This window comes from Zunongwangia pacifica (assembly GCF_023499215.1).
Taxonomy (GTDB): Bacteria; Bacteroidota; Bacteroidia; order Flavobacteriales; family Flavobacteriaceae; genus Zunongwangia; species Zunongwangia pacifica.
This window is the reverse complement of sequence record NZ_JAKHSK010000010.1, coordinates 57,672-115,342: the sequence shown is the minus strand read 5'-3', so window position 1 is coordinate 115,342 and position 57,671 is coordinate 57,672. Positions and strand designations below refer to the sequence as shown.

Here is a 57,671-nt window from a genome sequence, read left to right as displayed (position 1 = left end):
CGCCTAGATTGCTCCTCTTAGTTTAAGATTTTTTGTAGCCGCCCTAACTTTATTCATAAAATCAACGCCTGGATCTATCTTATCGGTTCGATAGGTATCATCATTTTCTAACCATAAGTCTGAGCTTTCAAAATTTTTATACTCATAGTGTCCAATAAGATACACTATAGTTTCATATTTTGCCTTCAGATAATTCACCAGCCAGATATTAGATTTTAATTGCGCTTTTGTTAAAGGAGCATTTTTACCCCCAACATTTTCGACTCCTATAGCCACATGATTTAAGCCAATAACATGTCTTGCCATAAAAGTCTCTGGCATCAGTCTATAGATTTGACCATCCCTATCTACTAAAAACTGAGTAGAAACATTTAATGTACTTGCATCTTTTATCCCAGCTCTTGAGTCTGGCAAATGTACATCGTCAAATGCCTTAAACGATTCTTCAAAAGAAGGAATTGCCGTCCAGTGCAAAACGATCATTCTGGGCATGATAATTGGCTCTTCCTGCTTTATATCATAATGTGTTTCTAAATATTCTAAACTTAATTGCTTTCTCTCTTCTGAAAATTGAATTGGCTTATCGATAATTTCCTGTGAAAAAATTACCGATTTTATGGCAATATGAATCAGGAGAAATAATAGAATAGACTTATTGATCCCACCAAAGTTTCCCATAAATTAAATCTTCTCCGTTAAACTGTCTGCTTACCGCTTCTTCATAGTTATCTGAATTATTGAATGACTCATTACTTGGATAACTTAAGCGCAAAGGAATTTCAGCTCCATTAGGAGACTCAAAACCTATTGGAAAACCTGTTCTTCTCCATTCAGACCAGGCTTCGTAACCATGCATATATAAATGTACCCATCTTTGATTGGCTATACTTTCTATAGCATTCGCAGCGTCGAAAGCAACTTCTGGCTGACTTAGAAATGAGTCTATCCCTTCGCTGCTGCCCGTCCATTGCAAAAATGACTGTTCAATTGCCATATTATAGTTTTCTTCCGCGCTTTCTGCAACCCAGCCTCGCGCAGCGGCCTCAGCAATCGCAAAATAAACCTGAGCAGAAGTTACCAGGTAAACAGGAGCGTCCTGAGCATAAATATCTGAACCCAACAGAGAATATTCCTCGGTGCCTATAGATTCCTCTTCACCAAACTTAAGTCCTACAAACTCATCATTGGCTCTTGCAGGATTTCCATAAACTTGTAATCTTGGGTCATCAACAGGCAACATTTGCGCAACCAGCTTTTCAGTTAGTGCCCACCATTCTCTATTTTGGTTTACTACCTGTCCATACCAGTAATTTTGATTATTTGCTTCTGGCAAATGGTGATACATCAAATTATTTGCATTGTCTAAAATTACGCCATCGCTCAAGGCAGCAGTAAATTCTGTTTGAGCTAAATCAGGATCAACTTCAGATAATCTCAAAGCCATAAACAATCTAATCGTATTTGCCAGCATACGCCAGTTCTCCATATTCCCGTCGTATACGATATCATTATTAATACTTCCAGAAACCATCATAGAAGTTGCTTCTTTTAATTCTTCGAAAAGATCTAAATAAATCGACTCTTGTGTATCGTAAGCTGGAGTAAAATTCGCGGACCCCATTAAAGCTTCTGTATAGGGCACATCCCCCCAACGATCTGTAACATTCCAGTAAAAATAAGCCCTAAGAATTTTAGCTACCGCTACTTGATTATCAACAGGGCCTCCAACAGAACTCAAGTTCTCCCGATTATTTAAAACAGTTTGTAAATTTTCTAAAGGCCCCTGATAGTAGGTATAAAAACTTGTACTTTCCTGCGGATATAAAGAAGTTCCTACATACTGAGTTTCTGCTAAATATTGTGCAAGAAACTCACCCTTTGGCGATGAGGACAAACCTGGTAAATAAAGTTCTGCATTGGCTATTAACTGGGTACCTGAAGCCTGACTGGGCAAATTAGGATTGATATTTATATCCTCATCAAAATTATCGCAGCTTTGAAAAAGCAAAGCCAGAGATAGAATTATATATATGTTTTTCATCATTTTTATTTTTTCTTAAAATGTGATATTCAGATTAATTCCGTAAGATCTAACCGTAGCTAACTGTCCAGACTCATACCAGCTTATGGATTGCGAACCGGTAGAAATTGCTGAGGGATCAATACCGTCTGGTGCATTTTGCCAAATCATAGCAGGATTACGAGCAATGAAAGCCACATTAACAGAATCGAAAGGAAGTACCTCCATCATCTTTGCCCCAAAGGTATATCCTATTCTCACTTCGCTTAATTTTACGTACGAGGCATCGTATAACCACTCCTCATAAATTCTTCGACCTAAAACATTTCTATAATAAGAACGTGCATCTACAAAATTTTCTACCCGCTCACCGGTTTCCGCTGAAATTCCAGTGACTTTCACTCCTCCTCCATCTTCTAAAGGATCTCTAACATTCATCCCATTTTCATTGATTGCTACCGTCAAAGGATCCTGTCCTGTTCTAACCCCTAACATTTTTGAACGACTAAAAAACTGTCCCCCTCCCTGAAAATCGATCATCGCATTCAAGCTTAAATTTTTCCATCTAAAAGTATTTTGAAAACCCCCGGTAAAATCGGGCAAAACAGTTCCAAAATCGTAAGTAGCATCCGTATACAAAGGCATTCCGTTAGCATCGATCAAGATCTCACCTGTACTTTCATCTCTTTGATAAGCCTGTCCCACAAGACTACCAAAAGGCTTCCCTTCATAAGAATTCAAATAACTGGTAACGCTAGAATAAGTTGTAGAACCATAAGTATAAACATCGATACCTGGCGCTAGCTCTACTACTTTACTTTCATTTCGGCTTATATTAAAAATCACATCCCAGCTAAAATCATTCGTTTTAATTGGTTTTCCAGATAAACTAATTTCTATACCATCATTTTCAATTAATCCGGCATTAATAGTACTAGATTCATACCCACTGGCTCCAGAAACATCTAAGCTTATGATCTGGTTTTTATTTCGTTGCTTATAATATGTAAAATTTAGTCCCAATCTATTACCAAAAAACTGTAGATCCAATCCGGTTTCGTAAGAGTGAGAGAATGAAGGTTTAATATCAGGATTATTTAAATTATCTGGAACATATAAGGTATTTATACCATCGTAAACAGTTCCTACGCCATAAGCCAATGTAGTTCTATATGGACTTAAATCTGAACCTGCCTGCGCATAACTTGCTCGAAACTTAGCAAATGACAAGGCATCCCAATTTATTAGCTCACTAAATACCAAACTACCAGAGATTGAAGGATACCAGTACGAATTATTATCTTCTGGCAAGGCCGAAGAATTATCATTTCTAATAGAGGCATCTAAGAAATAAGTATCCAAATAACCTAAAGAAACCATAGCAAAAAGACTACGTATTTGTTTCTCTAACTTATATGATGTTGTAGATGGACGGTCTATAGAAGCATCAATATTATAAAATCCAGGAGCAGAAAGCCCGCCGGCGGTTGCTTGCGACAAATACGAATAATTTCTATTATATATATTTCCACCAAGTGTTCCATCTATAGAAATATCTCCTACTTTCTTGTTATACTGCGCAAGTAATTCATAATTCCATTCTTTATTTTGATATTTCCCTACAAAATATGCCGGCAAACCCGTACCACCAAATGCAGTACGATTTTCGATATTTTGAGTATACATATCAGATCTAATAGCGCCTCTTATCTCTAAATCTGGCAAGATCTTATAACTTAAAGTGACATCCCCAAAAAACCGATCTCTACTATCATTCGATAAATTCTCGTATGCATTAAAATAAGGATTGTTCCAGTACAAAGGATCAAAATTTGTAATTTCACCTGTATCAGAATCTGGTCTTCTTAAATTCCAATGCAATATTGTTCCATCGTCATATTTATAATCCCTTAACCTATCCATATCCAGATTTCTTTGAAACCACTGGTTAAGATAAGCTGCCCCATCCTCAGAACCTTGCCCAGGCCTTTGAGCTTCATTTCTGGCATAATTGATATTAGTAGAAACTGTTAGGTTTTCTGCTAAATCTAAACTTGCACTCAACCCAAGATTATTCCTTTTAAGCTCTGTATTTGGCTCTACTCCTTCAATTCGAGTATCGTTAAGACTTAAGCGATATGTTGTGTTTTTATTTCCTCCAGACACCGTAACTCCATTATTCAGGTTTACTCCCGTTTCATAATAATTTTCAATATTATCTGGATGCGGTACAAATGGCGTTAACTGCCCATAAGTAGGATCTTGCGGATAAAAACTAAATACCTGCCGTACAGGGGTGCCGTCCATTCTAGGCCCCCAACTTTCATCTACACTTAGATCCACATAAGGATCTCCATTAGGTAAGGTTCTAAATGTTTGACTAGATCCTCCTCCATACATATTTTGCTTCGGAAGAAAATTACCTGCAAATTCTAACATCAAAGAAGAATTTACCTGAACTCTAACTTCTTTTGGCCCTTTTTTACCCTTTTTGGTAGTAATCATAATTACACCGTATTGCCCTCTAATACCATACAATGCTGAAGCTGCCGGACCTTTCAAAACATTTACAGATGCTATATCACTAGGATTTATATCCTGAGCGAGGTTCCCATAATCTGCACCTGAACTGCCAGAGAAATTACTATTTGAAATAGGCGTACCATCGACAACAATTAAAGGTTCATCTCCTCCATTAATAGAATTCACCCCTCTAATTTTAATTTTCTGGGTTCCCCCCATACTTGCTCCTGAAGAGCCTGTTACCTGAACACCAGCAACCCTTCCTGATAACGTTCCCAGAACATTTTGTTGATTTGTGATGTTTAAATCTTCCCCTTCAACTTCCTGCGTCGCATAACCTAAAGACTTTTTATCCCTGGAAATCCCTAATGCCGTCACAACGACCTCACCAAGGCTTTCAGTATCCTGAACCAAACTCACGTTGAGTTCTTCTTGCCCATCAATTTTAATTTCCTGACTTACAAAACCGATTGCAGAAAATACCAAAATAGAATTTGGTAAGACTTCTAAACTATATCTACCTTGCATGTCTGTAACGGCACCATTACTGGTTCCCTTTACAATGACATTTACTCCCGGCAAAGGCATACTATCCTCTGCGACTATTACCGTTCCAGAAATAATCTGATTTTGCGCAAAAAAAGTAGTAGTAAACATTAAGCCCAAAAGAGCTAAAAGAGTTATTTTTTTCTCCATTCCTTTTGTGTTAAATTTTGAACTTACTAGAATAAATATACGTACTTTATGATTTTATTCACATTTATTCCGGGAATTAAACACACATTTAATAAATAATGATTTAAAATGAACCTAGAACTTAAAATCCCTATTTTAAAACATTAGAATTTAACAAAATGCAAATTAAGATTAACCACATTATTTTTTTACTCTCCCTTTTCTGCTTTAGCTGTGCATCAATAAAAACCACTAAAAATATCAATCAGGTTTTTGAAAACTCGCCAGCTTTTCAACAAGGCTTTGCAGGGCTTGTTATTTACGACCCAGAAAATGACAAGACGATATTCGATAAAAACGGAGATAAATATTTTACCCCGGCATCAAATACCAAATTATTTACATTCTATACAGCTCTTAAGATTCTTGGGGATTCTATACCAAGCATAAAGTACGCAACTTATGGCGACAGTCTTATTTTTAAAGGCACCGGCGACCCTGGTTTTCTTTATGCCGAATTCGATTCTCAGAATACACTCGATTTTTTACGAAAATCAGATAAAAAACTGTTTTTACTTTCCCCTAATTTTACTGAAACCAAATTTGGCCCCGGTTGGGCGTGGGATGATTATAATGATTACTATTCAGCAGAAAGAAACGCATTTCCGCTCTACGGCAATGTAGTTGAATTCCTATTTAAAAATGGTCAAAATTTACCCAATAGCTATCCGGCTATTTTTAAAGATTCCATTTCTACTGAAGCTACCCAAAATTTAGGAACAGGAGTTTATCGGGATTTCGACGCGAACATCTTCAGGGTAAAAAACATCAAAAGAAATGAAGGGAGTACTCGACTGGTACCTTTTATTACTTCTGAATTTACTTCGGCTAAATTATTAAGTGACACGCTGCACAAAGAAGTTATGATTTTGCATCAAAAACCTGAAAATGTAGATTTAAAGCATATTATTTACAATACCGCTTCAGATAGCTTGTATAAAAAAATGCTTCAGGATAGTGACAATTTTATTGCAGAGCAGCTTTTATTGGTTTCCGCAGGGAAAATTTCAGACACATTAAAGACCAATATCGCCATAAATTATGCTCAGAAAAACCTGTTAAGTGATCTTCCTGATAACATAAACTGGTATGACGGCTCTGGTCTAACCCGTTATAATCTTTTTACACCGCGCAGTGTGGTAAAACTAATTTCAAAAATCACCAATGAAATTGGCAAAGATAGATTTAAAGCCCTGTTACCCGCCAGTGGTGAATCTGGCACGCTTAAAAATTCTTATAAAGCCAGTAAACCTTATATTTACGCTAAAACGGGATCGCTTAGAAATAATCATTCGCTAAGCGGACTACTAATTACCAAAAGCGGAAAAACCTTATATTTTAGTTTTATGAACAGTAACTACACCGTTGCTAGTACGCAGCTTAAAAAAGCCATGGAAGAAATTTTGGCCACTGTTCGCGATCAATACTAATATTAGAAACACTCATCATCATGCAAAGACGCAAATTTTTACAAAATATAGGTCTAAGCAGCCTTGCTATTCCTTTAAGCTCGTATGCTACCACAAATTTCCACGAAAGTTACAAGACTGAAAATATCATTAAACCAAAAGCTTTAAAAGAAGGTGACACGATAGGAATTGTAAGTCCCGCAAGTGCTATTTTTGAAACCGAACCTTATCAAATCGCTAAAGAGTCTTTTGAAGCCATGGGGCTAAAGGTTAAGTTTGGCGAATTTGTAAAAAACAGATATGGTCACTTAGCGGGTACAGATAAAGAAAGGGCTGGCGAATTAAATGCTATGTTTAAAGATAAATCTGTAGATGCGATTATCGCCTTACGCGGTGGTTCGGGTTCAGCAAGGATTTTAGAACTTCTGGATTATGATGCTATAAAAGCGAATCCAAAGATCTTTATTGGCTACAGCGATATTACCGCTTTACATTTGGCCATTTTCGAAAAAACAGGTTTGGTAACTTTTCATGCTCCGGTTGCCGTTTCTACATGGAATACTTTTAGCGTTTCCCACCTAAAAGCTATTCTATTCAATAAAGAAAGTCCACTGTTAGAAAATCCAAAATCAATTGGCGATAATCTCACCCAAATTTCCAATCGTATACGTACCATTACGCCCGGAACCGTAAAAGGCAGATTATTAGGCGGAAACCTATCGGTATTAACCGGGATTATGGGAAGCGAATATTTTCCAAAAGACTGGAGCAACAACATCCTTTACATCGAAGATGTTGGCGAAAAAGTATATGCTATAGATCGCATGATGACGCAGCTAGAGCTTGGCGGTGTTTTTAAGCAAATTAAAGGTTTTGTTTTTGGTAAATGTACCGAATGTGATCCCGGCGGAAGCGGCTATGGCAGTTTAACCTTAGAAGAAGTATTAGATCATTATATTAAACCTTTGGGCATTCCGGCTTTTAGCGGCGCCATGATTGGGCATATAGACGATAATAGCACAATCCCAAACGGAATTGAAGCCAAAACAGATGCCGATGCAGGAACAATTCAATTACTGGAAGCAGCCGTAATCTAACTGCATACTAAAAAATTCTTTTCCCGCAATTACAAGGTATTGTTTACTTTTATAAAAAATTAAGAAATCTAATTCGGTTGAATTTCAGGAAAATTAGTAGGTATTTTTTAATCCATAAATACCAAAAATCAAGTTTTTCCGTTAATCCACATACGCCAAATTCAACAAATAGAAAAATAACCAAAATAACTATGAAGAAACATTTATTGGCAATTTTCACTTTAACTGCCATCATACTTACTTCCTGTCAAAAAGATGAAGACAATCCTTTTTTGATTACCGCAACACAGGTTGGTAAATTAAAAAAAGATATTAAAATCAATCAGCTAGATTCGTTATACCACGAAGATTCTCTGGTAAAAGAAACCAGCAGCCCAATGCAATTAAGAGCGTCTAATGAGATTAAGGTTTTCGAAAAAGGCGGTGATGCATTACTTATTTTAGAACCTGCGGTAGAATTTGATACTACCAGTACTATTGGCTATATACGCGTTTTAGACCCAAGATTTAAAACCAAAGCGGGTTTAAATACGGCAAGTACTTTTAAAGATATTGTAGAAAATTATAAAATTTCGAGAATAGAAAACACGATTAGTTCGGCTGTGGTATTTCTAGATGAAATAAATGCTTACATCACCATCGATAAAAAAGAATTACCAACCAGTTTACGCTACGATACCGATACAAAGATTAGATCTTCACAAATTCCAGATGATGCCAAATTCAAGTATTTTATGATCTACTGGGATTAGTAAAACAATGATGCAAAAAATAAAGATTCTCATATACTGTAGTCTATTTACCGCTTTTAGCTGTAACAATAAACCAGATTATGAGAATCTTCCTTTAAAAGACAATAACGGAAACTATCAGGCCGTAGTCGAAATCCCTTTGGGCACCAATCTTAAAATCGAGTTTGATCCCTCCTTACAGAAATTTATTCCAGACCAACGAAATGGGATTGATAGGATTATAGAATTTCTTCCTTATCCCGGCAATTACGGTTTTATTCCTTCAACTTATTCAGATCCCGATAAAGGTGGCGATGGCGGTGCTTTAGATGTGCTTATTTTAGGACAATCTGTAAAAACAGGAGAGATTCTCCCCATAAAACCCATAGCGGTTTTAAAATTACTGGATGAAGGCGAGCAGGATGATAAGATTATCGCCGTACCTGCGCTAAAAAAAGATCAAATTTTTAAAGCTGAATCTTATAAAGTTTTCCTAAACAATTATCCTGAAGCTAAAGAAATCATTGAGCTTTGGTTTTTAAGCTATGACAAAGATAATAGCCTGAAAATAAAAGGATGGGAAGATGAAAATGCGGCAATACTCCAAATTCAAAAATGGGCCAAACCATCGAAATAGATATTTCTAAAAATCCTTACAATTTGTTAATTAAAAACTGAATATCAGTTATTTATATAAATTAGTGCAACAATTAACCAAAATCGACAATTATGATTAAGATTTTTGCACTTATAATGACCGTAGGCGGTGCGATTGCACTGGTAATGGGAATACTAGGCATCTTTGGAAGCCTTGCTTTAGCATTAAGCCCCTGGGCTTTAAGCATTATTGGTTTTATCTTCTTTTTAGCAGGTATTAGCCTTCTTAAATACAGAAAGGACACCGATGTGATCCAGGCCGAGAACAAAAGAGATTTATAATCGCAGTTTTAATACAAAAAGAAAGAGGCTGTCTAAAAACTCAATTTTAGTCAACCTGAACTTGTTTCAGGTTCTCATAACGATTTTTAAATCAATGAGATGAGATTCTGAAACAAGTTCAGAATGACGTTTTTGGATGTTTTTAGACAGCCTCTTCTTCATTTATAAATAATTGGTTATTTAGTCTACATTATCATGTAAGAACGAATTATTTCTTCTAAACTGAAGATCATTATTCTCGTCCCGACCTAAACTGGTTCGGGACATTTTATTCTCACCGTAATTAGTGCTATCCAGATCTATCCCGGCTCTTTTATATGCCGGTTGCTTTTCGATTTCTTCAATCTGGGAAGCATTACTCCTAAACTTATAATTAAACTCCTTCATTTTAGCGCGACGCTCGGCTGCACGTTCTACCACATGCTCTGGAATTGGATTATTAAAAGGATTTTCATCCTGCTCCTCTTCCCTTTTTGGGGTTGGCTGCACCGTGCGCTTCTCAAAAGCAATCGTTTCATCTTTGGGCGCTTCTTTCTCTTGCTTTTTTGCAGGCTTAGAGTTTTCTAACTGCTGCTCGAATTCCATATAATCATCAAGGCTATATCTTTTCACCGTTCCGTCGATAGAATTCTCGGTAGCAGGAATAACTTCTACCGGCTCGTTTACTTCAATATTTTTCGCCTCATAGTTTGGCTCTTCAGCATCATCGGTATTCAGCACATGCCTTTTTACCGTTTCCTGCTTAGGCGCTTCTTTAACCTCTGGCTTTGGAGTCTCAGCTTTTGGTTGCGCAGGTTTTTTTTCTTCCTGATTTATTGGAAAATCGAACGTGAACATAAATTGTTCTTCATCATTTTCCTCTTCCTCCATCGCTACTTCATCAACTTCTGCATTGGTATCGTTAATCACAAAATCTTCTGGATTTACCTCATCATAAAACACATCCATGTTATATGCTGAAGGAGGAGTATAAAGATCTGGATCTTTAGCAGGGGTGGATTGCACTTCTTTCACCTCAACTTTAGGCTCTGGTTGAACTTCTGCCTTAAATTCCTGCTTTGGAGTTTCAGGTTTCGGAGCTTCAACTTCATCCAAATTTTCATCTAAAGTGTGGACAATCTTTTTAGGTTGCTCCTGTTCTGTCTTCTCCTCTGGCAAAGGTAATTCGGTAAAAGAATTACCGGTATTCTTACGATTAGAAGGGAACTCATGTTCTGCTTTTTGCTCATCTTCTAGCGTATGGATAATCTTTTTAGTTTCAGTATTGGTAATTTCATCCTGCTGCTCTACATTAAAACCAGTTGCAATGATAGTAACAGAAATCGCACCTTCTAAAGATTCGTCTTCACCAACCCCCATAATGATGTTGGCACTGTGACCAGCTTCTGCCTGAATATGGTCGTTAATTTCACCAATCTCATCAATAGTAATTTCTTCGGAACCGGAAACAATTAATAGCAATACATTTTGAGCACCGGTAATTTTATTATCATTTAATAATGGTGAATCTAAAGCTTTGGCAATAGCATCCTGAGCTCTATTTGCTCCTGAAGCCGATGCAGATCCCATAATTGCAGTACCACTATTACTCAACACGGTTTTAGCATCTCTAAGGTCAATGTTTTGAGTATAGTGATGCGTTATAACCTCAGCAATACCACGAGAAGCGGTTGCTAAAACCTCATCTGCTTTAGAGAAACCAGCTTTAAAACCTAAGTTTCCATAGACTTCACGAAGCTTATTATTATTAATCACAATTAAAGAATCTACATGAGAACGGAGTTTCTCGACCCCTCTTTGTGCCTGTTCATTTCTCATCCTACCTTCAAACTGAAAAGGAATAGTTACGATACCCACCGTAAGAATATCCATTTCCTTAGCCTGTTTTGCGATGACCGGAGCGGCACCAGTACCGGTTCCTCCTCCCATACCTGCGGTTATAAATACCATTTTGGTATTTACATCGAGCATATTTTTAATCTCGTCAAAACTTTCTACTGCGGCCTGTTCTCCAATTTCAGGATTTGCTCCCGCTCCAAGTCCTTCGGTAAGGCTTACTCCCAACTGGATCTTATTAGGAACAGTACTGTTTTCCAATGCCTGCGCATCGGTATTACAGATTACAAAATCTACTCCTTTAATCCCTAATTGGAACATGTGGTTAATAGCATTACTACCGCCACCACCTACACCAATAACTTTGATCACGTTCGATTGATTTTTAGGTAAATCGAATGAAATGTCTCCGAATTCTGTATTGCTCATAAATTCAATTTTACTGGTTCTCTATTGTGCTATGTATTACTCTGCGTTATCTAAAAAATCTTTGAACTTTTCTGCCCATTTATCGAAAATACTTTTTCGGGGCTTAGGCTGTTCTACCTGTACTTGCGGCTCTTCTTTTTCTCTTTCAGCCTCTACCTCTTCATCTACAGGCATTGGCTCTGGTTCTTTTTCCTTAAGAACGGCTTCTTCCTGAAAATTACTTTTACTGGTTTCTAAACTATTCATCACCAATCCTACCGCTGTTGCGTACATCGGGCTGGTCGTCTCACTATCATTATTTCCTGCCAGATGTTCGTTAGGAAAACCTATTCTGGTATCCATTCCGGTGATATACTCTACCAGTTGCTTAAGATGCTTTAACTGTGCACCTCCACCTGTTAACACAAGACCACCGATCAGTTTTTTCTTCTGATCTTCGTGTCCGTAATTTTTTATTTCTAAATACACCTGTTCGATAATTTCAACCACACGCGCGTGAATAATTTTCGACAGGTTTTTAAGCGTAATTTCTTTTGGCTCCCTTCCTCGTAATCCAGGAATAGAAACAATCTCGTTATCCTTATTCTCACCAGGCCATGCCGATCCAAATTTGATCTTCAACAATTCTGCCTGCTTTTCAATAATCGAGCAGCCTTCTTTTATATCTTCTGTAATTACATTTCCTCCAAAAGGAATCACTGCTGTATGTCTAATAATGCCATCTTTAAAAATCGCAAGATCTGTGGTACCGCCACCTATGTCGATTAGCGCCACACCAGCTTCTTTCTCTTCCTGACTAAGGACTGCATTCGCTGAAGCCAAAGGCTCTAAGGTTACAGCTGAAAGATCTAAACCTGCACTCTTCACGCAGCGACCAATATTTCTTATGGAAGAAACCTGACCAACAACTACATGAAAATTTGCTTCAAGGCGACCACCATACATCCCGATAGGCTCTTTAATTTCTGCCTGCCCATCTACTTTATATTCCTGCGGAAGCACATGAATAATCTCCTCCCCTGGCAACATTACCAGTTTATGTACCTGATTGCATAAACTATGAATATCCTCTGCATCGATAACCTCTTCAGGGTTTGGCCTGGTGATATAATCACTGTGCTGTAAACTTCTTATATGCTGCCCGGCAATCCCAACAACTACATCTTTAATCTTTTGCCCAGAATCTGCTTCAGCTTCCTGAATGGCCTGCTGTATAGATTGAATGGTCTGCGTAATATTATTTACAACACCACGGTGCACACCAAGGCTCCTGGACTTACCAATCCCAACGATCTCTACTTTACCATACTCATTCTTCTTGCCAATCATGGCAACAATCTTTGTCGTCCCTATATCTAATCCTACTGCAATATCATTTTGCTCCATATCTTACTTTTTAGTGCATACAACCTGATTACCAAACTGTAGATTCACTCTTTTATAGGTATCTAACTTTTTATCTTTTAATGCTTTTTTATAAAATGCCTTGAAATTATTGAATTTCAATTCTATATTTTTAATCTCTCCAAAATACACTACAAAATCTGTTTTTCGCAGTTTCAGCTCATATCGCCCGTTGTCTAGACGTTGGATAGTTGTAATATGCTTACTTAAAAAAGGATCATTTTTTATGTAGCTCATCAACGGATAAGCCTTCAAAATATTAGATTCATTAAAACCTAACATAAGAGGCACCCTTGCTGAAAAATTTTCTGAAAGCGGCATTACCTCTCCGTTTTTATCCAGATAAAATGAAGTATTCCCAACGGCTCTTCCAATAGGTTTACGCTGCGTCACGATTGCTGAAAGTTTCCCGTCCAATTTTAGGAAAACCTCAGCATTTTCGATCATATCATGACTGTTAAGCAGTGTCTCTACCTTATTCAAATCTAAAGTTTCCTGCCCCAAGTTTTCGTTGGTCGCTTCATTTTGTATCAACAACTTATTAACCGCATCTACAGTAACATACAGGTTTTCGTTATCTGTAAAATGAACTTCAGCACCTATCAATTTTCGTTGACTATGCCTTTTTTCAGCAAAGCCAAATAAAAAGGCCACCAAAGCGAGTAAAAGCACAAATTTTATGTAACCTAATTTAGATTTCATCTTCCAGGGCTCTTTTTACGGTTTCAACTTCGTTTCCTATATCTCCGGCGCCAAGCATTAAAATAACCTTAGCTTTAGATTTAGTGATTTTGGCCGTTAATTCTTCTCGTTTTACCAAGTGTTTATTTGGGTTATCGATTTTTTCTAACAACCACTGGGAATCTACCCCTTCAATCGGCTTTTCTCTGGCCGGATAGATATCCATAAGCATGACCTCATCAAATTGTGATAATTTTTCAGCAAATTCATCGACAAAATCTCTGGTCCTGCTAAATAAATGTGGCTGAAAAACAACCAAATTGGTCATTTTGGGATACACTTCTTTTACCGCTTCAAAAACTGCATTAATCTCGGCCGGATGATGCGCATAATCATCGATTAAAACTTTTTGATCCGTCTTAATTTTATAAGAAAATCTCCTTCTTATTCCTTTAAAATCCTGTAGCGCCTGGCTTAGCTGATTGGCTGGGCTACCGTACTCTAGCGCCATAGCCAATGCTGTTACAGCATTTAAGACATTGTGTCTACCTGGTAGGTTAAGAAGAAATCCTTCGATAACTTCAGTAGGCGTTTTAAGATCAAAATGATAACTTCCGCCTACTATTTTTATGTTGATTGCTGAAAAATCAGCATCATCTTCAATTCCAATTGTTTTCCCTTCAAGCGGAAGTCCGTTCTTCACGAAAAGCGTTCCATCTTCAGGAAGCAAGGCTGCAAAGGCTTTAAATGAAGCCTGCAAATGTTCATTTACACCATAGATATCCAGATGATCGGCATCCATAGAGTTTATGGCGGCGATATTTGGTGACAGATGAAGAAAAGAGCGATCAAACTCATCAGCTTCAGCAACAATTACTTCATCTCCCTTCAAAATTAAATTACTCTGTATATCCTCACTTACTCCGCCCAAAAATGCGGTTACCGGCGCATTGGTTTCTTTTAATAAATGTGCTAAAATTGCCGTGGTGGTGGTTTTACCATGGGTACCTGCAACAGCAAGGGTAAAACGATTACTACTAATCAAGCCTAGTACCTCGGCACGCTTTTTTAAGATAAATTGTTCTTCAATAAAATATTGATATTGCACATTCTCCTTAGGAACTGCAGGAGTATATACGACCAGTGTTTTTTCTGAATCTTTAAATTGCTGCGGAATTTCACTAATATCGTCCTGAAAAGTCACTAAAATACCTTCAGCCTCCAGTTCTTTGGTAAGCACTGAAGCTGTCTTATCGTAACCAGCAACATTTTTACCCTGGGATTTAAAGAAACGCGCCAGCGCACTCATCCCGATACCGCCAATACCGATAAAATAATAGTTTTGTATGTGACTTAAAGTATTCAATTTAGGCTTTTCTGATAATTAGCTTTTCAATTTCATCTACAATACTGGACGTTGCGTTTGGCAACGCCATTTTCTTAATATTTTCGCCTAATTCTTTTTGCTTACTTTCATTCTTCAGCAAATCGAAAAAGGTATTTTCAAATTTGTCATCCAGCTCGGTTTCCGCCATAGTGATAGCCGCATTATTTTTGGTAACCGCCATCGCATTTTTGGTCTGGTGATCTTCAGCTACATTGGGAGACGGAATAAAAATTACCGGTTTCCCCACGATACATAATTCAGATACGCTACCTGCCCCGGCTCTGGAAATAATCACATCTGCCGCAGCATAAGCCAAATCCATTTTATTTAAAAACTGATGCACCTGCACAGTTCCTTCAGTATAGGTTTTGTATTCTTCGTAATATAATTTCCCGCATTGCCAGATTAACTGAATATCTTCTGCTTTTAATCGATCGGCATGTTCAGCGATTAACTGATTCACCTGTCGCGCGCCTAAACTTCCACCAAGTACTAATACTGTTTTTTTACCGGCATCAAGATTAAAGAACTTTTGAGCTTCTTCTCTTTTGATATCGATATTCAGTAAATCCTGACGTACGGGATTTCCAGTTTTCTTTACTTTTTCCTGCGGAAAAAATCGTTTTACTTCATCATAAGCCGCACAAATGATATTGGCCCTTTTTGCCAATATTTTATTGGTAATCCCCGGAAATGAATTTTGCTCCTGAAGCAAGGTTGGTATTTCCTGTTTATTGGCCACATGTAATAAAGGGCCACTGGCAAATCCGCCCGTACCAACAGCAACATCAGGTCTAAAATCCTTTATGATCCTTCTGGATTTACTAATGCTACTCATTAATTTAAATGGGAACATCAGGTTTTTAAGCGTAAGCTTTCGTTGCAAACCACTTATCCAAAGACCTTCGATCTCGTAACCGGCTTGTGGTACTTTTTCCATCTCCATTTTATCCTGCGCTCCCACAAATTTGATCTTCGCATCGGGATAGCGGCGCTTTACCTCGTCGGCAATAGCGATAGCCGGGTAAATATGACCACCCGTGCCTCCACCAGATAATATGATACGTAGATCTTTACTCATATTGCTTCGCTTAAAATATCCAAAGGATTTTCATCCTCTGCATTTCTTTTTGCTTCTTCTGTTTCTTTTTCTTCTTCCCTTTTTGCACTCACACTAAGAATAATACCCAATGAAAGGCAGGTCATCCAGATGGAGGTCCCCCCGCTACTCACCAGCGGAAGTGTTTGCCCTGTTACCGGAAATAATTCTACCGCAACCGCCATATTCACCAATGCCTGGAAAATAATGGGAATACCTACTCCCATTACCAACAGTTTTCCAAAAATGGTATTGGCTTTGGTGGCGACTATAATAATCCTGAATAAAATCATTAAATACGCCAACATGACCCCAAGAGCACCAATAAGCCCCATTTCTTCAACAATTATCGCATAGATAAAGTCTGAAGAAGATTGCGGCAAAAAGTTTCGCTGTACGCTTTTTCCAATCCCCGTACCCGCAATACCACCTCTGGCGATGGCTATTTTTGCTCTTTCAATTTGATAATCGGCTTCGGTATCTTCGTCGTTCGTAAAATTTTCTATCCTACTTGCCCAGGTATCTATCCTGTTTGGTAAAACACCGGGAAATGCCTTTGCAGCCAAAACAAAAATTCCGAATAAAATCACTCCGGCAAACACAATCGCCATCAGATACTTTATTGGATACCCACCTAAAAACATGAGTACCAAAACCATAGCAAAAATGATCGCAGTTGTGGAAAAATTGGCCGGCAAAATTAACATTAATACTGAACCTACAGGCACCCAAAGTGGTAAAATTGTCTCTTTAAAAGTGATTTTTTTCTCGGTGATTTTAGACATGTACCGTGCGACATAAATCATCAAAACCACTGCTGCAAACGTAGAAGACTGAAAGGTAACCCCTAAGACCGGGATCCTTATCCATCTACTGGCATTGGCGCCATCGATTACCGTTCCCTGAGCCATCGTATAAATCAATAAAACAATCACCACCGGCAACATTAAAATCGACAATCCCCTATAATAATGATAAGGCACTTTATGTGCTGCGAACAACACACAAAACCCCAACAGTAAATGGAAAAAATGAACGATCAAATATTTAAAAGTACCTCCATCTCCATACAGGTAAGCGATATTACTACTCGCGCTGTACACCGGCAAAAATGAAAATATTGCCAGTAGTCCGGCAGTAGCCCAGATTACCTTATCTCCTTTAATATTTGCAAAAATGTTCCCCATTTCGCTGTTTCAGTTTAACTGACTGATATTCTATAAATTTCTAACCGCTTCTTTAAACTGTCTTCCGCGATCTTCATAATTATCAAAAAGATCGAAACTCGCACAAGCGGGAGAAAGCAATACCGTATCTCCTTTTTCAGAAAGTCTGTAGGCCATTTTTACCGCTTCACTCATACTTTGAGTTTCTACCATTGTTTCTACACAATTCCCAAAAGAATTAAGGATCTTGGTATTATCTACACCAAGACAGATAATTGCTTTTACTTTTTCGTTTACCAGTGGTAAAAGCTCATCATAAACATTGCCTTTATCAACCCCTCCTAAAATCCAAACGGTTTGACCTTCCATACTTTCTAAAGCGAAGTAGGTAGCATTTACATTTGTTGCCTTAGAATCGTTGATATACTGAACATTATTTATTTTAAGCACTTTCTCTAAACGGTGCTCTACCCCTTGAAAACTCTCCATACTTTCACGGATCGTATTCTTTCTTATTTTTAAAAGCTTTGCCACAGTAGCGGCTGCCATTGCATTCTTTGTATTGTGTTTACCTTGTAATGTTAAATCTGAAGTCGTCATAGTAAACTCTGTATTTTCTGTCTTTATAATCATTGTATCGTTTTCTAAATAGGCACCATTCTCCAGCTTTTTCTCTAGCGAAAATGGCAATAACTGTGCTTCAACTTTGTTGTTTTTTAACCAGTTTGTGATAACCTCATCATCTGCATCATAAATAAAATAATCGTCCTTCGTTTGGTTCTTTGTAATCCTGAATTTAGCCTCGATATAGTTTTCGAACTTATAATCATATCGGTCTAAATGATCTGGAGTGATATTGGTTAAAACCGCAATATGTGGTCTAAACGTCTCAATCCCATCTAACTGAAAGCTACTAAGCTCTAACACATAATAATCTGGATTCGTCTCGGCGACCTGTTTCGCAAAGCTATCCCCAACATTACCGGCCATTCCTACTTTTAACCCGCCATCTTTTAATAAATGATCGGTTAATTTTGTAGTGGTTGTTTTCCCGTTACTCCCAGTAATTCCAACAATCACAGCGCTGGTATATTCGGCAGCAAATTCTATTTCAGAAATTACCGGAATCCCTTTTTCCTTAAGTGCTTTAATCATGGGTACCGTATCTGGAATCCCCGGACTCTTCATCACCACATCGGCATCAAAAATCTGCGATTCGGTATGCTTTTCTTCCTCCCAGTCTATTTCAAGATGTTCAAGAACCTTTTTATATTTTTCTTTTATTTTTCCTTTATCTGAAAGCCAGATCTTATAGCCTTCTTTTTTGGCCAAAATAGCAGTACCAACACCGCTTTCTCCTCCACCAAGTATGACAATCTTCTTCCTCAATGTTATCGAAGTTTAAGTGTCACAATGGTTAGAATGGCCAGGAAAATCCCCACTACCCAAAACCGAACAACAATTTTACTCTCGTGATGTCCTTTCTTTTGGTAATGGTGGTGCAAAGGAGACATCAGGAAAATCCTACGTCCTTCGCCAAATCTTTTTTTGGTATATTTAAACCATGATACCTGCAGCATTACCGATAGATTCTCTATCAGGAAAATTCCGCATAAAATAGGGATCAATAATTCTTTTCTGGTAGCGATGGCTAATACGGCGATAATCCCTCCAATGGTTAAACTTCCCGTATCCCCCATAAAAACCTGAGCCGGATAAGTATTATACCATAAGAAACCAACTAATGCTCCGGCAAATGCTGTGATATAAATAGTCATTTCCCCAGAATTTGGGATATACATGATATTCAGGTAATCTGAAAAAATGATGTTCCCAGAAATCCATGCAAAAATGCCTAATGTTAGTACAATGATTGCTGAAGAACCTGCGGCAAGGCCATCGATTCCATCGGTTAAATTAGCTCCATTAGAAACTGCTGTTACAATAAATATCACAATAGGGATGAAAATAATCCAGGCGTATTTTGCTAAATCCGGATTTATCCATGAAATAATTTTAGAATAATCGAACTCGTTATTTTTAACAAAAGGAATAGTGGTCGTAAGTGTTTTTTGCTCTGGTCCCATTTCTGGCAATTTCTTATTGCCCAGCATCATTTCCTGAGAAATCACAGCTGTAGGGTTTGCCTTTTCCTTCACGGTGATGCCGTCATTAAAATACATGATGCAACCAACGATCAAACCAAGGCCTACCTGCCCAAGAATTTTAAATTTACCGGGTAATCCTTCTTTATCCTTTTTAAATGTTTTTATATAATCATCCAGAAAACCGATGGCCCCCATCCAAATGGTGGTGATAATTAGTAAAATCACGTAAATATTGGCCAGATCTGCTAAAAGTAATACCGGGATTAAGGTTGAAATAATAATAATAATCCCACCCATGGTTGGCGTTCCTGCTTTCTCGCTTTGCCCCTGTAAACCAAGTTCTCTTACGCTCTCCCCAATTTGTTTGGTTTGCAAATAGTTGATAATTCGCTTCCCGTAAATCGTAGAAATTAACAGCGATAAAAGTATAGCCATGGCCGAGCGGAATGAAAGATATTCAAACAACTGCGCCCCTGGGAACTGATATTTATCTTCTAAAAATTGAAATAAATAATAAAGCATATTCTAATATTCTGCCTCTTGGCGTTACTTTTTTAGCTGTTTTAAAAATTCACTCACGATCTTATAATCATCAAAATCATGTTTCTCTCTGTTTATTTCCTGGTAGGTTTCATGGCCTTTCCCGGCAATTAAGATGATATCGTTAGCTTTTGCCATTTGGCAGGCGGTTTTTATCGCCTGTCTTCTATTGGTTATTGAAACTGTTTTATTAAAATTCTGAGGTTCTACCCCTTTTTCTATTTCTTCAATAATAGCATCAGGGTCTTCGGTTCTTGGATTGTCACTGGTAAAAATTACTTTAGAACTTAAAGCCGAAGCGATATGCCCCATTTTTGGTCTTTTGGTACGATCCCTGTCGCCACCACAACCTACCACCGTAATCAATTCTTCATTTTTTGTCCTTATCGCATTAACCGTGTCCAGCACATTTTTTAATGCATCTGGGGTATGCGCATAATCTACAATGGCTGTAATTTTTTCTTCGGAAGAAATAAAATACTGGAAACGTCCATTAACTGAATGAAGCTCACTAATAAACTTCAGGTTTTCTAAAGTTTCTAATCCCAATAATTCTGCTGCGGCATAGATCGCCAGAATATTATAGGCGTTAAAACTTCCTATTAATCTGGACCACACTTCCTGATCATTGATTTTCAGTAATAATCCGGTAAATTGATTTTCCAGGATCTGGGCTTTATAATCGGCATAATTTTTTAACCCGTAAGTGTACTGCTTCGCATTCGTATTTTGAAGCATTACCGGTCCATTTTTATCATCTACATTTGTTAACGCGAAAGCTGAAGCTGGTAATTCATCAAAAAAGCGCTTTTTCACATCACGATATTCTGCAAAACTGGAGTGATAATCTAAATGATCATGACTAAGATTGGTAAAAATTCCGCCGGCAAATTCTAAGCCCGTGGTACGATGTTGATCTATCCCATGAGAACTCACTTCCATAAAGCAATACTCTACCCCTTCTTCGTTCATTTCAGCTAAATAACGATTAATCGTTAACGAATCTGGCGTTGTTCTCTCGGCATCATAAAGATTATCACCAACCATTACTTTTACTGTGGAAAGTAAACCTACTCTAAAACCTGCTTTGGTAAACAAATCGTATAATAAAGTAGCAATGGTTGTTTTTCCGTTTGTCCCGGTAACCCCAACCAATTTTAGTTTATCTGAAGGATTTCCGTAAAAATTGGCGGCCATATATGCTAGCGCTTCCTTAGAATTTGCAACCTGCACATAGGTCACTCCATTTACAATATCATTGGGGAGCTTCTCACAAATAACTACCAAAGCGCCCTGATTAATGGCTTTTTCTATAAAATCATGTCCGTTAGAAACTGTCCCCGTAATGGCAACAAAAACATCATTCATTTCAACTTTTCTGGAGTCAAAATGAATATTCTTGATCGCCACTGCGGTATTCCCTACCACAGATTCCATGCTTACCTTATATAATATGTCCTTAAGTATTGTCAACTTAACTTCAGATTTACTTTTTGATTACTTTTTATTTTTTGTCCAGCGGTGATTGACTGACTTGTAACAATCCCATCTCCATTAACCTGTACTTTTAAACCCAGATTCTCTAAAAGCGGAATAGCGTCCATTGCCGGCATCCCTTTTACATTAGGCATCAGCACTTTTTCATTCTGAACCTTGGTATAATATTTTTCAAAATCTTTTTCTACCGCTTCACTTTCTACCTCTAAAGAAGGAAGCTCATCCATAATTGGTGTATCGGTATAAATTTTTTGCGCTATTCTTTTAAAAACCGGTGCTGCTACAATATTCCCGTAATAGCCTTTACTCCGTTTTGGTTTATGAACCACCACTATACAGGAATATTTAGGATTATCGGCAGGAAAATAGCCTGCAAAAGAGGCAATATATCTTCCCGGTTCTATCCAGTATTCCGTCTGGCAGGTTCCTGTTTTCCCGGCCATTGAAAAATTAGGCGTATAAATATTAGCTGCGGTACCGCGTTTTACGGTATTTTTCATCATCTCGCGCACTTTCTTTGCCGTTTCTGGCGAGCAGATGGCAGGATTCATTACCTCACGCTCCATTTTCACGATGGTTTTATCCCACTCTTTTACCTCTTTTATAAAACGTGGTTTTACCATTTCGCCATCGTTGGCTATCGCATTGTAAAAAGTTAAGGTTTGTAAAGGCGTAATCGCAACTCCGTAGCCGAAGGCCATCCAGGGCAGACTTAAACCATTCCATCCTTTATCATCTGGATGCGGAATTCGAGGAGTTCCTTCTCCTTTTATTTCCAGACCAATTTTTCGGGTAACGCCCATATCGTCAAGCCGATCTACAAATTTTCCGGGATCATTTTTATACCCTTCAGAAATCATCTTGGTAAATGCGGTATTCGAGGAAACCTCGAAAGCTCTGGCCGCAGAAATTTTACCATAACCGCCATGGTGGGAATCGCGCACCGCTCTTCCGTAGAAACGAACCACACCATTCTCTGTATCTACAATCTGGCTGGTATCGATCACTCCATCTTCAAGACCGGCTACCATCGCCATTAATTTAAATGTAGAGCCAGGCTCATGTGCTTCGTACACCGCATAATTTCTTTTTTCGTAATAGGTACCTTCCTCTGTACGACCAAGATTAGACATTGCCTTAATCTCGCCAGTTGCTGTTTCCATTACGATCACGGTACCATGCTCGGCTTCAAAATCTTCTAGTTGTTTCAATAAAGCATGGTGGGCTATATCCTGAATGTTCACATCGATAGTAGAAATGACATCATAACCATCTTTAGGCTCCACTTCATTATTATCACTAATAGGTTTCCACTGTCCTTTAGCTATTTTTTGTTTTAAACGATGACCGTCTGTCCCTCGTAAATAAGGGCCAAAAGCACCTTCTAAACCCACTCTTGTAAAATACCCTTCCTCATCCTGACGCTCATAACCCACGGTACGCTCGGCCATTTTCCCCAATGGATGCTCCCTTACCGTACGTTGCTCTACAATGAGTCCACCTTTATAAGCTCCCAGATTAAAAATCGGGAAGGTCTTCATTTTCATATATTCTGAATATCCAAGACCACGGGTAATTAATACATATCGTTGGTTGTGTGCTCTGGCGGTTCTTAATTTATGGACGTAATACGACGACGTATTTCCAAGCATCTTCGCCAGTGCCTTAGAAAGTGGCAACACATTTTCTTCAAAAACTTCATCTGAAACGGTCACTGCATCAAACCTAATATCATATTTAGGTACTGAAGCTGCTAAAAGGCTTCCATTAGAATCGTAAAGATTACCGCGATTTGCAGGAATGGTAAAGTTGCGATATACGCGTTCTTCAGAAAGCTGTTTATAATGTTCGCCTTCTACAAACTGAATATCCATAAGCTTCACACCAACAGCGATTGCAAAGATGAACATACATCCTGCAATAAAATATGATCTGTTTAATATGCCTTTTTCAGTGGTTGCCATACAACTTACTATTCGCTAACTTTTACTCTTAATTTATAAGGTGGATTATCTGAAGGACCTATTCCTATTTTCTTCATTTCGCTGGTGACGGTAGATTCCATTTTGATTTTCATCAAATTAGATCGTCCTTCTAGAAACTCGCTTCGTAATTCTAAAACTTCATCATGCAAACGTGCAATTTGATGCACTTTACGCTCGGCACTATGCGAACTGGCAATCATGATAATGGCCAAAACAGTGCAGAATACGATAAAACGCCAGTTTTTAAAGGCGTCTTCGTTAATTAAAAAATTGGCTTTAAGAATATTGTAAAAACCCTTCTTCATAAATCAATTCGGTTTTTATAGCTTTTTAGCTATTCTTAATTTTGCACTTCGTGCTCTGTTGTTTTCACTAATCTCTTGTTTTGAAGGCACTATTAACCCGCCTACCTTTTTAAAAGGCACCGAAATGTTTCCGTAGAAATCTTTTTCTGGCTCTCCTTCAAAAAGTCCGCTTCTTATATACCTTTTTACCAAACGATCTTCTAAAGAGTGGTAAGAGATTAAACTAATCCTCCCATTTTTTTCCACTATTTCTTCCGTTTGCAGTAAAAACTCTTTTAGCACTTCTATTTCCTGATTCACCTCTATACGAATCGCCTGATAGATCTGTGCCAAAATTTTATTTTCTTTTCCTTTAAATAAGTTCGGTTTTAAAAGCTCATTTAAATCCTCACTATTTTCAATAGGTTTATTTTTACGTTCAGTAACGATAATTCTTGCCAGTTTTGGGGCATTTTTTAAATCGGCATATTGATAAAAAAGGTTCTTTAGCTGCTCTTCGTCATATTCGTTAATGACCTGGTAGGCACTAAGTGAACTATCCTGATCCATACGCATATCCAACTTTGCCTTGAAGCGTGTTGAAAAACCGCGTTCGGCCTCATTAAACTGATGAGAAGACACTCCAAAATCACCTAAAATGCCATCTACTTTTTTTACGCCGTAAAACCTCAAAAATCGCTTTAGGAACCTAAAGTTCTCATTGATCAGTGTAAAACGAGGATCGTCTATTTTGTTTTGCAAAGCATCGGTATCCTGATCGAAGGCAAATAGTTTCCCCTGCTCCCCAAGTCTGCTTAAAATCTCACGTGAGTGACCACCGCCACCAAACGTGACATCTACGTACACGCCATCGGGTTTGATATTCAAACCGTCTACAGATTCTTTTAATAATACCGGATTATGATACTCCATCAACATCGAAATCGTCATTTCCCATTACCTCTTCTGCCAGATCTGCAAAATCATCGCTTGCAGCCTCGATTGCTTCTTCGTACTTATCTTTATCCCAAATCTCCACAATGTTAATTGCTGAAGACAGCACAATCTCCTTTGTAATACCGGCAAAACCAACCAAGTCTTTTGGGATAAGCAACCTGCCATTCCCGTCTACCTCAACGGTTTTCACGCCAGCCGTGAACCTTCGGATAAAGTCGTTGTTCTTCTTTTTAAAGCGATTAAGTTTGTTCATTCGTTGCATCAGTTTATTCCACTCTTCCATGGGATACAACTCTAAACAATGCTGAAAGACAGCTCTTTTAATCACAAAACCTTCCTGAAGCATAGGCATAAGTTGTTTCTTAAGGGCTGAAGGCACCATAAGCCTCCCCTTAGTGTCAACTTTACACTCGTATGTTCCAATAAGATTTACCACAAATTTGCTTTACAAAGTCAAATATATTGAAAATATTACCACTTTTTACCACATCTTCCCACATTGTTGATAAGTTTTTCCACCGTATTTCACTGAAACACTTTTAAATAGCGCTATTCTCTTCGGTTCCAAGAGTTTATTTTCGCCGCTTAAATTTGTGTTAAAATTCCCACATCCTCATTCTTTTACTAAATAGTATTGAAAACCAGGAATCGCTTTGCTATTACTCAAAAATGATTATACTTGTAATGAAATCGCTATATTTGCGATTGCTAACCGCAAAGGGTATCAATGAAAAATAATTTAAGGAAAGAGGGAAAATTCACATATTTAGAGATAGGCGAAGGAACTCCGATAGTTATTTTACACGGACTTATGGGCGGCCTTAGTAATTTTGACGGAGTGGTAGATTATTTCCCTTCCAAAGGATACAAAATCTTAATCCCTGAACTTCCGCTTTATTCTATGTCCCTTCTTAAAACAAGTGTTGGAACTTTCGCAAAATATTTGAAGGAATTTGTAGATTTTAAGGGTTTAGACCAAGTTATTCTGTTAGGAAATTCCCTGGGTGGGCATATCGCCCTTTTAACCACAAAACTTTATCCTGAAATTGTAAAAGGCCTTGTGATTACCGGAAGTTCCGGTCTTTACGAAAATGCTATGGGCGAAAGTTATCCACGTCGTGGTGACTACGAGTTTATAAAAAAGAAGGCTCAAAATGTATTTTACGATCCAGATGTGGCTACCAAAGAAATCGTAGACGATGTTTACGAAACGGTAAGCGACCGCAATAAACTGGTAAAAACCCTGGCTATTGCCAAAAGTGCCATTAGACATAATATGGCGAAAGATTTACCAAAAATGATGACACCTACCTGTATTATCTGGGGGAAAAATGACAATGTTACCCCGCCAGAAGTTGCGGAAGATTTTCACAGATTATTACCAGACTCCGATCTTTATTGGGTAGATAAATGTGGCCATGCAGCCATGATGGAGCATCCAGATCTTTTTAACGAGTTATTGTCTGACTGGCTACAAAAAAGAAATTTCTAAAAATAAGATCATGAAGATTAATACTGCTGAATTTGTAGTTAGCAACTCTAAAGTCGCTAAGTGCCCCAACAGCCCATTACCCGAGTATGCTTTTATTGGCCGTAGTAATGTGGGAAAATCTTCATTAATCAATATGCTTACCGGCCGTAAGAATCTGGCCAAAACCTCGGCAAAACCGGGAAAAACGCAGCTTATTAATCATTTTTTGATTAACAGGAACTGGCATCTGGTCGATCTACCAGGTTATGGATATGCAAAAGTCTCGAAATCGGCAAAAAAGGTTTTTCAAAAGTTTATCACGGCTTATTTCGAAGAACGCAAACAACTGGTTTGTGCCTTTGTATTGATCGATAGCCGCCATAAACCGCAGCCTATCGATATGGAGTTTATGGAATGGCTTGGCGAGCATGCGATCCCATTTTGTATGATTTTTACTAAAGCCGATAAACTAAAGCCTAAAGAACTTGAAAAAAACATCCTGAATTACCAGGAAGAAATGCTTCAGGTTTGGGAGAAAATGCCACACTTTTTTGTAACGTCCTCTACCGCTAAAACTGGAAGTGAAGACATTCTGGAATTTATTGAAAACCTGAATAATGAGGTAACCGAGTAATAATTACACTCGATTTTCGATAATTCCGATCAGTTTTTCTACGGAAGAAATCTCCTTAAACTCTTCTGCTGAAATAAGCACCTGCAATTCTTCATTTTCAGGATACAGCACTGCCGGGAATTCAAATTTCAGCAAGTATTTTGAAGCAAAGGTTTTAAGAAACTCATCTTTATGATAAAACTCCATTGGTACATTCGACGATTTTCGATATTTTTTCCAGCTTTTCTTTTCTCCGGTCAAACCATGAGTTACCGCACAAAGTTTACAGGAATAGGTCTCTGGTTTCAGCATCTTGTGGGCCGAATCTAAAACCGAATTCCAAGCACCCGAGTTTGCATTATAAACAAAGATGAGTTTTTTATGCAAAATTATTTCTTTGTTATTTCTAATTTCTCTGCGAAATAATCACAAAAATCGCCCATTGTATCGGCCATTTTGTCGTCCTGGGTAGCGCGATAGTAAGTTTCTTTCATAGAAACCAAGGTTTGATGGAAGAATTTCTTCATCTCGTCTACCGGCATTTCTTTGGTCCAAAGATCGATCCTTAGGGTTTCCTGAGATTTGCTGTCCCAAACGGAAAGCATGAGCGCTTTTGCTTCTTCTTTATAAATATTCCCATCTTCAGCACTCCAATAAATTTCTTCAGGTACCTTATTTTCATCGGTAACCACTTCAATATTTATATTCGATTTTTTATAAGCTGCCATTATTTCTTTGGTTTATAGTTTGCGTTATTAAAAATTGTATCGGCATCAGCCTGTAACATCTGGCTGATAGAAACCTCGTTTTTATCCATATACGATTTCACCATTTGCCAGCCAATGTACTGCCCAAGTCTGTCGGGAGTTTCAGCATCTAATGACAAATAAAATTTAGAAAATGGCGCGGGATATAAAAATCGGGGCGCCAGATTAGAATCGGTATCAAAAATAAGCTCATTATCCACAAAATATCGCCAGATCATTTCTTCGTTATTTTCGGCAAATTGCCACTGCTCTTGGGTATATCCCATTTTTCTCCAACTTGATAGCTCTGGAAGCCAGATATCCTTAAGATAAAGTAATTTCCCGTAGTAGATCATATTCGCTAAAAAGGTCCTGGATTTTGCACGCGGAACATATTTCTCGGCAATACTATTTGCTGCATCGGGTACGATTTGATCTTTAGTAAAATTCCGTTTAAAATATTCTACAATCCCAATATAGAATTTATGATCCTCACCAAGATAGGTATCCAGCGATACAAAAAGATAGTCGCCCGTGTAAATGGTTTTATTTTTATAATCCACTTCTGAAGTTACCGTAATTACATCGGGCGCTTCAAAGTCTGGGAAATAAAATTTAATATGCTGAAAAAGCGCATAAAACTCATCCTCAGATTCGCTAAAATCGGGATACTTTTTTTCGACTTCCCTATTAATTTCTAACTGAATCGTATCTTTCATTTTATCGATCCATACGCTATCTGAAAATTGTTTCGGAAATAAATAAGGAAATTCCTTTTTTAATTGCGGAAGATCCTGCGGCGAAGCTTCAGCAAAAAGCCTGTCAAAACGTATAATCTTAAAATCTACGTTTACTTTTGCTATTTCCTCCTCTCGTTTTGATGCAGAATTGCAGGAAATAAGGCTAAGAAATAAAAAAAAGGCAAATAAAATTCTCTTCATCATAAGCTTTTGTCAAAAATCATGGGTTTTGGCTTTTGCCCTTTTATTAATACTGTTTAAGTATTAGATTTGTGTGCAAAGGTATTATTTACAAACTAATTCACCCAAAATTATGCAAACCACAAAAGTAATCGATCACATTGTAAACTGGTTAAAAGACTATGCTAAAAACGCCAAAATGAACGGATTTGTTGTTGGGGTTAGTGGCGGAATAGATTCAGCGGTGACTTCGACACTTTGTGCAAAAACAGGAATGAAAGTTTTGGTTTTAGAAATGCCTATCCATCAGGATCCTTCGCATGTTAGCCGTGCCCAAAAACACATTGCTTCTTTAAAAGAACGATTTTCGAATGTAAGCAGTGAACGCGTAGACCTTACTCCTGTTTTCGAAAGTTTTAAAGGTGCTTTACCTGAAGCTGAAGCATCTGCCAATGTGGACCTGAGTTTAGCAAATTCCAGAGCACGTTTAAGAATGACGACATTGTACTATTTTGCAGGTTTACATAAACTGCTGGTTGGTGGCACCGGTAATAAGGTAGAAGATTTTGGGGTTGGCTTTTACACAAAATACGGTGATGGTGGTGTAGATCTTAGTCCTATTGCAGATCTAATGAAAAGTGAAGTTTACGATCTAGGAAAAGAATTGAACGTTATCGAAGATATTATGGTTGCCGCACCAAGCGATGGATTATTTGGTGATAGCCGAAGTGATGAGATGCAACTGGGCGCCAGCTATGATGAATTAGAATGGGCCATGAAAATGCAGAATGCCGGAAAAACGGAAGCCGATTTTGAAGGCAGGGAACAAGAAGTTTACAAAACTTACATGCGATTAAATACAGCAAATTCGCATAAAATGATTCCAATCCCGGTATGTGAGATACCTGTTCATCTTAAAAACTAAACGTTTTATCGAAATTGCAATAAATACAGGCAGTTTATTAACATTATCTCTTAATTTTAGGTTAAAGTATCACTTTGAACAAAGCATAACTATCCCTAAATGAGTACTGTTTTAATCGCCGACCAACACCCTGTAATTGCTGAAAGTATTAAATATATCCTGGAAACCAATGACTTTATAAATGTTATTGGCCAGGTTGCTACAGGAAACGAATTATTTAAATATCTTGAAAACAGAGCTCCAGATGTGCTGATGATCGAAATTGATCTTCCGCAATTAAATGGGATCCATGCCTTACGACAGATAAAACAACAATATCCGCATATTAAAATTTTGGTATTTAGCTGTCATCCTGAAGAAATGTATGCACTAAGTGCCATTAAAGCAGGAGCCGCAGGATACATTTCTAAAACAAACTCGGCTGATATTGTATATAAAGCGATAAAGCAGGTTGCACGCGGTGGGATTTATTTAAATGATGAAATTACCCAGAAATTAAATAGCGGTATTTCTAATGGACAAAGTCAGATCTCAAGATTCAAAAAGCTTTCTTCCAGGGAGACTGAAGTTTTAAATCTTCTTAGTACAGGCAAACGCAACAAGGATATTGCAGAAGCGCTAAACATTAATGAAAAAACAGTAAGCACCTATAAAGCAAGATTGCTTAAAAAATTAGAGGCTGATAGTGTGGCCGAGCTTATTACGCAATCCCGATTATTACAAATAAGCCCTGTGGTTTAACTGGTTACCCGGTTTAGCTTTTCTTCGATAGTTTTACGAAGCTGGATATAATCCATAATTTCTTCCAGTTTTTCTGAATTATCGACCTCAGCATTCAACTCGGTAATTGAACTTTGCAGTTCTTTTATTTTACTCATTAATAAATGACGCCTAAAATTCAGGATGGTTTCTGAAACCAAACGGTCTATCTGCTCATTTTTAGATTTTACGGGAATATCCTGGCGCATCCAGTCGCTTAGCTGGTATTGTTCCTCGGCCATTAAAATATCGGTCACAATAGCCGATTTTTCAGGCGGAATTTCACTAACAAACTTCTCGATAACCAGCTTTTCTTCGCGGTTGTAGTATTCGATTAAATGCTCATAAATCGCCCTAAAATCGGGGTTAGCCAATGCTACCTCATCTTCCTGTAAATCCAGATAGATTTTTCGGGCTACTTTTCGCTCTACATTAGCACTTTTTAAAACTGGCTCTCCAGATTCATCGGCTTCCAAAAACATTTCTTCAAACTCCCGTTTTTCATTTCCGTAAAGTAGTAATGCACTCACAATGCCTTTTTCCAACACATGCAATTCGTCTACACGTCGAATGGTTTGTTGCTCCTGCTGCTGTTGATTATCTCTTACAACCTGAAAGCTTTTTTGATCTTTTTTCGCTGCTCTTTTTTGATCCTGCTCTCCTTTTTTAGTGAGCTGTGCCAATGTAGAAAACAACACATCTTCTGAAATATCCATGATCCTTGAACATTCCTGTAGATATACTTCCTGCTGAATCGTATCGGGGATTTTGGCAATACTACTTACCATATCCCGAATAAGTGCTGCTTTTTTTACAGGATCGTTCTTGGCATCTTTCATTAATAAAGACGCTTTGAAACTTATAAAGTCGGTTGCATTTTCAGCCAAAAATTCCTTAAGCTGATCTTCGGAATTTTGACGGGCAAAACTATCGGGATCCTCGCCCTCGGGGAAAGAACAAACTTTTACATTCATCCCCTGCTCCAGGATCAAATCGATACCACGAAGTGAGGCTCTAATTCCTGCCGCGTCCCCATCAAAAAGTACCGTAATATTTTTAGTTAAGCGGCTTATTAACCGAATTTGCTCGCTGGTTAAAGCAGTTCCCGAAGAAGAAACTACGTTCTCTACTCCATTTTGATGAAATTGAATAACATCGGTATAGCCTTCAACTAAATAACAGTTATCTTCTTTAGCTATGGCCTGTTTGGCATACGAAATTCCGTAGAGGACCTTACTTTTATGATAAATCTCACTCTCTGGAGAGTTTAGGTATTTTGCTGCTTTTTTATCTGAAGTTAAAATTCGGCCTCCAAAACCTAACACCCTACCCGACATGGAATGAATAGGAAACATTACCCTGCCTTTAAAACGATCGAATTGTCGCTCGCCTTTTACGATAGACAAACCTGTTTTTTCAAGATAATCCAACTTATAGCCTTCGGCCAAAGCTTCTTTGGTAAAAGCATCCCAATCGTCTAAACAATAGCCAAGCTCAAATTTTTTAATGGTTTCGTTTGTAAAACCACGTTCCTTAAAATAACTAAGTCCGATCGCCTGCCCGGCATCGGTTTTATGCAGTACCTTCTGAAAATATTTATTAGCAAATTCAGAAACCAGATACATACTTTCGCGCTCATTGGCCTGCTCTTTCTGCTCGTCGGTTTGCTGTGTTTCCTCTATTTCGATCCCATATTTTTTGGCCAGATATTTTATGGCTTCGGGATAGGTAAAATGCTCGTGTTCCATTAAAAAAGCCACGACATTCCCTCCTTTTCCGCTAGAGAAATCTTTCCAGATCTGTTTTACCGGCGAGACCATAAAACTTGGTGTACGCTCATCGGTAAAGGGACTCAGCCCCTTAAAATTTGTCCCCGATTTTTTAAGCTGAACAAAATCCTGAATCACCTCCTCTACCCGGGCGGTTTCGAAAACACTGTCTATGGTACTTTTAGAAATCAAATTTGGATGATTTTTGAGGCTATTCTAATGATCAGAAAACAAAAAAGACCTTATCGATTAATCGATAAGGTCTGCAAAAATACAAATTATATAGTGACTAGTCTATATCAAATCTTAGACCTAAAGAGAAATTATTAATCTCTGTATTTGGGCTGGAAAATATTGGATTTAAATCGTATTTGGCATACAGTGCAGTACCTCCAAAACTTAAGTAACCACTTACGCCATACACAAAATCGTTGGTATTAAAGCTGCTTTTATCTTTTATCTTCTGGTGGTCACCGTCATTAAATTTTAGCTTTTGGCGCTCCCCAATATTAAATCCGGCGTAGCCTCCAAAACCAATTTTAAACTGGTCATCTGTAGAAAAAGTTCTATAACCATTAGATTCTCCTCGTGAAGAAGGCCCAATTTCAAAATGAACAGGCACTACAAGATTATCCATTCTAAATTTCGATTTATCTAAATCGTATTCAAATTCCTCTAATCTCGTAATATCGCCATCCTGAACAAAATAGCGGTTATCTGTAGGCTTTAATCCGTTTAACTGAAAAGACAATCCGTATTTGACCCTTAACCAATTCGCATTTTCAAAAACCCGGGTTGTCCAGGCCCAACCGATTTCAAAAAATCGACTTCCTGCCAGTTTAAAATCAGAGTCATTAATGGATTGCCCATCGGCCAACGCATTATTAAAACCAAAGGCAAGCACTAAGTCGTTAGTCGTTCTTTTTTGGGCTCTTTTATAATCATCAGATTCCTCTATTCCTAAACCTAACCTTCCATCGGTAAGTTTAAGTTCAAGATATTTCCCGCCATGACGATTACGCTCGTCCATATCAACCTGATTATCAATAATCACAATGCGGTTTTTGATATTTTCAGCTGCTAATTTTGCAGCCTCTTTCTTTCTCTTTTCAGCTTCTTCTTTGTCATACCAGCCACTTTCCAAGTCTTTATTAATTCTCTGAATTTCTTTTTTAAGCTTTTCTTTCTCCTCTTCAGTAGCAATTTTAATTTTTCTTTCTTTGATTTCCTGTACACGAGCAATCGAATCTGCATTATGCTCATTTTTAGTCCCTGTTGTTTCCTGAGCCTCCATACTGCCAATAGCAAAAGATGAAATTAAGAAGGCAAAATAGATGATAATTGTTTTCATGATAAGTATTAGTTTTTAGTGTCTTAGGGCAACAGCTCTAAAACCGATTGATGAATGACCCTTTTTTGGGTGATGGTATTTAAAATGTTATTTATTTTTTATTAATCGAGTGCTACGGCATTTTTAGCTTTAGAATATCCTTCTTTTAGCAGTTCGAAGATCTTATCCCTAAAGGATGTTTCGATTTCACGTTCGGCTTCTGCCAGTAAAGCTTCCGCACTGTATTGATGGCTATACTCTTTTTGATAATCCTGATCCAGATCACTTGCCGCAGCCAGCAATAAGGCATTCACCTCAGCATCAGTAACCGAATCTTCGGTGTTTGCTTCCAAAGAGCGCAGTATTTCTTCAATTTTATGCTGAATTAAATTTTCATTCTGTGCGATATAATCTTTTTCGGTTACTGTAGGATTAATAAAATCAGGGTTGATATTATCGATTTTTGGCACTAATTTTTCAGAAGTTTCGGTCTTCACTTCTTTAACATTGATTGTTGCCACGCCTATTTCATTATTAACCGGAATTATTTTTTCTGAATCTTTTTTAAGCTGATTTTGGATAATTTCAGGCTCAGTTTTTTCAGTTTCTTCTTTAACTTCTTCCGCAGCAATAGCCGAATTATTGTCTTTTTCTTCGGAAGGAACTACCGTTTTATTTTTTTGTTTACTACTTTCTTCTGATGGCATGTTTACAATTTGCGGTTCTATATTTCCATGTTCAGACTTCAGCATAAAACCACCTACTGCAAGAGCAATCACTAGCAAGGCTGCTATCCCTAACCACCATTTTTTATTCGATTTTTGTCGATTTTCGTTGTCATCTAATCGTGTGCTAAGCTTTTCCCAGCTTGCTGCTGACGGAGAAATACGACGCTCTTCCAACTGCTCCTTGATATGCTCTTCAAATTTAATTGGCGCCATAACCTGTTTCTTTTGTTGTTAATTTATCCTGTAACATTTTTCTAGCTTTAAAAAGCTGAGATTTAGAAGTCCCTTCAGTAATATTTAGCATTGTTGCAATTTCCTGATGCTTATAACCTTCTACCGCATACAGCACAAAAACCATTTTGTAACCTTCGGGCAAATCGTCGATTAACTGCTGAATATGCGCTACGCTTAATCGCTCGTCGATATTATTTGCGCTCTCTGCATAATTACTAAATTCATCTTCCTGAAATTCGAGATTCTTTTTCTTCCTAAGAAAACTTATCGCTTCCCGTACCATGATCCTGCGAACCCAACCTTCAAAACTTCCCTCAAACTTAAAATCCTTTAAATGGGTAAAGACCTTAAAAAACGCGCTTAGCATCACATCTTCGGCATCGTGCAAATCCTTAATGTACTGCCGACACACACTAAGCATTTTACCCGAGTGAATCTCATAGAGTTTTTGTTGCGCTTCGCGATTATTCTGCGCAGCACGTTTTATAAGCAGGGATTCATTTTTAAAGAGTTGAATTACTTTCACCGTTATATTTCTAAAAGACCTTCTATTTACATAGACGCAGAAAAGTTACAAAAGGTTGTCTGGGTTTTAATTTTTTTTGAAGTTTTTTAAAATTGGCAGCAATTCTTAATCTTGTATCTTTGCGAAACACTTAATTTATAATGGCTGAAGAGAATTTAACCCGAATTAATAAATTTTTAAGTGAAGCTGGATATTGCTCCAGAAGAGCTGCCGATAAACTTATCGACCAGGGGCGTGTAACCATAAATGGCGTTGTTCCTGAAATGGGAACAAAGATCGCTCCCGGAGATCAGGTTCGGGTAGATGGCCAGTTAATTGCTACGGAAGAAAAAGAAAAGCCTAATGTTTATATCGCTTTTAATAAACCAATAGGCATTGTTTGCACTACCGATACAAAACGGGAGAGAAACAATATTATCGATTATATTAATTACCCTGAACGTATTTTCCCCATTGGCCGCTTAGATAAACCTAGCGAAGGCTTAATTTTTTTAACCAGCGATGGTGATATCGTGAATAAAATTTTGCGTGCTCGCAACAATCACGAGAAAGAATATATTGTAAAAGTGAACAAAACCCTTCAGCCAGATTTTGTTGAAAAAATGAGTAACGGGATCCCTATTTTGGATACGGTGACCCGAAAATGTTTTGTTGAGCAAACGGGAGAAAAAGAATTCAGGATTATTTTAACGCAGGGTCTTAACCGCCAAATTAGACGAATGTGCGAATATTTAGGCTACGAAGTAACCAAGCTTAAGCGCATTAGGATCATGAATGTTCCGCTGGATATTCCCGTTGGAAAATGGCGCCATATCACTAAAGCCGAACTTAAAGAGATTGACCGTTTAGTAAATACTTCTTCTAAAACAGAGGAAGCTTCAAAGCTTGCCGAAGAAAAGAAAATCACCAAACCAAAAGGGATTAAACCTAAAAATCCAAATAAGCACAAAAGGCCCCGTAAAAAATCTTAACAGAGAATTAGCGAAAATACTGATTTGAATCACGTTTATCTTCCTATTTTTAATAGAAAAATATGGCGAAACGCATTAAGAATCAGGAGCAGTACGAAGCCTTAAGAGAACAAGGCTACAGCAAAGAAAAATCGGCCAGAATCGCGAATACTGAAAATTCTGGTGAAAAAGGTGGCGCCGCTGAAAAATATGAAGACCGCACCAAAGAAGAGTTATACCAACAAGCCAAAAAAGTAGGTATACAAGGACGCTCTAAAATGACCAAAGACGAACTTATAAAAGCATTAAGAAATAACTAATATGAAAGTACAGCCTTTTCACCTGGCCATCCCGGTTTACGATTTAAAATCATGTAGAAAATTTTATGGGGAAACTTTAGGCTGTGGTGAAGGCCGCAGCAGTGATCACTGGGTAGATTTTAACTTTTTTGGCCATCAGCTTGTTATACATTACAAACCTAAGGAAGAAATTGCCGGCGAGCACAGCAACCCGGTAGATGGTAAAGAGGTACCGGTACCCCATTTTGGTGTCGTATTAGAATGGAACGTATTTCAGGAATTCGCTAAATTATTAGCCTCGAAAAATATCGATTTTATTATCGAACCTTATATTAGGTTTGAGGGTAAAGTTGGGGAACAGGCCACGATGTTTTTTAAAGATCCCTGCGGAAATGCGCTTGAGTTTAAATCTTTTAAAAATATGGATCAACTTTTTGCCAGCTAAGCTTATAGAACTAACAACTACTAATCTAATCTATATATGAATAAATTAAGACCAGCCTTGGTACGGCAGATTTTTGTCTTATTGCTTATTCTTTTTTTAGGAATTTTAATTTTCCGCGAACTTGTTCCTTACTTAACCGGCATATTAGGAGCTATCACCTTATACGTGCTAATGGCCGGTTGGATGGAAAAATTACTTAAGAAAGGCTGGAAGCCATCTGTTGCAGCCGGTTTGCTTATGTTTGGTTCCTTTATAGGGATCCTTATTCCTGTGAGCGGAATTATTATCATGCTTACTTCAAAAATAGGCAAGGCCGTGAATAATTCTGAAATGGTGGTCTCGGCATTAAAACAACAGTTACGACATATAGAAGAATACGTAGGTTACGATATCACTGGTGCGATAGATACTACAGCGATATCCAGTTGGGTCTCAGAAAAGCTCCAAAATTTAGCAGGAGGAACTTTTAATGTTTTTGTTGCCATAGGTTTAATGTACTTTATGCTCTACTTTATGCTGATAAACCGGGAGCAAATGAAGAAAGCACTTATTGATTACATTCCCCTTGGAAAAGCAAATTTAAGCACAATAGCTAAAGAGAGTAATTTACTGGTAAAGTCTAATGCGCTTGGGATTCCTTTAGTTGCATTAGTGCAAGGCCTAATTGCACTTATCGGATATCTTATTTTAGGGGTTCCAGATCCATTTTTTTGGTTTGGTATCACGGCAATAGGCTCTATGATCCCTTTTATTGGTACAGCTATAGGTATTGCCCCAACCACCATACTTTTATTCGCTGATGGGCAAAACTGGCAAGGTGTTGCCCTTCTTATCTATGGCATTGTGGTAGTAGGATCTACAGACAATTTAATTAGGATAATGGTTTTAGATCGGTTAGCTAAAGTACATACACTAATAACCCTAGTTGGAGTGATTGTAGGTGTACAGATATTTGGTTTTATAGGCTTAATATTTGGCCCTTTACTGGTTTCGTTATTTTTACTTATTCTGAAGATTTATAAGAAAGAATATGGTAACGAAAATGATCGCTTATAAACCTGAAATAAGCCTCTAATTTACCACAATAATATTTTGAATCAATACCCCAATTACCCGCTATAGAAAATTAAAACTAACCTATAAAAACTAAAAATATGTTCAGCAAAAAGAAAAAAGAAGTTAACGAAGAGTACTTTAAAGAAGGAGTGGTAAGTGTTGACGAAGGAGACGTAGAACTTGCTGCTGAATCGCAGGAAGAAGTGGCCGATAAGATTATCAATTCTGGTATGCTTAAAAAATATACTGAAATTGGCAAGCTTATGTATGCCATGCTTAACGATTACAGAAAAGGAATTTATAAAGATGTGCCTTGGTTTACCATTGCTGCAATTGCCTTTTCGTTTTTATATATTTTAAATCCTTTAGATGTTGTTCCAGATTTTATCCCGGGATTAGGATATATCGATGATTTTGCAATTATAACTTTTGCCATCAGGTTTATAGAATCTGATATTCATAAATATCTGGATTATAAACTTGATGAAACAAAAGATTAAAAATTACCTTATAAAATAGCACCTAAGCCAAATATGTTTACGCATATTTGGCTTTTTTTATTCCTCTTTTACGTCCCTTCTCTAAATCTTAGAGATCATCATTACGGAAATTGAAATCAGCCATTTTAACCTTAAATTTTAAGTCCTATTCCACTTATATTTTTTCTTCGTTTTAAAATCTAAAATTTCCATTTACAAATATTTGAAATATTTAGATTCCATTCAATAGTCTGACAATTATCATAAAAATTGCCCCTATTAATACCGAATTTTAGGCCTCTAAATTCGGCATTTTATGTGGTTTTTATCTTTAAAAACGGTAATTCCCGGAGTATTCCTATTCCTGAGCTTGCTCACCGGCATCTATTTATATTTTAGACCAAAAAACAGGCTTTTCCCATTTACCCATCATGCCATTTTATTCTTCCGATTTCTTTTAAAACGTGCGCTTACCATTTTTAAAGATCATTCATTTTTAACACCAGTATCAGTTTTAAAATTACGCAGAAAAACATCCAATATTGATTTCATACAACCACCAAATACTTTAGTAATCAACTACACAGCATTCAGCTTTACCAAAAACAAACACAATGATGATCTATTTTAAAAATGCCCTAACTCGCAAGAACCTTATGGCATTAACCGGCCTGTTTCTTTCTTTTTTTCTAATCATTCATCTATTAGGGAACCTGCAATTATTGCTGCCAGAAAAGGAGGCACAGTTACAGTATAATTTATACAGCCATTTCCTGTCTGGAAATATCGTTATCAAACTTGTTTCCTACGTACTTTACGCTTGTATTCTATTACACACCTTAGATGCCATTTATCTTGGCATTAAATCAAAAAAAGCTAACGGTCCAAAACTTTCAAGAGATCGAAGATCCAGAGCAAGCACCTGGCAATCCCGAAATATGATGTTTCTGGGCATTATTATTTTTCTCTTTCTGGTAATTCATTTTAAAGATTTCTGGTATCATTATAAATTTGGGGAGCTCCCTCACGATGAAAATGGCAATAAAGATCTTTACACGCTTGTCGTAAATGCTTTTGACAGTATTTGGTATGTTATTCTTTATTCTGTTTCATTTTTAGCACTAGGATTTCATTTACTTCACGGGGTTGCCAGCGCCCATAGAAGTTTGGGAGTTTACCATCCTTTTTACTCAAAACTAATACGAATACTTGGATACCTGTTTTCAATACTTATCACCCTGGGATATCTCATCATTCCGATAATCATTTACATAAAACACTAAATTATGAACACCCCTTTTTTAGACACCAAAATACCTGAAGGCCCACTTGAAAAAAAATGGAGCAATTATAAACGGAATGCAAAACTGGTAAGCCCCAACAACCGTAAAAAACTGGAAATTATCGTAGTGGGTACGGGATTATCTGGAGCTTCAGCAGCGGCATCCCTGGCCGAAATGGGATACCAGGTAAAAAGCTTTTGCTTTCAGGATACCCCACGAAGAGCCCATTCTGTAGCTGCTCAGGGTGGCGTTAACGCGGCAAAAAATTATAAGAATGACGGGGACAGTGTTTATCGCATGTTTTATGATACGCTGAAAGGAGGTGATTTTAGATCTCGGGAAGCCAATACCTATCGATTAGCGGAATGCTCTGCCAGTTTAATCGACCAGGCCATTGCACAGGGCGTGCCCTTTGCCCGTGAATATGGCGGCTACTTAAGAAACAGATCGTTTGGTGGTGTACAAGTCTCACGTACGTTTTATGCCCGTGGCCAAACAGGACAACAATTACTTTTGGGCGCCTATCAAAGCCTAATGCGCCAGGTAAAAGCTGAAAAAGTAAAACTTTATGCCAGGCACGAAATGCTGGATCTGGTTTTAATAGACAATAAAGCCAAAGGGATTATTGCCAGAAATTTAGACACCGGCGAAATAGAACGCCACGGCGCACATGCCGTCGTACTGGCTACCGGAGGTTTTGGCAAAATTTATTACCTCTCTACTTTGGCGATGGGTTGTAATGCTTCTGCCATTTGGCGCGCACATAAAAAAGGAGCTTTTATGGCTAATCCCAGCTGGACGCAAATTCACCCAACTTCGTTACCGCAAAGTGGACCGTATCAATCTAAACTGACTTTGATGTCTGAATCTCTTCGGAATGACGGACGTATTTGGGTACCTAAAGACAAAAACGAAACCCGTAAACCCAATGACATTCCAGAAGAAGAACGTGATTATTATTTAGAACGTAAGTACCCTTCTTTTGGAAATCTTGCCCCGCGGGATATTGCATCCCGAGCCGCTAAAGAACAGATAGATGCAGGTAAAGGAGTAGGTGCACTTAAAAATGCGGTATATCTGGATTTTTCTCGTGCTTTAAAAGAATATGGCAAAGATATTATTAAAGAGCGCTATGGAAACCTCTTTGATATGTACCGAAAAATTACCGGAATAAATGCTTATGATGAACCCATGAAAATTTCTCCTGCTGCACACTTTTCGATGGGTGGTCTATGGGTAGACTATGAATTAATGACCAGCATAAATGGGCTTTTTGCTATTGGGGAAGCTAATTTTTCAGATCACGGGGCGAATCGTCTTGGGGCGAATTCACTTTTACAGGCTTGTGTAGATGGCTATTTTATTTTGCCTTATACACTCGCCAATTATCTTGCTGGCGAAATCAAAGTTCCAAAAACAAATATTCAGGATAAGGAATTTGATATTGCTGAAGAAAATTGCAAAAAACAACTGGAAAGTTTTCTAACAACGAAAGGAGAAAAAACTGCTGAAGAATTTCATAAAGAACTGGGAAAAGAACTTTATGATAAATGCGGACTTTCACGTTCTAAGCAAGGCCTGGAACAAGCGATTGAAAACATTCAAAAATTAAGAAAAGAATTTAAAACCAATTTAATGGTGCCCGGTGATGCTGCTGAAGTGAACAGCGAACTGGAAAAAGCAGGAAGGGTTGCCGATTATATGGAAGTGGCAGAACTAATGTGTATTGATGCATTGCAACGCGAAGAATCCTGTGGTGCTCACTTTAGGCAAGAATATCAAACCGAAGATGGAGAAGCCAAACGAGATGATGAGCACTTTTCGTATTCGGCTGCGTGGGAATGGACCGCAAATCCATCGGAACCCAAATTAAATAAAGAACCCTTAATTTTTGAATTCGTAAAACCTACAATTAGAAGTTATAAGTAATAAAACTCAATTATTGTAGCTAACCACTAAAAATCTATTCAGATGAAAATATATTTAAAAATATGGCGACAAAAAGATAACCACAGCAAAGGCTGTTTTAAAGATTATACGGTTGACGATGTAAATAAAGACATGTCTTTTCTGGAAATGCTGGATACGCTAAACCTTAAATTGGTAAAACAGGGAGAAAGACCTGTAGAATTTGACCATGACTGCCGAGAAGGAATTTGCGGGCAGTGTGGCGTAATGATTAACGGAATTGCTCATGGCCCACTAAAAAACACCACTACCTGCCAATTGCACATGCGGTCTTTTAAAGATGGTGATACTATTTATGTAGAACCTTTTAAAGCAGCTGCTTTTCCGATAGTCAGGGACCTAAAGATAAACCGATCTGCCCTGGACCGCATTATAACTTCAGGAGGATTTGTGGCTGTAGATACCGGGCAGGCACCAGAAGCCAACAGCATCCCAATAACCTACCAGGAAGCCGAATCTGCTTTCGATTCAGCTGCTTGTATAGGTTGTGGTGCCTGTGTAGCCAGCTGTAAAAACTCAAGCGCTGCCTTGTTTACCGGAGCAAAAATCACCCATCTCGAACTTTTACCGCAGGGTCAAAAAGAAACGCATGTAAGGGTTACTGAAATGGTAGAGCAAATGGAAAAAGAAGGGTTTGGCCATTGCAGTAATACGGAAGCCTGCCAGGTGGAGTGCCCTGAAAATATTTCAGTATTGAATATCGCCAGAATGAATTATGAATATAATAAATCGAAATTATTAGTCAAAAAATAAAGCTTCAACTACAATTCGATTTTCAATATTCTGGAAGTCTTTTTAATTTAACCTGAAGTTGATTTACATAAATTTCAGAAAACAAAAAACCTCACATTTAGAAGATGTGAGGTTTTATTTTTATAAATATAAAATCTTACTTTTTCGCTTTTCTTTGTCTGTGGCGTTCCCTTGCCAATAATGTATTTTTTAACAGCATAGAAACGGTCATTGGCCCTACTCCACCTGGAACCGGAGTAATAAAGGAAGCTCGTTTACTTACATTTTCAAAATCTACATCACCTTTAATAATATAGCCTTTTTCAGCATTATCATCTGGTACACGAGTGATCCCAACATCAATAATTACAGCATCATCTTTAATCATCTCTCCTTTCAAGAAATCTGGAATTCCTACGGCAATGATAATAATATCTGCCTGAGAAGTGATTTGCGTGATGTTCTTAGTAAATTCGTGCGTAAGTGTTACAGTTGAATTCCCCGGGAAACCACTTCTTCCCATCAAAATACTCATTGGGCGACCTACGATATAACTTCTACCAATTACCACGGTATGCTTTCCTTTAGTAGGAATATCGTAACGCTCTAAAAGTTCTAAAATCCCAAAAGGTGTTGCCGGGATAAAAGTCGTCATATCTAACGCCATTTTCCCAAAGTTTGTTGGATGGAAACCATCTACATCTTTATCTGGATCTACTGCATTTAACACCTTTTGTGTGTCTATTTGTGGAGGTAATGGCAACTGAACGATAAAGCCATCGATATCATCATTTTGGTTTAGCTCTTCGATCTTATCTAAAAGTTCGATTTCACTAATGGTAGATGACATTCTGAAAAGCGAAGACTCAAAACCAACTCTTTCGCAGGCTTTCACCTTGCTATTTACGTAGGTTTTACTTGCTCCATCATTTCCAACAATAATAGCAGCAAGGTGTGGTACTTTTTCACCACGCTGCTTCATTTTTTCAACTTCAGCAGCGATTTCGTTCTTGATATCGTTACTTACTTTTTTACCGTCTAAAATTGTCATTATTATATTATAAGCCCCTCCCGACCTCCCCGAAGGGTAGGAGGTTTAAGTTACATATTAAAACTCCCCTTTGGGGTTGGGGGAACAATTAACGCATTCCTTTCATCATATTCATCATCTGGCGGCCACCGCCTCCCTGCATCATCTTCATCATTTTACCCATCTGGTTAAATTGCTTCAGTAATTGATTCACTTCCTGTACAGTAGTTCCTGAACCCTTTGCAATTCTCTTCTTTCTACTAGAGTTAATGATCTTTGGCGTACTTCTTTCATCTGGTGTCATGGAGTGAATAATCGCTTCGATCCCTTTAAAAGCATCATCATCGATATCCACATCTTTCAGCATCTTACCCGCTCCGGGGATCATTCCAAGAAGATCTTTCATCGATCCCATTTTCTTGATCTGCTGAAGTTGCTTTAAGAAATCATCAAAACCAAAAGCATTTTTAGCGATTTTCTTCTGAAGTTTTCTCGCTTCTTCCTCGTCATATTGCTCCTGCGCGCGCTCTACAAGAGACACAACGTCTCCCATCCCTAAAATCCTATCGGCCATACGAGAAGGATAGAACACATCGATAGCGTCCATTTTCTCACCAGTACCAATAAATTTAATAGGCTTATTTACTACAGATTTAATTGAAATTGCCGCACCACCACGGGTATCACCGTCTAATTTGGTAAGGATTACCCCATCAAAATCTAAGCGATCGTTAAAAGCTTTAGCGGTATTAACAGCATCCTGACCTGTCATCGAATCGACCACGAACAAGGTTTCGTGAGGTTCGATAGCAGTGTGAATGTTTGAAATTTCGGTCATCATCGCTTCATCTACAGCAAGACGACCCGCGGTATCGATAATCACCACATTGTGCCCGTTTTCTTTAGCATGCGCAATCGCAGCTTTAGAGATCGCCACAGGATCCTGATTACCTTCATCACTAAAAACCTCAACACCAAGCTGCTCTCCTACCACATGCAACTGATTGATCGCTGCAGGACGGTACACATCACAGGCTACTAAAAGCGGCTTCTTAGTTTTCTTATTTTTAAGATAATTAGCTAGCTTACCAGAAAAAGTAGTTTTACCACTACCCTGTAAACCTGACATTAAAATTATCGAAGGATTTCCGCTAAGATTCACGCCGGCAGCCTCGCCACCCATAAGGTCGGTAAGCTCATCTTTTACCAGCTTCACCATTAACTGCCCGGGTTTTAAAGCCGTTAAAACGTCCTGTCCTAAAGCTTTTTCCTTTACAGTATTGGTAAATTCTTTCGCAATTTTATAGTTAACATCGGCATCAACAAGGGCGCGACGCACCTCTTTAAGGGTTTCTGCAACGTTAACCTCGGTTATTTGTCCATGTCCTTTTAAGACATGTAAGGCACTATCTAACTTATCACTTAAATTATCAAACATATGCTTTCCTGTAGTTTAAGATTTCCGCTATTGTGATAACGGGTTTGCAAATTTAATGATTTGGTAGTGAAGTGAAAAGTTTTTTATCCTCACTAATCGCTTAAGAATGGATTTTATGCTTAAGTTTTAAAAATTATAAAAAAGCAGGGCTGAAATTGTGTAATTTCAGCCCTGCTTTTTTAACTGGACATCAAGTGGAGTCGCTTTTTATTTTGGGATTTCCCGATCGCGACGTCTGGTAGCCTTTAACCTCGATAATCGAATAAATTTATTCTGAAATCATTCGAGTATTGATCTTTTTCAGTAACTTGTCTATTAGCAATCTAAGTCTATTTTAAAGAAATATTTTTAAAATCTGAATATTGAAGGAACTAACTAGAAAAATCAATTGAAATATGCATGATTATACCAAAATATTAACAAGCACTTCCATTATAATAAATAGAATTGCTTCCCTCTTAACCGAGAAGAATATTTCTATACGCGTAAGAGATAATGTTGAATCTGGCCGGTTAGCGGGATTTGGCGTTCCGCAAAATGACGTAGAATTATTTGTATTAAAATCTGAATATCAAAAAGCTCAAGAAGTGATAGCTGACTCTGATATCGTATTAAATAAAGAATGATTAAAATTTAATTCAAGTTTGTCCTTCTTTTATTCCTATAATTTTAACAAAAATATCCTACTATCAATAACAAGTAAACTACCTCGGGGCAAGCCCACGAGGCATTCGATAGAGACAAAATTATAATTTTGAGGCGAGCCTCTGGGTATTAAACCCTTTGGCGGTACCAATAAAAAACAGCGGACGAATCTTTGGGATTCGTCCGCGTTTATAAGTGATTAACTGTTATAAATTTAAGTCTACATTCTATCGGGTACCTGGATGCCTAGTAATCCAAACGAACTTTTAATGATATTGGCAACCACTTTAGAAAGTTGTGTTCTTAATTGTCTTTCTAAATCTTTTTCTGCTCCTAAAATCGATACGTTTTGATAGAACGAATTGAACTCTTTTACCAAATCGTAGGTATAGTTGGCAATTAGCGCCGGACTATGATTTTCGGCAGCTAACTGAATCGTTTCCGGATATAGCTGAATTTGCTTTATCAACTCTTTTTCTTTATCCTGAAGTTCATACTCGGTTACCAGTTGAGATTGATATTCAAAATCGGCTTTTCTTAAGATCGACTGAATCCTTGCATGCGTATACTGAATAAATGGTCCTGTATTCCCCTGAAAATCCACAGATTCTTCAGGATTAAATAAGATTCGTTTTTTGGGATCTACTTTTAAGATATAATATTTAAGCGCCCCAAGCCCAATCATTCGGTATAGCTCTTCTTTTTCTTCTTCGCTTAAACCGTCTAATTTTCCTAATTCTTCAGAGATTGTTCTGGCGGTTTCTGTCATTTCTGCGATCAGATCATCGGCATCTACTACAGTCCCTTCCCTACTTTTCATTTTTCCGCTAGGAAGATCTACCATTCCGTAGCTTAAATGATATAAATATTCTGCCCAGGCAAAACCTAACTTTTTCAGAATTAAGAATAAAACTTTAAAATGATAATCCTGCTCATTACCAACGGTATACACCATTCCGTTTATCGCAAAATCCTCTACTCGCTGAATTGCAGTACCAATATCCTGCGTCATATACACCGCAGTACCATCGCTACGTAATACGATCTTTTCATCCAAGCCTTCGTCGGTAAGATCGATCCAAACGCTGCCGTCTTCTTTTCTATAAAAAACACCGTTTTCCAGACCTTTGTTTACCACATCTTTTCCTAAAAGATAGGTATCACTTTCGTAATAATTTTTATCGAAATCTACGCCAAGTGCTTTATAGGTCTCTTCAAAACCATCATAAACCCACTGGTTCATGGTTTTCCAGAGTTTTACCACTTCTACATCACCAGCTTCCCACTTTCGAAGCATCTCTTTAGCTTCTAGTAAAATCGGCGCTTCAGCTTTTGCTTGTTTTTCAGATTTTCCTTCAGCAATTAATTGTTCGATTTCCGCTTTATATTCCTGATCGAATTTTACATAATAATTCCCAACCAGTTTATCCCCTTTTAATCCGGTAGATGCTGGTGTTTCTCCATTTCCAAAACGTTGCCACGCAAGCATCGATTTACAGATATGGATACCACGGTCATTAATAATCTGTGTTTTATAGACTTTATTCCCGGCAGCTTCTAAAATTTCAGCCACCGAAAATCCTAATAAATTATTTCGAATATGCCCAAGATGAAGTGGTTTATTGGTGTTTGGCGAAGAATATTCTACCATAATTTTTCTGGGATCTTCAACCTCTTTTACAAAACCATAATCAGGATCGTCTTTAATCTCATTGAAAAAATCCAGGTAATAAGCATCGTCCAGCACGATATTCAAAAATCCTTTTACAACATTAAAACGACTAACGATGGTTACGTATTCCTGAAGGTAATTCCCTATATCCTCACCAAGCTTTACAGGATTAGTTTTTACCTGCCTTAACATTGGGAAACAAACCACGGTAACATCCCCTTCAAAATCTTTTCTTGTTGGCTGAAATTCTACCGTTTCTAAAGTTACATCGTAAATATTTTGCACTGCCTCTTTTACGTAGCCAGTAAGCATTTCCTGAATATTCATCATTTCTAGTTTTTCACTCACGCAGTGAGATTAAATTTTTTAAATCCTGTAAACTGCAATATAATTTAAATCGATATGATCGAAATTCATCAATTACTATAAAGCATTCTAAGGATAACCAAAGTAGTTTATAAAAACGCTGCAAAGATAACAGAAATTGCACTTTAAGCTAAGGCTTGTATGGTAAATCCTTATATTTCAACCCAAGGCCAAAGTTTACCCCTTAACTCCTAGAAGTTTCTTATCTTAAAAGAAAAAAATGCTCCTGAATATTTCTTACAATAATCCCGATATTAAAGAAAAGATTGACCGTGAAGTTGGAAAAACACTTACGCTGTCAGATCGTTTTAAACTGAAAGGCAGTGGCTCACCAAGACTAATAATCACTTCAGTAAGTATCGATATTCACAACCTGCTTATTTTAGATAATAACCGAAATACCTGTAATATCGAAATTAGACCTGGCGGAATTATCGTTCGGTTTCGGTCTATTTTAGAGACTTACGCATTGGTGATTCCATTTTGGAAACTAAAGATCTATAAAGGGAAAGCAAAGGAATACTCGATTTACCGGGATCATTATTTTATTAAAGTGGAAGCCAAAGACGAAAATGTACATAAATTTTTTAAAAAGCTAATCGCTTATAAAGACGATAATGCCCCCACCCGGATTGATGATCTTTAGATGGTAATATTCGTATTTTGGATTTTTTGAATATTAGTAAACTAGATCATTGGTAATTGTTTATTGTTTATTGATTATTGTCAATTGAAACTCACTTAACATTGCCTGCTTAAATATCGATTTTTGATAATCTAAGGCTAATTTTTATTTAATTTCCAGTGCCTGCACTTAGCGCATATTTGCCGAAAAAATTATGGATCTGTTTATCTATGTTTTCGCGGCATTATTCTCGGTGATCAATCCGCTTGGCACCATCCCAATCTTTGTAGGTTTAACTACAGAGGATACCGCAAAAGAACGCTCTAAAACTTCGCTTTTAACGTCTGTCAATATTTTTGTAATTCTTACGATATGCTTTTTTACAGGTCGGTATATTTTACAATTCTTCGGAATAAGTATTGAATCATTGCGCATTGCCGGTGGTTTAATTATCGTAACATCTGGTTTTGCATTACTAACCGGTTCTTTTTCGAAACATAAAGGAATGAACGAACGGGTAAAAGACGATGCACAACAGCGAGAAGGAATATCCTTAACTCCGCTTGCGATCCCTATGCTGGCAGGGCCGGGATCGATCTCCCTTTTAATAGGAATGTACGAGGATTATAGTCTAACTTCAGAAAAATTAATCACGATTTTGGCGATTTTTGCCGTGTGTCTTTCTACCTTTTTAATGCTGAAGAGTGCGCATTATATTGCAAGGTTTTTAGGAGCTTCCGGGATAAACGCCATTTCGCGAATTATCGGATTTATTGTTATTGCTATAGGTATAGAATATATAAGCTCTTCGGTAATGACGGTTTTGGGCATTACCTTCAGTCATCAGTAATGCTGTTTAGCGTTTTCCAAAAGCAAGCCCGGCAATAAGCGCTAACAATCCAAATCCCATCATGGCATACGATTGGGTGTTGTCTCCTTGTGCTTCAACTGTAATAGGGCCGGCTTCTAAAGAAACTTCCGGAGAAATTAACGTATACAAACCATATCCTACTAATCCTATCCCTATGACTAAAAGTGAGATTTTCAGCACGTTATTCATTTTATAAAGTTTTATTAATCATAAGGTAAGGTAGTGATTAATATGCTAATTTGAGAATATAAAATTTAAAAGAAAACCTACTTTATGCGAATCTTACTTACCGGTGCCAATGGCTATATAGGAATGCGATTACTCCCTGAACTTTTAGAGCAGGGTCACGAAGTAGTTTGCGCTGTTCGCAATAAAAATAGGTTTTCGAGTAAAGAGTTAATCAATCAGGTAGAGATTGTTGAAATTGATTTTTTAGACCTGCCTGAAACTCCTGAGAAAATAAAGAATATTGATATTGCCTATTATCTAATCCATTCGATGAGTGGTAACACCAAAGATTTTGATAGCCAGGAAGCTGAAGCTGCCAATAACTTTAATAAGCTAATGAGCCAGACCAGCGTTAAACAGGTGATTTATCTGAGTGGAATGGTGAATCAGGATGAGCTTTCCAAACATTTAAAATCACGTAAAGCGGTGGAGGATATTCTTTATAAAGGAGATTTTCATCTTACGGTTTTACGGGCTGCGATTATTGTTGGTTCAGGTAGTTCTTCTTTTGAAATTATAAGGGACTTGTGCGAAAAGTTACCGGTTATGGTCACACCGCAATGGGTTCGCACTAAATGCCAGCCTACCGCAATTCGAGATGTTATAAAATTTTTAACCGGTGTTATTGGTCACGAAGAATGTTATGACCAGTCTTTTGATATTGGTGGACCAGATATTTTAACCTACCAGGAAATGATGGAAAAATATGCCGAGGTACGCGGACTAAAAATCTGGATTTTTAGCGTTCCCGTAATGTCGCCCAAACTTTCGTCTTACTGGTTATATTTTGTAACCTCAACATCATACAAGCTGGCCCAAAACCTGGTGGATAGTATGGAGGTTGAAGTGATTGCACGGGACGATAAATTAGCCAGAATCCTAAATATAGAAACCATTTCTTATAAAGAAGCGATAGAAATGGCTTTTTATAAAATCGAGCAAAATCAGGTGATTTCCAGCTGGAAAGATTCGTTAAGCAGTGGCCGTTTTAAAAAGGAACTTAATAAATATATAAAAGTACCCACCTACGGTTGCCTGCTGGATAAACAACAGAAGAAAACGAACAACCCTGAAGAAGCCTTAAAAAAGATCTGGTCTATTGGCGGACTTAACGGCTGGTACTACGGAAACTGGCTCTGGAAAATAAGGGGTTTCATGGATAAAATCGCCGGTGGCGTTGGCCTACGTCGTGGCCGTACTCATGCTACTGAATTATCTCCCGGAGACTCATTAGACTTTTGGCGCGTTCTTTTAGCCGATAAGGAAGAAAGACGCTTACTTCTTTTTGCTGAAATGAAAGTTCCCGGGGAAGCCTGGCTGGAGTTTTGTATCGATGAAGATAACGTGGTCCATCAAACCGCAACTTTTAGACCTAAAGGTCTTATGGGCAGACTATACTGGTATTCCATGTATCCATTTCATTATTTTATATTTGAGGGTATGATTACAAAAATCGCCAACGCCAAACCCAAAAAACAACTCGCTAATTAATTTAAGAAAGCTCCATACCGATATTAAAAAAAATCCGCTTTTTTATAGCGCAGCATTGATTTTATTTATTTTTTCTGTAATTATTTTTTCTTTTACTGCGGAATTTTATGCTCTTATCGATAGTCTTTCTATTTGGGTAAGGGAAATTTTTGGTGAATTTTATTTATGGCTGGGATTAGCCTGTGTACTCTTTCTGCTTATTATCGCTTTTTCTAAATACGGAAGGATACGTTTAGGAAATTCCCCGCCACAATTTGACAGACTTTCCTGGATCGCGATGCTTTATAGCGCCGGGATGGGAGCAGGTATTTTACTTAGGGCCGTGCAGGAACCGGTATTTATGTATCAAAATCCGCCATTAAAAACAGCTTATCCAAACGATATTATCGCTTTAGAGTTCACCTTTTATCAATGGGGATTTACCGCTTGGGCGTTCTACGGAATATTTGCACTTTTTATTGGCTATTCTTTATTTGTACGAAAAAATAATATGCTGCTTGGTACCAGTTTACCACAACTGAAAAAAATAAAGGGAATTCCGCAAAGTATCGATCTTTTAACGATTTTGACCACAGTTTTTGGTTTGGTTGCCGCAATAGGACTGGGAACCACGCAAATTGAAGGGGGTATTAGTCATCTTTCAGATCGAGAACCGGGCACACTTTGGATAGTGATCGGTCTCGTTTTTCTTATTTGTTTACTGGCCTTTATTTCGGCATACTCTGGAGTAGAAAAGGGGATTAAACGAATCTCTAACTGGAATATTTATATCACCATCGCTTTATTGATTTTTATTTTTCTACAGGCCGATATTATTGAAGTTCTAAAGTCTTTTTCTACTGCTACCTGGTTTTACCTCAAAGACTTTTTTCAGCTGAGTTTAGCGATTGGAGACTTTAACCCGGGAAAACAATTTTTAACCGACTGGACCTATTATTACTGGGCATTTTGGCTGGCCTGGGCGCCATTTACCGGAATTTTCATTGCCAGAATTTCACAAGGTCGCACGGTACGCGAGATGATTTTGGGCGTTTTGATCCTTCCTTCTTTAGGGAGTTTTTTATGGTTTAGTGTTTTTGGCGGATCTTCATTTGATATTATTGAAGATATGGCCAATTACAATGGTGAATTTAGTAATGTATTTACCTCGATCTTTAAATTCTTCGAGAGTTTTCCACTCTCCAATATCACCAATGTGATCACCGTTTTATTGCTGATCAGTTTTTTGGTCACCTCGGTAGATTCGGCGATCTATGTTTTAAGCATGTTTAGTGATAAGGGGAATGAAAATCCTAAAAAGAAATACCGCCTTATTTGGGCGGTATTGATTCTTATTTTTTCTGAGGCGATCATACTTTTAGGAAACGTAAAACCAGAAAGTGACGTTTTAGATGCCATGCAAAAATTCCTGATTATAGGCTCGCTTCCCTTTGCCATATTAACGGCACTAATGATGCTCCCTTTTGTTATTGAAATTAGAAAGAAACATTAAGCTTTGGGTAAGAAAACCTCGGCAAGCATACACCGGGCACTACCGCCTCCACAAGTTTCGATCACGTTAAGGTCACTGCTTAAAATCTCTGAATATTTCTCGATTTTCGCAACCTGATCTGGCGTTAAACTTTGGTGCGCCCGCTCACTCATCACTAAATACTTCTTATCAAAAGCACCACGAACCTGTAACATATTACCGGCAAACTCGTGCATTTGCTCTTCAGAAATCACAATTAGTTCTTTTTTATCTTGTTTTAGATGCTTTAATAGATTTTTACGCTCTTTCGCATCGTCAATGCTATCCAGGCAAATTACCGCAAACTCTTCAGCCACACACATCATCACATTGGTATGATAAATTTGCTTTCGTTTCCCTTCTACCGTTTGATAGGCATTAAAAATAACCGGAGTAAACTCAAAATCTTCACAAAATTCAATTAAAAGATCTTCATCGGCTCTGGGTGATAAAGCGCAATACGCTTTTTCATTTTCACGATCTAAAATTAAGCTTCCGGTTCCTTCCAAAAAAATATCATCATCTTCTGCTGACGTATAATCTACAATATTAGTGATTTTTAAACCTTCTTCTTCAAGATTTGCAAAGTAATCCAATCGACGTTCTTTTCTTCGATTTTCAGCAAACATGGGATACAATGCAATCTCTCCGTTTTCATGAAAAGAGACCCAGTTATTAGGGAAAATCGAATCTGGCTTATTATCATCGGCAATATCATCTACGACCACAACCTTCACGCCTACACTTTTCAGTTTTTTCACAAACGCATCAAACTCGGCCTGAGCTTCTTTATTTACGTCTTTACCTTTTAGATTCTTCTGAAAATAATTATTCACCGCCGTTTCTTCATTCATCCTAAATGCAACCGGGCGCACCATTAAAACGGTATCTGTAATCTGCTTCATGTTAATCTCTAATTAATGGTAATGTTGAACAGCGCAATAAACCTTCTTGTTTTGCTATTTGCGAATAAGGAACTTCCTCGACAGTAATTCCGTGAGAACGGAGCCACTCATTTAGACGAGTAAATTTTTCTTCGGAAATTACCACATCTTCAGCAATAGTAAATATATTTGAATTCATGTGGTACATTTCGTCTTTGGTAATTTCAAAGATATTTTTTTCTCCAAATAGGTTTACCAGCCATTGATACTCTTTCGAGTCTAAAAATCCGCCTTTATAAATAATCGCTTTATCTTTTCCTACCGGCTGAAAGCAACAATCCAAATGCAGGGCATTTTCCTTAGGATCGATATTGCTCTTTTTTAAGTTGAAGGACACTACTTTTTTCTTTGGGAATAATTCCTGAAGTGCTTTCACTGCATGAATATTGGTTCTTGCGGTAATATAGTCTGGATAGTCCTCTCCTGTATATGTGCCTACCAGGATATAATCCCCAAAAGGCATTACATCACCTCCTTCAATATGCGCATTATCAGGAAGTTTTATAATTTTATCTGGATCTATCTTATCGACCACATGCTGTATGGCTTTTATCTCTTTCTCCCGGTCTGGAAGAATATTGGCTTTCACAAATTTATCTTCGATTACAAAGGCAATATCACGAGTAAAAATCTGGTTGTAATTTTCGATAATTTGAGGTCTAAAAACTTCTACGTCATATTTCTTTAAAACATGAGCTACGGCTTCCATTTCTTTCACCATATCTTCTTCTTGCGGATAAGTCCCGGCTTTGATATGTTCTATAGATTTTGGATCGTAAGCTTCGTCTAGTTCTGGTGCCCCACCGTTACTTTTAGCGGTACCTAAAACAACTGCTCTTAATCTTGAAGTTTCATTATTGATCTTTAAGTGCATCACTAAAAATTTTTTCAAATATAGAAAAAGCCCCATTTAATAATGGAGCTTTTTAAATAATTTATAATTAAGCTAAGTTTATCTTTCGCTTACTGGTTTAAATTCCCTAAGGTTTTCACCCACATAAATTTGACGTGGTCTACCAATTGGTTCTTTTTTAAGTCTCATTTCTCTCCACTGTGCAATCCATCCAGGAAGACGACCTAAAGCAAACATTACCGTAAACATTTCTACTGGTATTCCTAAAGCTCTATAAATAATTCCTGAGTAGAAATCGACGTTTGGATATAATTTTCTTTCTACAAAATATTGATCTTCTAAAGCTTCTTTTTCTAATCCTTTAGCGATATCCAGTACCGGATCATCAATCCCTAGACCTCCAAGAACTTCGTCTGCAGATCTTTTGATGATTTTAGCACGTGGATCAAAATTCTTATAAACACGGTGACCAAATCCCATTAAACGGAAAGGATCGTCTTTATCTTTGGCTTTTTGCATAAACTTATGGGTATCGCCACCATCTGCTTTAATTCCTTCCAACATTTCGATCACTGCCTGGTTGGCCCCACCATGAAGTGGTCCCCAAAGAGCAGAAATACCCGCTGAAATAGAAGCAAATAATCCTGCGTGTGAAGAACCTACCATTCTAACTGTGGACGCCGAACAGTTTTGCTCGTGATCTGCATGAAGAATTAGCAATTTATCTAAAGCTTCGATTATAGACTTATCGACATTATATTTTTTACCTGGTCTTTCGAACATCATTTCATGTAGGTTTTCTACATAACCTAATGAATCGTCACCATAGTTAAGCGGAAGACTGTTTTTCTTTCGTAAAGTCCATGCAACAAGTACCGGGAATTTACCCATAATCTTCACTATCGCTTTATACATATCCTCTTCAGAATCTACATTTACTGAAGATGGGTTAAAAGCAATTAAGGCACTGGTTAAGGAAGAAAGAACGCCCATTGGATGAGCTGATTTTGGAAAACCATCCAAAATTTTCTTCATTTCTTCGTCTACTTCAGACTGATCCTTAATATCATTAGAAAATTTATCTAATTGTGCTTTATTAGGTAATTCCCCAAAAATCAAAAGATAAGCTACTTCAAGAAAATTTGCTTTTTCAGCAAGGTCTTCGATAGCGTAGCCTCTATATCTTAAGATTCCTTTTTCACCGTCTAAAAAAGTGATAGCACTCTCACAACTTCCTGTGTTCTTGTAACCACGGTCTAAAGTTATCATTCCGGCTTCAGATCGAAGGGTTTTTATGTCTATACCCAGTTCACCTTCAGTTCCCTCTGTAACCGGAAACTCGTACTTTTTTCCTTGATATTCTAATATAGCTTTATCTGACATTGTATTGAATTACAAAATTTAAATTAATCGATTACGAATTTAATAAAATCTAAGCTTCTATTCAATTAAAACCTAGCAATTATACTATAATTAACAGGGGTTTCGAGAGATTTTACCTATATAAAGATAAGAATCTTTTATGCCGGTAATTTATATAAGGATTTATAGTAATCGTCTACTGATTTCTCCCAGGTAAAACGTACTTTTTTGGCATTTTGCTCGATTTTTCTCCACTTCGCTTTATCTTCAAAAAACATATTTAAAACATGCTTAAATGAATCGACCATATTTCTTACTTTCTTATCGTAACTATTACCATCAAACACAAAACCGGTTTCTAAATGTTTTACCGTATCTATTAATCCTCCCGTATGATGTACTAAACATGGATGGCCGTTACGCATGGCAAGCATTTGACTGATGCCGCAAGGCTCAAACAGACTAGGCATAAAATAAAGGTTGGTTTCCAGATAAATACTATCGATTACATCCTCACTCTGACCGTTTATAAATAAGAAGTTTTTCTTTTCATGGCTTATTTTGCGCAAAAGCTCCTCGTATTCTGGCGCTCCTGTTCCTAAAAGGATAAAAATACCATTAACCTCGGCAAGTAAATCCAATATTTCTAAGAAGGCTTCCGGTGAACGTTTAAAAAAATAGAACTTTTGTTCCGTAAGTCTGGCTACACTCGAACATACAAAGTCTGGTTTCCTTTTAAGGTATGGCATGACTTTTTCTCCTGTATGTGCTAAAAAATCTGATTTATATTTTTTAGATTCCTGTTGTAACCATTTAAATATTGCTGAAGCTATATTGAAATAAAGATTATTTTTTCGTGCCCTACGGATATTTCTATAGTTACAGCCATTAAGAATTCCTATAAATCTCCCCTCTCTATCGGCCTGATTTAAATCTTCCTCTAAACCTTCTCCTCCAATAAATTCTGGGGGATTGCTGGGATAAAGCACATCATTTTTATAGCTTGGTGACACTGTATGCACGGCGTCTGCAAAACGAATACCCAATGCCATCATATTTATACAATCGTGATAGCGACGGTCCCTAAGCTCATCATAATTAAAATCTACCTCTGGGAAAAAATTACGTACAGAAGAATAATTATTTTCAAAAGGACGAATTCCCTGAATGGCGAGATTATGGATACTATAAATCACACGAATGTCCTGAAGGCAGGTATAGTCTTTATGGTATCGTCTTAAAAACAACACCATGCTGGCATGCCAATCGTGCAAATGAATTACATCTAAATCTCCAAAAATTTTAATTTTAACGGCTTGGGCTACTGCGGTACAAAAAATAAAATATTTTATGGCATCTGTATAAAATGGTTCATTTAAATCATTATGATAAATATGCGCGATATCGCCCGCCTCAATTTCAGGATGATGAATAACATAATGAGTGATTCCTGGAAAATCTTTTTTGGGTTGAACTTCGTAAATCTCTGCTAGATAATCTAAACCACGAAGTTTAAATGATAAGTTAGAAATGAACTTTGCGTTTTGATGTAGCCTGGAATAAGAAGGAACTACAACATGAACAGTATCCCCTTTTTGGGAAATTTGCCGGGGTACATCGCGTATTACGTCGCCCATGCCTCCTGCTTTGCAATGGGGAATAGCATCATTCTCTGAAGCTACAAATAGGAAATTGTGCATGAAAATCTGGTTAGGATTAGGTTAGAACTATTATTCGCAAAAGTTAATTATTAATCTTCAAACATTTGATTAAAGGAATATTAAATTAAAATAAAAAAGCCTTTCAAATTAATGAAAGGCTCTATAATCTAAAATTATGTAAGGAAATTCTTATTTCACTTTAAAAGCTTTATCTTTTGGAAAATAAGCAACACTTCCTAATTCTTCTTCAATTCTAATTAACTGATTGTATTTTGCCATACGATCACTTCTTGAAGCAGAACCGGTTTTTATTTGTCCTGTATTTAAAGCTACTGCTAAATCGGCAATGGTATTATCTTCTGTTTCTCCAGAACGGTGGGACATTACAGAAGTATAACCGGCGTTATGTGCCATATTCACCGCTGCAATTGTTTCGGTTAACGTACCAATCTGGTTTACTTTAATAAGAATAGAATTGGCAATTCCTTCTTCGATTCCTCGAGATAAACGCTCTACATTAGTTACATAAAGGTCATCACCTACTAACTGAACTTTATCGCCAATCTTATCGGTAAGCGCTTTCCATCCATCCCAGTCGTTTTCATCCATACCATCTTCGATAGAAATGATTGGATATTTAGAAGCTAATTCGGCAAGATATTCAGCTTGTTCTTCGCTAGTACGTACTACACCTTTATCACCTTCGAATTTAGCATAGTTGTATTTACCGTCTTCGTAAAATTCAGCTGAAGCACAATCTAAAGCGATCATTACTTCATCACCGCCTTTGTAACCTGCTTTTTCGATAGCTTTCAATATGGTCTCTAAGGCATCCTCAGTTCCGTCTAAAGTTGGAGCAAATCCACCTTCGTCACCAACAGCAGTACTTAAGCCTCTATCGTGTAATACTTTTTT

General features: G+C 37.6%; 55 protein-coding genes (1 of these 55 only partly in view). 23 read left to right on the top strand and 32 right to left on the bottom strand.

The window, feature by feature from the left end:
- Positions 1 to 3: 3 nt before the first annotated feature.
- Genes L1967_RS08950 through L1967_RS08940 form a run of 3 tightly spaced genes read right to left on the bottom strand, consistent with a single transcriptional unit; the run spans position 4 to position 5,239 of the window.
- Positions 4 to 678 carry an N-acetylmuramoyl-L-alanine amidase gene (locus L1967_RS08950; protein WP_249601320.1) on the bottom strand — a complete coding sequence of 225 codons (675 nt, stop codon included), beginning with the start codon at positions 676 to 678 and terminating at the stop codon, positions 4 to 6.
- Positions 653 to 2,044, bottom strand: coding sequence for a SusD/RagB family nutrient-binding outer membrane lipoprotein (locus L1967_RS08945; protein ID WP_249601319.1), 1,392 nt, complete (start codon positions 2,042 to 2,044; stop codon positions 653 to 655). The genes L1967_RS08950 and L1967_RS08945 overlap by 26 nt, the downstream gene beginning before the upstream one ends.
- A 12-nt stretch (positions 2,045 to 2,056) precedes the next feature.
- Positions 2,057 to 5,239, bottom strand: coding sequence for a SusC/RagA family TonB-linked outer membrane protein (locus L1967_RS08940; RefSeq protein WP_249601318.1), 3,183 nt, complete (start codon positions 5,237 to 5,239; stop codon positions 2,057 to 2,059).
- A 158-nt stretch (positions 5,240 to 5,397) separates the two neighbouring features.
- Between L1967_RS08940 and L1967_RS08935 the strand changes: the two genes are divergently transcribed.
- The 5 genes from L1967_RS08935 (at position 5,398) to L1967_RS08915 (ending at position 9,454) form a co-directional block, all read left to right on the top strand.
- The gene (locus L1967_RS08935) at positions 5,398 to 6,708 is read left to right on the top strand and encodes a D-alanyl-D-alanine carboxypeptidase/D-alanyl-D-alanine-endopeptidase (protein WP_249601317.1); all 1,311 of its coding nucleotides are present in this window, start codon (positions 5,398 to 5,400) and stop codon (positions 6,706 to 6,708) included.
- Positions 6,709 to 6,728: 20 nt separating this feature from the next.
- Complete coding sequence (locus L1967_RS08930; protein WP_249601316.1) at positions 6,729 to 7,784, top strand: S66 peptidase family protein; 1,056 nt, start codon at positions 6,729 to 6,731, stop codon at positions 7,782 to 7,784.
- 191 nt (positions 7,785 to 7,975) lie between these two features.
- The gene (locus tag L1967_RS08925; RefSeq protein WP_249601315.1) at positions 7,976 to 8,536 is read left to right on the top strand and encodes a hypothetical protein; all 561 of its coding nucleotides are present in this window, start codon (positions 7,976 to 7,978) and stop codon (positions 8,534 to 8,536) included.
- A gap of 7 nt (positions 8,537 to 8,543) precedes the next feature.
- Complete coding sequence (locus L1967_RS08920; protein WP_249601314.1) at positions 8,544 to 9,152, top strand: inorganic diphosphatase; 609 nt, start codon at positions 8,544 to 8,546, stop codon at positions 9,150 to 9,152.
- A gap of 92 nt (positions 9,153 to 9,244) precedes the next feature.
- The gene (locus L1967_RS08915) at positions 9,245 to 9,454 is read left to right on the top strand and encodes a hypothetical protein (protein ID WP_249601313.1); all 210 of its coding nucleotides are present in this window, start codon (positions 9,245 to 9,247) and stop codon (positions 9,452 to 9,454) included.
- 180 nt (positions 9,455 to 9,634) lie between these two features.
- On the opposite strand, the gene ftsZ is transcribed toward L1967_RS08915, so the two are convergent.
- From ftsZ to mraZ, 13 genes are read right to left on the bottom strand one after another with little or no spacing between them, the layout of a single operon-like run.
- Complete coding sequence (gene ftsZ, locus L1967_RS08910) at positions 9,635 to 11,719, bottom strand: cell division protein FtsZ (protein ID WP_249601312.1); 2,085 nt, start codon at positions 11,717 to 11,719, stop codon at positions 9,635 to 9,637.
- 36 nt (positions 11,720 to 11,755) lie between these two features.
- Entirely contained in the window at positions 11,756 to 13,105 is a 1,350-nt protein-coding gene (gene ftsA, locus L1967_RS08905; protein ID WP_249601311.1) for a cell division protein FtsA, read from the bottom strand.
- Positions 13,106 to 13,108: 3 nt separating this feature from the next.
- On the bottom strand, positions 13,109 to 13,825 hold the full coding sequence (locus L1967_RS08900) for a cell division protein FtsQ/DivIB (RefSeq protein ID WP_249601310.1): 717 nt from the start codon (positions 13,823 to 13,825) through the stop codon (positions 13,109 to 13,111).
- Positions 13,815 to 15,170, bottom strand: a complete 1,356-nt coding sequence (gene murC, locus L1967_RS08895; RefSeq protein ID WP_249601309.1) for a UDP-N-acetylmuramate--L-alanine ligase — start codon at positions 15,168 to 15,170, stop codon at positions 13,815 to 13,817. Before murC ends, L1967_RS08900 begins: the two co-directional genes overlap by 11 nt.
- Before the next feature lies 1 nt (position 15,171).
- Complete coding sequence (gene murG / locus L1967_RS08890) at positions 15,172 to 16,272, bottom strand: undecaprenyldiphospho-muramoylpentapeptide beta-N-acetylglucosaminyltransferase (RefSeq protein WP_249601308.1); 1,101 nt, start codon at positions 16,270 to 16,272, stop codon at positions 15,172 to 15,174.
- Positions 16,269 to 17,477 carry an FtsW/RodA/SpoVE family cell cycle protein gene (locus L1967_RS08885; protein ID WP_249601307.1) on the bottom strand — a complete coding sequence of 403 codons (1,209 nt, stop codon included), beginning with the start codon at positions 17,475 to 17,477 and terminating at the stop codon, positions 16,269 to 16,271. The genes murG and L1967_RS08885 overlap by 4 nt, the downstream gene beginning before the upstream one ends.
- Before the next feature lie 30 nt (positions 17,478 to 17,507).
- Positions 17,508 to 18,845 (bottom strand): UDP-N-acetylmuramoyl-L-alanine--D-glutamate ligase, encoded by a 1,338-nt coding sequence (gene murD, locus L1967_RS08880; protein ID WP_249601306.1) that lies wholly within the window; start codon positions 18,843 to 18,845, stop codon positions 17,508 to 17,510.
- 2 nt (positions 18,846 to 18,847) lie between these two features.
- Positions 18,848 to 20,086, bottom strand: coding sequence for a phospho-N-acetylmuramoyl-pentapeptide-transferase (gene mraY / locus L1967_RS08875; RefSeq protein ID WP_249601305.1), 1,239 nt, complete (start codon positions 20,084 to 20,086; stop codon positions 18,848 to 18,850).
- A gap of 24 nt (positions 20,087 to 20,110) precedes the next feature.
- A complete protein-coding gene (locus L1967_RS08870; protein WP_249601304.1) occupies positions 20,111 to 21,577 on the bottom strand; it encodes a UDP-N-acetylmuramoyl-L-alanyl-D-glutamate--2,6-diaminopimelate ligase in 1,467 nt (488 codons plus the stop codon).
- Positions 21,574 to 23,565 carry a penicillin-binding protein gene (locus L1967_RS08865; RefSeq protein ID WP_249601303.1) on the bottom strand — a complete coding sequence of 664 codons (1,992 nt, stop codon included), beginning with the start codon at positions 23,563 to 23,565 and terminating at the stop codon, positions 21,574 to 21,576. Before L1967_RS08865 ends, L1967_RS08870 begins: the two co-directional genes overlap by 4 nt.
- An 8-nt stretch (positions 23,566 to 23,573) precedes the next feature.
- Complete coding sequence (locus tag L1967_RS08860) at positions 23,574 to 23,891, bottom strand: FtsL-like putative cell division protein (protein WP_249601302.1); 318 nt, start codon at positions 23,889 to 23,891, stop codon at positions 23,574 to 23,576.
- Between the two features lie 15 nt (positions 23,892 to 23,906).
- Positions 23,907 to 24,803, bottom strand: coding sequence for a 16S rRNA (cytosine(1402)-N(4))-methyltransferase RsmH (gene rsmH / locus L1967_RS08855; protein ID WP_249601301.1), 897 nt, complete (start codon positions 24,801 to 24,803; stop codon positions 23,907 to 23,909).
- A complete protein-coding gene (mraZ, locus tag L1967_RS08850) occupies positions 24,790 to 25,263 on the bottom strand; it encodes a division/cell wall cluster transcriptional repressor MraZ (RefSeq protein WP_249601300.1) in 474 nt (157 codons plus the stop codon). Before mraZ ends, rsmH begins: the two co-directional genes overlap by 14 nt.
- Positions 25,264 to 25,554: 291 nt before the next feature.
- Between mraZ and L1967_RS08845 the strand changes: the two genes are divergently transcribed.
- Positions 25,555 to 26,319 carry an alpha/beta fold hydrolase gene (locus tag L1967_RS08845; protein ID WP_249601299.1) on the top strand — a complete coding sequence of 255 codons (765 nt, stop codon included), beginning with the start codon at positions 25,555 to 25,557 and terminating at the stop codon, positions 26,317 to 26,319.
- Positions 26,320 to 26,329: 10 nt separating this feature from the next.
- Positions 26,330 to 26,932: a ribosome biogenesis GTP-binding protein YihA/YsxC gene (yihA, locus tag L1967_RS08840; protein ID WP_249601298.1), complete on the top strand. Its 603-nt coding sequence runs from the start codon at positions 26,330 to 26,332 to the stop codon at positions 26,930 to 26,932.
- 3 nt (positions 26,933 to 26,935) lie between these two features.
- Here yihA and L1967_RS08835 read toward each other — a convergent pair whose 3' ends face one another.
- Genes L1967_RS08835 through gldB form a run of 3 tightly spaced genes read right to left on the bottom strand, consistent with a single transcriptional unit; the run spans position 26,936 to position 28,601 of the window.
- Positions 26,936 to 27,298, bottom strand: a complete 363-nt coding sequence (locus L1967_RS08835; protein WP_249601297.1) for a GTPase — start codon at positions 27,296 to 27,298, stop codon at positions 26,936 to 26,938.
- 2 nt (positions 27,299 to 27,300) lie between these two features.
- Complete coding sequence (gene gldC, locus L1967_RS08830) at positions 27,301 to 27,639, bottom strand: gliding motility protein GldC (RefSeq protein WP_249601296.1); 339 nt, start codon at positions 27,637 to 27,639, stop codon at positions 27,301 to 27,303.
- Positions 27,639 to 28,601 carry a gliding motility lipoprotein GldB gene (gldB, locus tag L1967_RS08825; protein ID WP_249601295.1) on the bottom strand — a complete coding sequence of 321 codons (963 nt, stop codon included), beginning with the start codon at positions 28,599 to 28,601 and terminating at the stop codon, positions 27,639 to 27,641. The genes gldC and gldB overlap by 1 nt, the downstream gene beginning before the upstream one ends.
- 109 nt (positions 28,602 to 28,710) lie before the next feature.
- On the opposite strand from gldB, the gene nadE reads away from it, so the two are divergent.
- A complete protein-coding gene (nadE, locus tag L1967_RS08820) occupies positions 28,711 to 29,502 on the top strand; it encodes an NAD(+) synthase (protein WP_249601294.1) in 792 nt (263 codons plus the stop codon).
- A gap of 99 nt (positions 29,503 to 29,601) precedes the next feature.
- Entirely contained in the window at positions 29,602 to 30,243 is a 642-nt protein-coding gene (locus tag L1967_RS08815) for a response regulator (protein ID WP_249601293.1), read from the top strand.
- Here the strand turns inward: L1967_RS08815 and dnaG are convergent.
- From dnaG to L1967_RS08795, 4 genes are all read right to left on the bottom strand, one after another.
- Positions 30,240 to 32,222 carry a DNA primase gene (dnaG, locus tag L1967_RS08810; protein WP_249601292.1) on the bottom strand — a complete coding sequence of 661 codons (1,983 nt, stop codon included), beginning with the start codon at positions 32,220 to 32,222 and terminating at the stop codon, positions 30,240 to 30,242. The genes L1967_RS08815 and dnaG overlap by 4 nt on opposite strands.
- A 97-nt stretch (positions 32,223 to 32,319) precedes the next feature.
- A complete protein-coding gene (locus L1967_RS08805; RefSeq protein ID WP_249601291.1) occupies positions 32,320 to 33,381 on the bottom strand; it encodes a hypothetical protein in 1,062 nt (353 codons plus the stop codon).
- A gap of 101 nt (positions 33,382 to 33,482) precedes the next feature.
- On the bottom strand, positions 33,483 to 34,301 hold the full coding sequence (locus tag L1967_RS08800; RefSeq protein WP_249601290.1) for a hypothetical protein: 819 nt from the start codon (positions 34,299 to 34,301) through the stop codon (positions 33,483 to 33,485).
- A complete protein-coding gene (locus tag L1967_RS08795) occupies positions 34,288 to 34,848 on the bottom strand; it encodes an RNA polymerase sigma factor (RefSeq protein WP_249601289.1) in 561 nt (186 codons plus the stop codon). The genes L1967_RS08800 and L1967_RS08795 overlap by 14 nt, the downstream gene beginning before the upstream one ends.
- A 140-nt stretch (positions 34,849 to 34,988) precedes the next feature.
- Here L1967_RS08795 and rluF point away from each other — a divergent pair, with 140 nt between their 5' ends.
- The 9 genes from rluF to L1967_RS08750 all read left to right on the top strand — a co-directional run bounded on the left by rluF (position 34,989) and on the right by L1967_RS08750 (position 42,081).
- A complete protein-coding gene (rluF, locus tag L1967_RS08790; RefSeq protein WP_249601288.1) occupies positions 34,989 to 35,819 on the top strand; it encodes a 23S rRNA pseudouridine(2604) synthase RluF in 831 nt (276 codons plus the stop codon).
- Positions 35,820 to 35,881: 62 nt separating this feature from the next.
- Positions 35,882 to 36,118 carry a DUF7218 family protein gene (locus L1967_RS08785; protein WP_249601287.1) on the top strand — a complete coding sequence of 79 codons (237 nt, stop codon included), beginning with the start codon at positions 35,882 to 35,884 and terminating at the stop codon, positions 36,116 to 36,118.
- Between the two features lies 1 nt (position 36,119).
- The gene (locus L1967_RS08780) at positions 36,120 to 36,542 is read left to right on the top strand and encodes a VOC family protein (protein WP_249601286.1); all 423 of its coding nucleotides are present in this window, start codon (positions 36,120 to 36,122) and stop codon (positions 36,540 to 36,542) included.
- Positions 36,543 to 36,578: 36 nt separating this feature from the next.
- On the top strand, positions 36,579 to 37,598 hold the full coding sequence (locus L1967_RS08775) for an AI-2E family transporter (RefSeq protein ID WP_249601285.1): 1,020 nt from the start codon (positions 36,579 to 36,581) through the stop codon (positions 37,596 to 37,598).
- Positions 37,599 to 37,696: 98 nt separating this feature from the next.
- Positions 37,697 to 38,098, top strand: coding sequence for a YkvA family protein (locus L1967_RS08770; RefSeq protein WP_249601284.1), 402 nt, complete (start codon positions 37,697 to 37,699; stop codon positions 38,096 to 38,098).
- A gap of 295 nt (positions 38,099 to 38,393) precedes the next feature.
- The gene (locus L1967_RS08765; RefSeq protein ID WP_249601283.1) at positions 38,394 to 38,708 is read left to right on the top strand and encodes a hypothetical protein; all 315 of its coding nucleotides are present in this window, start codon (positions 38,394 to 38,396) and stop codon (positions 38,706 to 38,708) included.
- The gene (locus L1967_RS08760; protein ID WP_249601282.1) at positions 38,692 to 39,360 is read left to right on the top strand and encodes a succinate dehydrogenase cytochrome b subunit; all 669 of its coding nucleotides are present in this window, start codon (positions 38,692 to 38,694) and stop codon (positions 39,358 to 39,360) included. Before L1967_RS08765 ends, L1967_RS08760 begins: the two co-directional genes overlap by 17 nt.
- A gap of 3 nt (positions 39,361 to 39,363) precedes the next feature.
- Positions 39,364 to 41,289 (top strand): fumarate reductase/succinate dehydrogenase flavoprotein subunit, encoded by a 1,926-nt coding sequence (locus L1967_RS08755; RefSeq protein ID WP_249601281.1) that lies wholly within the window; start codon positions 39,364 to 39,366, stop codon positions 41,287 to 41,289.
- 42 nt (positions 41,290 to 41,331) lie between these two features.
- On the top strand, positions 41,332 to 42,081 hold the full coding sequence (locus L1967_RS08750; protein WP_249601280.1) for a succinate dehydrogenase/fumarate reductase iron-sulfur subunit: 750 nt from the start codon (positions 41,332 to 41,334) through the stop codon (positions 42,079 to 42,081).
- A gap of 136 nt (positions 42,082 to 42,217) precedes the next feature.
- Here the strand turns inward: L1967_RS08750 and L1967_RS08745 are convergent, their stop codons facing one another.
- Both L1967_RS08745 and ffh read right to left on the bottom strand, forming a co-directional pair.
- Positions 42,218 to 43,111, bottom strand: coding sequence for a bifunctional 5,10-methylenetetrahydrofolate dehydrogenase/5,10-methenyltetrahydrofolate cyclohydrolase (locus L1967_RS08745; protein WP_249601279.1), 894 nt, complete (start codon positions 43,109 to 43,111; stop codon positions 42,218 to 42,220).
- A gap of 88 nt (positions 43,112 to 43,199) precedes the next feature.
- A complete protein-coding gene (gene ffh / locus L1967_RS08740; protein WP_249601278.1) occupies positions 43,200 to 44,528 on the bottom strand; it encodes a signal recognition particle protein in 1,329 nt (442 codons plus the stop codon).
- A 395-nt stretch (positions 44,529 to 44,923) separates the two neighbouring features.
- Between ffh and L1967_RS08735 the strand changes: the two genes are divergently transcribed.
- Positions 44,924 to 45,154 carry a putative signal transducing protein gene (locus L1967_RS08735; RefSeq protein ID WP_249601277.1) on the top strand — a complete coding sequence of 77 codons (231 nt, stop codon included), beginning with the start codon at positions 44,924 to 44,926 and terminating at the stop codon, positions 45,152 to 45,154.
- A gap of 239 nt (positions 45,155 to 45,393) precedes the next feature.
- On the opposite strand, the gene argS is transcribed toward L1967_RS08735, so the two are convergent.
- Positions 45,394 to 47,172 carry an arginine--tRNA ligase gene (argS, locus tag L1967_RS08730; RefSeq protein WP_249601349.1) on the bottom strand — a complete coding sequence of 593 codons (1,779 nt, stop codon included), beginning with the start codon at positions 47,170 to 47,172 and terminating at the stop codon, positions 45,394 to 45,396.
- A 259-nt stretch (positions 47,173 to 47,431) separates the two neighbouring features.
- Here argS and L1967_RS08725 point away from each other — a divergent pair, with 259 nt between their 5' ends.
- Entirely contained in the window at positions 47,432 to 47,857 is a 426-nt protein-coding gene (locus L1967_RS08725) for a hypothetical protein (protein ID WP_249601276.1), read from the top strand.
- A 193-nt stretch (positions 47,858 to 48,050) separates the two neighbouring features.
- The gene (locus L1967_RS08720) at positions 48,051 to 48,686 is read left to right on the top strand and encodes a MarC family protein (protein WP_249601275.1); all 636 of its coding nucleotides are present in this window, start codon (positions 48,051 to 48,053) and stop codon (positions 48,684 to 48,686) included.
- Between the two features lie 6 nt (positions 48,687 to 48,692).
- Here the strand turns inward: L1967_RS08720 and L1967_RS08715 are convergent, their stop codons facing one another.
- The gene (locus L1967_RS08715) at positions 48,693 to 48,896 is read right to left on the bottom strand and encodes a hypothetical protein (protein WP_084841338.1); all 204 of its coding nucleotides are present in this window, start codon (positions 48,894 to 48,896) and stop codon (positions 48,693 to 48,695) included.
- A gap of 84 nt (positions 48,897 to 48,980) precedes the next feature.
- Here L1967_RS08715 and L1967_RS08710 point away from each other — a divergent pair, with 84 nt between their 5' ends.
- A complete protein-coding gene (locus tag L1967_RS08710; RefSeq protein WP_249601274.1) occupies positions 48,981 to 50,426 on the top strand; it encodes an SDR family oxidoreductase in 1,446 nt (481 codons plus the stop codon).
- A complete protein-coding gene (locus L1967_RS08705) occupies positions 50,422 to 51,918 on the top strand; it encodes a BCCT family transporter (RefSeq protein ID WP_338063527.1) in 1,497 nt (498 codons plus the stop codon). Before L1967_RS08710 ends, L1967_RS08705 begins: the two co-directional genes overlap by 5 nt.
- On the opposite strand, the gene ctlX is transcribed toward L1967_RS08705, so the two are convergent.
- The 5 genes from ctlX to eno form a co-directional block, all read right to left on the bottom strand.
- Positions 51,915 to 52,841 carry a citrulline utilization hydrolase CtlX gene (ctlX, locus tag L1967_RS08700; protein WP_249601272.1) on the bottom strand — a complete coding sequence of 309 codons (927 nt, stop codon included), beginning with the start codon at positions 52,839 to 52,841 and terminating at the stop codon, positions 51,915 to 51,917. The two genes, L1967_RS08705 and ctlX, sit on opposite strands and share 4 nt — an antisense overlap.
- A gap of 1 nt (position 52,842) precedes the next feature.
- Positions 52,843 to 53,754 (bottom strand): dimethylarginine dimethylaminohydrolase family protein, encoded by a 912-nt coding sequence (locus L1967_RS08695; RefSeq protein ID WP_262917427.1) that lies wholly within the window; start codon positions 53,752 to 53,754, stop codon positions 52,843 to 52,845.
- Between the two features lie 78 nt (positions 53,755 to 53,832).
- Positions 53,833 to 55,116 carry a citrate synthase gene (locus tag L1967_RS08690; RefSeq protein WP_249601271.1) on the bottom strand — a complete coding sequence of 428 codons (1,284 nt, stop codon included), beginning with the start codon at positions 55,114 to 55,116 and terminating at the stop codon, positions 53,833 to 53,835.
- 137 nt (positions 55,117 to 55,253) lie between these two features.
- The gene (locus tag L1967_RS08685) at positions 55,254 to 56,795 is read right to left on the bottom strand and encodes a glycogen synthase (RefSeq protein WP_249601270.1); all 1,542 of its coding nucleotides are present in this window, start codon (positions 56,793 to 56,795) and stop codon (positions 55,254 to 55,256) included.
- A 150-nt stretch (positions 56,796 to 56,945) separates the two neighbouring features.
- Positions 56,946 to 57,671 carry the 3' portion of a phosphopyruvate hydratase gene (gene eno / locus L1967_RS08680; RefSeq protein ID WP_249601269.1) on the bottom strand. Its footprint extends 564 nt past the window's final position, so the window shows 726 of its 1,290 coding nt (coding positions 565-1,290); its start codon lies beyond the right edge, outside the window; it ends in the stop codon at positions 56,946 to 56,948.

Bases quoted from the DNA above. Each gene is read 5' to 3' on its own strand.
- L1967_RS08745 (WP_249601279.1), bottom strand. From the start codon at position 43,111: ATGACAATTTTAGACGGTAAAAAAGTAAGTAACGATATCAAGAACGAA.
- L1967_RS08930 (WP_249601316.1), top strand. From the start codon at position 6,729: ATGCAAAGACGCAAATTTTTACAAAATATAGGTCTAAGCAGCCTTGCT.
- L1967_RS08695 (WP_262917427.1), bottom strand. From the start codon at position 53,754: ATGCACTTAAAGATCAATAATGAAACTTCAAGATTAAGAGCAGTTGTT.
- L1967_RS08945 (WP_249601319.1), bottom strand. From the start codon at position 2,044: ATGATGAAAAACATATATATAATTCTATCTCTGGCTTTGCTTTTTCAA.
- L1967_RS08755 (WP_249601281.1), top strand. From the start codon at position 39,364: ATGAACACCCCTTTTTTAGACACCAAAATACCTGAAGGCCCACTTGAA.
- murG (WP_249601308.1), bottom strand. From the start codon at position 16,272: ATGAGTAAAGATCTACGTATCATATTATCTGGTGGAGGCACGGGTGGT.
- L1967_RS08860 (WP_249601302.1), bottom strand. From the start codon at position 23,891: ATGAAGAAGGGTTTTTACAATATTCTTAAAGCCAATTTTTTAATTAAC.
- L1967_RS08750 (WP_249601280.1), top strand. From the start codon at position 41,332: ATGAAAATATATTTAAAAATATGGCGACAAAAAGATAACCACAGCAAA.
- L1967_RS08685 (WP_249601270.1), bottom strand. From the start codon at position 56,795: ATGCACAATTTCCTATTTGTAGCTTCAGAGAATGATGCTATTCCCCAT.
- L1967_RS08770 (WP_249601284.1), top strand. From the start codon at position 37,697: ATGTTCAGCAAAAAGAAAAAAGAAGTTAACGAAGAGTACTTTAAAGAA.
- L1967_RS08805 (WP_249601291.1), bottom strand. From the start codon at position 33,381: ATGAAAACAATTATCATCTATTTTGCCTTCTTAATTTCATCTTTTGCT.
- L1967_RS08710 (WP_249601274.1), top strand. From the start codon at position 48,981: ATGCGAATCTTACTTACCGGTGCCAATGGCTATATAGGAATGCGATTA.
- rsmH (WP_249601301.1), bottom strand. From the start codon at position 24,803: ATGGAGTATCATAATCCGGTATTATTAAAAGAATCTGTAGACGGTTTG.
- L1967_RS08775 (WP_249601285.1), top strand. From the start codon at position 36,579: ATGAATAAATTAAGACCAGCCTTGGTACGGCAGATTTTTGTCTTATTG.
- L1967_RS08900 (WP_249601310.1), bottom strand. From the start codon at position 13,825: ATGAAATCTAAATTAGGTTACATAAAATTTGTGCTTTTACTCGCTTTG.
- L1967_RS08725 (WP_249601276.1), top strand. From the start codon at position 47,432: ATGCTCCTGAATATTTCTTACAATAATCCCGATATTAAAGAAAAGATT.
- L1967_RS08760 (WP_249601282.1), top strand. From the start codon at position 38,692: ATGATGATCTATTTTAAAAATGCCCTAACTCGCAAGAACCTTATGGCA.
- yihA (WP_249601298.1), top strand. From the start codon at position 26,330: ATGAAGATTAATACTGCTGAATTTGTAGTTAGCAACTCTAAAGTCGCT.
- L1967_RS08715 (WP_084841338.1), bottom strand. From the start codon at position 48,896: ATGAATAACGTGCTGAAAATCTCACTTTTAGTCATAGGGATAGGATTA.
- L1967_RS08885 (WP_249601307.1), bottom strand. From the start codon at position 17,477: ATGGGGAACATTTTTGCAAATATTAAAGGAGATAAGGTAATCTGGGCT.
- L1967_RS08735 (WP_249601277.1), top strand. From the start codon at position 44,924: ATGCATGATTATACCAAAATATTAACAAGCACTTCCATTATAATAAAT.
- gldC (WP_249601296.1), bottom strand. From the start codon at position 27,639: ATGGCAGCTTATAAAAAATCGAATATAAATATTGAAGTGGTTACCGAT.
- L1967_RS08800 (WP_249601290.1), bottom strand. From the start codon at position 34,301: ATGGCGCCAATTAAATTTGAAGAGCATATCAAGGAGCAGTTGGAAGAG.
- L1967_RS08935 (WP_249601317.1), top strand. From the start codon at position 5,398: ATGCAAATTAAGATTAACCACATTATTTTTTTACTCTCCCTTTTCTGC.
- L1967_RS08920 (WP_249601314.1), top strand. From the start codon at position 8,544: ATGATGCAAAAAATAAAGATTCTCATATACTGTAGTCTATTTACCGCT.
- L1967_RS08950 (WP_249601320.1), bottom strand. From the start codon at position 678: ATGGGAAACTTTGGTGGGATCAATAAGTCTATTCTATTATTTCTCCTG.
- gldB (WP_249601295.1), bottom strand. From the start codon at position 28,601: ATGATGAAGAGAATTTTATTTGCCTTTTTTTTATTTCTTAGCCTTATT.
- ftsA (WP_249601311.1), bottom strand. From the start codon at position 13,105: ATGGAGCAAAATGATATTGCAGTAGGATTAGATATAGGGACGACAAAG.
- ffh (WP_249601278.1), bottom strand. From the start codon at position 44,528: ATGTTTGATAATTTAAGTGATAAGTTAGATAGTGCCTTACATGTCTTA.
- nadE (WP_249601294.1), top strand. From the start codon at position 28,711: ATGCAAACCACAAAAGTAATCGATCACATTGTAAACTGGTTAAAAGAC.
- L1967_RS08780 (WP_249601286.1), top strand. From the start codon at position 36,120: ATGAAAGTACAGCCTTTTCACCTGGCCATCCCGGTTTACGATTTAAAA.
- rluF (WP_249601288.1), top strand. From the start codon at position 34,989: ATGGCTGAAGAGAATTTAACCCGAATTAATAAATTTTTAAGTGAAGCT.
- L1967_RS08815 (WP_249601293.1), top strand. From the start codon at position 29,602: ATGAGTACTGTTTTAATCGCCGACCAACACCCTGTAATTGCTGAAAGT.
- L1967_RS08865 (WP_249601303.1), bottom strand. From the start codon at position 23,565: ATGGCAACCACTGAAAAAGGCATATTAAACAGATCATATTTTATTGCA.
- mraY (WP_249601305.1), bottom strand. From the start codon at position 20,086: ATGCTTTATTATTTATTTCAATTTTTAGAAGATAAATATCAGTTCCCA.
- L1967_RS08940 (WP_249601318.1), bottom strand. From the start codon at position 5,239: ATGGAGAAAAAAATAACTCTTTTAGCTCTTTTGGGCTTAATGTTTACT.
- L1967_RS08785 (WP_249601287.1), top strand. From the start codon at position 35,882: ATGGCGAAACGCATTAAGAATCAGGAGCAGTACGAAGCCTTAAGAGAA.
- L1967_RS08720 (WP_249601275.1), top strand. From the start codon at position 48,051: ATGGATCTGTTTATCTATGTTTTCGCGGCATTATTCTCGGTGATCAAT.
- L1967_RS08915 (WP_249601313.1), top strand. From the start codon at position 9,245: ATGATTAAGATTTTTGCACTTATAATGACCGTAGGCGGTGCGATTGCA.
- L1967_RS08925 (WP_249601315.1), top strand. From the start codon at position 7,976: ATGAAGAAACATTTATTGGCAATTTTCACTTTAACTGCCATCATACTT.
- L1967_RS08845 (WP_249601299.1), top strand. From the start codon at position 25,555: ATGAAAAATAATTTAAGGAAAGAGGGAAAATTCACATATTTAGAGATA.
- L1967_RS08690 (WP_249601271.1), bottom strand. From the start codon at position 55,116: ATGTCAGATAAAGCTATATTAGAATATCAAGGAAAAAAGTACGAGTTT.
- ctlX (WP_249601272.1), bottom strand. From the start codon at position 52,841: ATGAAGCAGATTACAGATACCGTTTTAATGGTGCGCCCGGTTGCATTT.
- ftsZ (WP_249601312.1), bottom strand. From the start codon at position 11,719: ATGAGCAATACAGAATTCGGAGACATTTCATTCGATTTACCTAAAAAT.
- argS (WP_249601349.1), bottom strand. From the start codon at position 47,172: ATGAATATTCAGGAAATGCTTACTGGCTACGTAAAAGAGGCAGTGCAA.
- L1967_RS08765 (WP_249601283.1), top strand. From the start codon at position 38,394: ATGTGGTTTTTATCTTTAAAAACGGTAATTCCCGGAGTATTCCTATTC.